The 57,671-nt window shown below is 56.9% G+C and carries 54 protein-coding genes (2 of these 54 cut by a window edge); 23 read left to right on the top strand and 31 right to left on the bottom strand.

Annotated features, from left to right (window positions below):
• The 5 genes from DV711_RS08675 to cobU all read right to left on the bottom strand — a co-directional run.
• Positions 1-70 carry the start of an H-NS family histone-like protein gene (locus DV711_RS08675; RefSeq protein WP_114695280.1) on the bottom strand. 152 nt of this gene lie to the left of the window's left edge, so the window shows 70 of its 222 coding nt (coding positions 1-70); its start codon is at positions 68-70; its stop codon lies off the left edge, out of view.
• Positions 71-350: 280 nt separating this feature from the next.
• Positions 351-1,130: an adenosylcobinamide-GDP ribazoletransferase gene (locus tag DV711_RS08670; RefSeq protein ID WP_114695279.1), complete on the bottom strand. Its 780-nt coding sequence runs from the start codon at positions 1,128-1,130 to the stop codon at positions 351-353.
• Positions 1,123-1,791 (bottom strand): histidine phosphatase family protein, encoded by a 669-nt coding sequence (locus tag DV711_RS08665; RefSeq protein ID WP_133297428.1) that lies wholly within the window; start codon positions 1,789-1,791, stop codon positions 1,123-1,125. The genes DV711_RS08670 and DV711_RS08665 overlap by 8 nt, the downstream gene beginning before the upstream one ends.
• A 15-nt stretch (positions 1,792-1,806) precedes the next feature.
• Positions 1,807-2,868 (bottom strand): nicotinate-nucleotide--dimethylbenzimidazole phosphoribosyltransferase, encoded by a 1,062-nt coding sequence (cobT, locus tag DV711_RS08660; RefSeq protein WP_207802585.1) that lies wholly within the window; start codon positions 2,866-2,868, stop codon positions 1,807-1,809.
• A gap of 50 nt (positions 2,869-2,918) precedes the next feature.
• Entirely contained in the window at positions 2,919-3,458 is a 540-nt protein-coding gene (gene cobU / locus DV711_RS08655) for a bifunctional adenosylcobinamide kinase/adenosylcobinamide-phosphate guanylyltransferase (RefSeq protein WP_114695277.1), read from the bottom strand.
• A 232-nt stretch (positions 3,459-3,690) separates the two neighbouring features.
• Here cobU and DV711_RS08650 point away from each other — a divergent pair, with 232 nt between their 5' ends.
• Positions 3,691-4,173 (top strand): Z-ring associated ZapG family protein, encoded by a 483-nt coding sequence (locus DV711_RS08650; protein ID WP_165840046.1) that lies wholly within the window; start codon positions 3,691-3,693, stop codon positions 4,171-4,173.
• Positions 4,174-4,269: 96 nt separating this feature from the next.
• Here the strand turns inward: DV711_RS08650 and DV711_RS08645 are convergent, their stop codons facing one another.
• Entirely contained in the window at positions 4,270-5,031 is a 762-nt protein-coding gene (locus tag DV711_RS08645; RefSeq protein ID WP_114695677.1) for a Nif3-like dinuclear metal center hexameric protein, read from the bottom strand.
• A 77-nt stretch (positions 5,032-5,108) separates the two neighbouring features.
• On the opposite strand from DV711_RS08645, the gene DV711_RS08640 reads away from it, so the two are divergent.
• On the top strand, positions 5,109-6,269 hold the full coding sequence (locus DV711_RS08640; protein ID WP_114695275.1) for a S1C family serine protease: 1,161 nt from the start codon (positions 5,109-5,111) through the stop codon (positions 6,267-6,269).
• Between the two features lie 61 nt (positions 6,270-6,330).
• Here DV711_RS08640 and hisC read toward each other — a convergent pair whose 3' ends face one another.
• The 10 genes from hisC to ffh form a co-directional block, all read right to left on the bottom strand.
• Positions 6,331-7,419: a histidinol-phosphate transaminase gene (gene hisC, locus DV711_RS08635; protein ID WP_114695274.1), complete on the bottom strand. Its 1,089-nt coding sequence runs from the start codon at positions 7,417-7,419 to the stop codon at positions 6,331-6,333.
• 96 nt (positions 7,420-7,515) lie between these two features.
• Positions 7,516-8,826, bottom strand: a complete 1,311-nt coding sequence (gene hisD / locus DV711_RS08630) for a histidinol dehydrogenase (protein ID WP_114695273.1) — start codon at positions 8,824-8,826, stop codon at positions 7,516-7,518.
• Positions 8,823-9,515 carry an ATP phosphoribosyltransferase gene (gene hisG / locus DV711_RS08625; protein WP_114695676.1) on the bottom strand — a complete coding sequence of 231 codons (693 nt, stop codon included), beginning with the start codon at positions 9,513-9,515 and terminating at the stop codon, positions 8,823-8,825. The genes hisD and hisG overlap by 4 nt, the downstream gene beginning before the upstream one ends.
• Positions 9,516-9,546: 31 nt before the next feature.
• Entirely contained in the window at positions 9,547-10,809 is a 1,263-nt protein-coding gene (gene murA, locus DV711_RS08620; protein WP_114695272.1) for a UDP-N-acetylglucosamine 1-carboxyvinyltransferase, read from the bottom strand.
• Positions 10,810-10,869: 60 nt separating this feature from the next.
• Entirely contained in the window at positions 10,870-11,112 is a 243-nt protein-coding gene (locus DV711_RS08615) for a BolA family protein (protein WP_114695271.1), read from the bottom strand.
• A gap of 175 nt (positions 11,113-11,287) precedes the next feature.
• On the bottom strand, positions 11,288-11,650 hold the full coding sequence (gene rplS, locus DV711_RS08610) for a 50S ribosomal protein L19 (protein WP_114695270.1): 363 nt from the start codon (positions 11,648-11,650) through the stop codon (positions 11,288-11,290).
• Positions 11,651-11,665: 15 nt separating this feature from the next.
• Complete coding sequence (trmD, locus tag DV711_RS08605) at positions 11,666-12,448, bottom strand: tRNA (guanosine(37)-N1)-methyltransferase TrmD (RefSeq protein ID WP_114695269.1); 783 nt, start codon at positions 12,446-12,448, stop codon at positions 11,666-11,668.
• A gap of 4 nt (positions 12,449-12,452) precedes the next feature.
• Positions 12,453-13,001 carry a ribosome maturation factor RimM gene (gene rimM, locus DV711_RS08600; RefSeq protein WP_114695268.1) on the bottom strand — a complete coding sequence of 183 codons (549 nt, stop codon included), beginning with the start codon at positions 12,999-13,001 and terminating at the stop codon, positions 12,453-12,455.
• A gap of 27 nt (positions 13,002-13,028) precedes the next feature.
• A complete protein-coding gene (gene rpsP / locus DV711_RS08595; RefSeq protein WP_114695267.1) occupies positions 13,029-13,280 on the bottom strand; it encodes a 30S ribosomal protein S16 in 252 nt (83 codons plus the stop codon).
• A 283-nt stretch (positions 13,281-13,563) separates the two neighbouring features.
• Positions 13,564-14,994, bottom strand: a complete 1,431-nt coding sequence (gene ffh / locus DV711_RS08590; RefSeq protein ID WP_114695266.1) for a signal recognition particle protein — start codon at positions 14,992-14,994, stop codon at positions 13,564-13,566.
• A gap of 308 nt (positions 14,995-15,302) precedes the next feature.
• Between ffh and DV711_RS08585 the strand changes: the two genes are divergently transcribed.
• Complete coding sequence (locus DV711_RS08585; RefSeq protein ID WP_114695265.1) at positions 15,303-16,094, top strand: cytochrome C assembly family protein; 792 nt, start codon at positions 15,303-15,305, stop codon at positions 16,092-16,094.
• An 85-nt stretch (positions 16,095-16,179) separates the two neighbouring features.
• On the top strand, positions 16,180-17,448 hold the full coding sequence (locus tag DV711_RS08580) for an HlyC/CorC family transporter (protein ID WP_114695264.1): 1,269 nt from the start codon (positions 16,180-16,182) through the stop codon (positions 17,446-17,448).
• Between the two features lie 27 nt (positions 17,449-17,475).
• Here the strand turns inward: DV711_RS08580 and DV711_RS08575 are convergent, their stop codons facing one another.
• From DV711_RS08575 to DV711_RS08565, 3 genes are all read right to left on the bottom strand, one after another.
• Positions 17,476-17,751: a DUF1289 domain-containing protein gene (locus tag DV711_RS08575; RefSeq protein ID WP_114695263.1), complete on the bottom strand. Its 276-nt coding sequence runs from the start codon at positions 17,749-17,751 to the stop codon at positions 17,476-17,478.
• Complete coding sequence (locus DV711_RS08570; RefSeq protein WP_114695262.1) at positions 17,751-18,275, bottom strand: gamma carbonic anhydrase family protein; 525 nt, start codon at positions 18,273-18,275, stop codon at positions 17,751-17,753. Before DV711_RS08570 ends, DV711_RS08575 begins: the two co-directional genes overlap by 1 nt.
• A gap of 110 nt (positions 18,276-18,385) precedes the next feature.
• Complete coding sequence (locus tag DV711_RS08565) at positions 18,386-19,021, bottom strand: CoA pyrophosphatase (RefSeq protein WP_114695261.1); 636 nt, start codon at positions 19,019-19,021, stop codon at positions 18,386-18,388.
• A 135-nt stretch (positions 19,022-19,156) separates the two neighbouring features.
• Here DV711_RS08565 and DV711_RS08560 point away from each other — a divergent pair, with 135 nt between their 5' ends.
• Complete coding sequence (locus tag DV711_RS08560) at positions 19,157-19,726, top strand: NUDIX hydrolase (RefSeq protein ID WP_114695260.1); 570 nt, start codon at positions 19,157-19,159, stop codon at positions 19,724-19,726.
• A 77-nt stretch (positions 19,727-19,803) separates the two neighbouring features.
• On the opposite strand, the gene DV711_RS08555 is transcribed toward DV711_RS08560, so the two are convergent.
• On the bottom strand, positions 19,804-20,238 hold the full coding sequence (locus tag DV711_RS08555) for a globin family protein (RefSeq protein ID WP_133297427.1): 435 nt from the start codon (positions 20,236-20,238) through the stop codon (positions 19,804-19,806).
• Between the two features lie 229 nt (positions 20,239-20,467).
• Between DV711_RS08555 and DV711_RS08550 the strand changes: the two genes are divergently transcribed.
• From DV711_RS08550 to DV711_RS08520, 7 genes are all read left to right on the top strand, one after another.
• Positions 20,468-21,274 carry a transporter substrate-binding domain-containing protein gene (locus DV711_RS08550; protein ID WP_114695258.1) on the top strand — a complete coding sequence of 269 codons (807 nt, stop codon included), beginning with the start codon at positions 20,468-20,470 and terminating at the stop codon, positions 21,272-21,274.
• 111 nt (positions 21,275-21,385) lie between these two features.
• Positions 21,386-22,336, top strand: a complete 951-nt coding sequence (locus tag DV711_RS08545; protein WP_114695257.1) for an amino acid ABC transporter permease — start codon at positions 21,386-21,388, stop codon at positions 22,334-22,336.
• Complete coding sequence (locus tag DV711_RS08540; protein ID WP_481318819.1) at positions 22,320-23,078, top strand: amino acid ABC transporter ATP-binding protein; 759 nt, start codon at positions 22,320-22,322, stop codon at positions 23,076-23,078. The genes DV711_RS08545 and DV711_RS08540 overlap by 17 nt, the downstream gene beginning before the upstream one ends.
• 488 nt (positions 23,079-23,566) lie before the next feature.
• Positions 23,567-25,717 (top strand): adenosylcobalamin-dependent ribonucleoside-diphosphate reductase, encoded by a 2,151-nt coding sequence (locus DV711_RS08535; RefSeq protein ID WP_114695256.1) that lies wholly within the window; start codon positions 23,567-23,569, stop codon positions 25,715-25,717.
• 84 nt (positions 25,718-25,801) lie between these two features.
• A complete protein-coding gene (locus DV711_RS08530) occupies positions 25,802-26,542 on the top strand; it encodes a TSCPD domain-containing protein (protein WP_114695255.1) in 741 nt (246 codons plus the stop codon).
• Between the two features lie 95 nt (positions 26,543-26,637).
• Positions 26,638-27,429: a tetratricopeptide repeat protein gene (locus DV711_RS08525; protein WP_133297426.1), complete on the top strand. Its 792-nt coding sequence runs from the start codon at positions 26,638-26,640 to the stop codon at positions 27,427-27,429.
• A 1,293-nt stretch (positions 27,430-28,722) separates the two neighbouring features.
• Complete coding sequence (locus DV711_RS08520) at positions 28,723-29,184, top strand: tellurite resistance TerB family protein (RefSeq protein ID WP_114695253.1); 462 nt, start codon at positions 28,723-28,725, stop codon at positions 29,182-29,184.
• A 5-nt stretch (positions 29,185-29,189) separates the two neighbouring features.
• Here the strand turns inward: DV711_RS08520 and DV711_RS08515 are convergent, their stop codons facing one another.
• Entirely contained in the window at positions 29,190-29,789 is a 600-nt protein-coding gene (locus DV711_RS08515; protein ID WP_165840045.1) for a DUF3047 domain-containing protein, read from the bottom strand.
• A gap of 551 nt (positions 29,790-30,340) precedes the next feature.
• Between DV711_RS08515 and DV711_RS08510 the strand changes: the two genes are divergently transcribed.
• Together DV711_RS08510 and DV711_RS08505 are read left to right on the top strand one after the other, a co-directional pair.
• Entirely contained in the window at positions 30,341-30,565 is a 225-nt protein-coding gene (locus DV711_RS08510) for a hypothetical protein (protein WP_114695251.1), read from the top strand.
• Between the two features lie 68 nt (positions 30,566-30,633).
• Positions 30,634-32,817: an alkaline phosphatase family protein gene (locus DV711_RS08505; protein ID WP_207802583.1), complete on the top strand. Its 2,184-nt coding sequence runs from the start codon at positions 30,634-30,636 to the stop codon at positions 32,815-32,817.
• A gap of 91 nt (positions 32,818-32,908) precedes the next feature.
• On the opposite strand, the gene DV711_RS08500 is transcribed toward DV711_RS08505, so the two are convergent.
• Positions 32,909-33,928 carry a deoxyribonuclease II family protein gene (locus DV711_RS08500; RefSeq protein WP_114695250.1) on the bottom strand — a complete coding sequence of 340 codons (1,020 nt, stop codon included), beginning with the start codon at positions 33,926-33,928 and terminating at the stop codon, positions 32,909-32,911.
• Positions 33,929-34,150: 222 nt separating this feature from the next.
• Between DV711_RS08500 and DV711_RS08495 the strand changes: the two genes are divergently transcribed.
• The 4 genes from DV711_RS08495 (at position 34,151) to DV711_RS08480 (ending at position 42,573) form a co-directional block, all read left to right on the top strand.
• A complete protein-coding gene (locus tag DV711_RS08495) occupies positions 34,151-34,945 on the top strand; it encodes a gamma-glutamylcyclotransferase family protein (RefSeq protein ID WP_114695249.1) in 795 nt (264 codons plus the stop codon).
• An 11-nt stretch (positions 34,946-34,956) separates the two neighbouring features.
• Entirely contained in the window at positions 34,957-35,673 is a 717-nt protein-coding gene (locus DV711_RS08490; RefSeq protein ID WP_114695248.1) for a hypothetical protein, read from the top strand.
• 23 nt (positions 35,674-35,696) lie between these two features.
• The gene (locus tag DV711_RS08485) at positions 35,697-40,778 is read left to right on the top strand and encodes a diguanylate cyclase (protein ID WP_114695247.1); all 5,082 of its coding nucleotides are present in this window, start codon (positions 35,697-35,699) and stop codon (positions 40,776-40,778) included.
• Between the two features lie 70 nt (positions 40,779-40,848).
• Complete coding sequence (locus DV711_RS08480; protein ID WP_133297425.1) at positions 40,849-42,573, top strand: hypothetical protein; 1,725 nt, start codon at positions 40,849-40,851, stop codon at positions 42,571-42,573.
• A 60-nt stretch (positions 42,574-42,633) separates the two neighbouring features.
• Here the strand turns inward: DV711_RS08480 and DV711_RS08475 are convergent, their stop codons facing one another.
• Together DV711_RS08475 and DV711_RS08470 are read right to left on the bottom strand one after the other, a co-directional pair.
• The gene (locus DV711_RS08475) at positions 42,634-43,089 is read right to left on the bottom strand and encodes a group I truncated hemoglobin (RefSeq protein ID WP_114695245.1); all 456 of its coding nucleotides are present in this window, start codon (positions 43,087-43,089) and stop codon (positions 42,634-42,636) included.
• Between the two features lie 227 nt (positions 43,090-43,316).
• On the bottom strand, positions 43,317-43,916 hold the full coding sequence (locus DV711_RS08470; RefSeq protein ID WP_114695244.1) for a short chain dehydrogenase: 600 nt from the start codon (positions 43,914-43,916) through the stop codon (positions 43,317-43,319).
• Between the two features lie 108 nt (positions 43,917-44,024).
• On the opposite strand from DV711_RS08470, the gene DV711_RS08465 reads away from it, so the two are divergent.
• The 3 genes from DV711_RS08465 (at position 44,025) to DV711_RS08455 (ending at position 47,052) form a co-directional block, all read left to right on the top strand.
• Entirely contained in the window at positions 44,025-44,942 is a 918-nt protein-coding gene (locus DV711_RS08465) for a LysR family transcriptional regulator (RefSeq protein WP_114695243.1), read from the top strand.
• Between the two features lie 80 nt (positions 44,943-45,022).
• A complete protein-coding gene (locus DV711_RS08460) occupies positions 45,023-45,934 on the top strand; it encodes a YeeE/YedE thiosulfate transporter family protein (RefSeq protein ID WP_114695242.1) in 912 nt (303 codons plus the stop codon).
• Between the two features lie 101 nt (positions 45,935-46,035).
• Positions 46,036-47,052 carry a LysR family transcriptional regulator gene (locus DV711_RS08455; protein WP_114695241.1) on the top strand — a complete coding sequence of 339 codons (1,017 nt, stop codon included), beginning with the start codon at positions 46,036-46,038 and terminating at the stop codon, positions 47,050-47,052.
• Between the two features lie 48 nt (positions 47,053-47,100).
• Here DV711_RS08455 and DV711_RS08450 read toward each other — a convergent pair whose 3' ends face one another.
• The 7 genes from DV711_RS08450 to DV711_RS08420 form a co-directional block, all read right to left on the bottom strand.
• Entirely contained in the window at positions 47,101-48,489 is a 1,389-nt protein-coding gene (locus DV711_RS08450; RefSeq protein WP_114695240.1) for an MmgE/PrpD family protein, read from the bottom strand.
• Complete coding sequence (locus DV711_RS08445; protein ID WP_114695239.1) at positions 48,486-49,907, bottom strand: aspartate ammonia-lyase; 1,422 nt, start codon at positions 49,905-49,907, stop codon at positions 48,486-48,488. The genes DV711_RS08450 and DV711_RS08445 overlap by 4 nt, the downstream gene beginning before the upstream one ends.
• A gap of 19 nt (positions 49,908-49,926) precedes the next feature.
• The gene (locus DV711_RS08440) at positions 49,927-50,424 is read right to left on the bottom strand and encodes an asparaginase domain-containing protein (protein ID WP_114695238.1); all 498 of its coding nucleotides are present in this window, start codon (positions 50,422-50,424) and stop codon (positions 49,927-49,929) included.
• 27 nt (positions 50,425-50,451) lie between these two features.
• Positions 50,452-51,756, bottom strand: a complete 1,305-nt coding sequence (locus DV711_RS08435; protein WP_114695237.1) for a TRAP transporter large permease — start codon at positions 51,754-51,756, stop codon at positions 50,452-50,454.
• Between the two features lie 14 nt (positions 51,757-51,770).
• On the bottom strand, positions 51,771-52,301 hold the full coding sequence (locus tag DV711_RS08430; RefSeq protein WP_114695236.1) for a TRAP transporter small permease: 531 nt from the start codon (positions 52,299-52,301) through the stop codon (positions 51,771-51,773).
• A 93-nt stretch (positions 52,302-52,394) separates the two neighbouring features.
• Positions 52,395-53,420 carry a TRAP transporter substrate-binding protein DctP gene (gene dctP, locus DV711_RS08425; protein WP_114695235.1) on the bottom strand — a complete coding sequence of 342 codons (1,026 nt, stop codon included), beginning with the start codon at positions 53,418-53,420 and terminating at the stop codon, positions 52,395-52,397.
• Positions 53,421-53,783: 363 nt separating this feature from the next.
• Positions 53,784-56,069: a Tex family protein gene (locus tag DV711_RS08420; RefSeq protein ID WP_114695234.1), complete on the bottom strand. Its 2,286-nt coding sequence runs from the start codon at positions 56,067-56,069 to the stop codon at positions 53,784-53,786.
• 216 nt (positions 56,070-56,285) lie between these two features.
• Here DV711_RS08420 and DV711_RS08415 point away from each other — a divergent pair, with 216 nt between their 5' ends.
• Positions 56,286-56,924, top strand: coding sequence for a hypothetical protein (locus DV711_RS08415; protein WP_114695233.1), 639 nt, complete (start codon positions 56,286-56,288; stop codon positions 56,922-56,924).
• A gap of 65 nt (positions 56,925-56,989) precedes the next feature.
• A protein-coding gene (locus tag DV711_RS08410) for an ATP-binding protein (protein WP_114695232.1) crosses the window boundary here: on the top strand, positions 56,990-57,671 show its 5' portion. Its footprint extends 719 nt past the window's final position; the window shows 682 of its 1,401 coding nt (coding positions 1-682); it begins with the start codon at positions 56,990-56,992; its stop codon lies beyond the right edge, outside the window.

The raw sequence follows: 57,671 nt of genomic DNA, 5'->3' as shown, positions 1-57,671 counted from the left end.
GGTCGGAGGTCAATTGCTTGGAGGCTTCGCGCAACAACTCAATATCGGTTAAATCAATTTTGGACTGCATGGAAATAGTCTAGAACAAACTGCATTGACTGGCGGCTATTTTAGCTTCGAAAATAAAAATAAGCATTAGCAAAACTGCGAATAAGTCAGCTTGCTTTTCAGCGCCTTCAGCTGGCGCAACCCATCAGGCCCAGTACCGCTCAATCGTGAGCCCGAAGGGAGATGGCCAGACACTGATAATTCAGCATCACATCGATAGCCAAGGACGAAACCGCCAACGACAGCCGGTGCTTCGAAACGCTCGACGGCAGCTACTATTAGCCCCTGATACTCAACCCCAGCTACGCTGGCAGTGCGATCAGAATGCCGATCAATGCCGCGGCTTCGCTCAGCTCCACCAGCGCACCAGCCGTATCGCCGGTCGTGCCCCCCAATCGCTGCTGCATCAATCGACGCAAGCCTACGAACAATAACAGGGCGCAAGCCAGGGCCATCAGCGCCGGCCAGCCGGACAGCGGTAGTAGGATAGCCAGCAGCACCAGCAGTAGTCGTGCCTGTCGACGGTTAAACTGCTCCGCCAAAATCGTACCCAAGCCCTGGGGGCGGACATAATCGGTGGTTAAGAACAGCAACAACAACAGCGCCCGTCCAATCAATGGCACCACCAGCAACCAGGCGGAATCCAAGTGCAACAGCTGTACCAGAGCACCGAACTTAACCAGCAACAACATCACCAGCAACATCACCGCCGCCGGCCCGCAGGTGGGGTCTTTCATCAGCCTTAGGGTCCGCTCCCGATCGCCAAAGCCTCCCACCCAGGCGTCGGCGCTATCGGCCAAACCATCCAGATGCAGTCCTCCGGTGATCAGACACCAGGCACTCAGTAGCAGAGCCGCCTGCAGCCAGACTTGATCCGGCAGCAGCCACTGCAGTAGCAGCTGCCCTCCCCATAACAGGGCACCAAGCAACAGCCCCACCAACGGATACCAAAGCAGCGAACGCCCAACCACCGCATCGGCAACTCGTCCCGGTTCCGGCACCGGTAAGCGGGTCAAAAACTGTAACGCCACCAATGGTGGCAATACATGCTGCGGCAAGGGTTTATCGGGGGTTTCAGTCATAATCGGATAACAGCGCTCGGCGGTTAAAGAAGATCAATTGGGCATGGTATCCGTGCTCGCTAAGGCCCTCGTTATCTGGATAGAGTTCGACCCGGCTCAACGAGGCGTAATCAAGACTCAACTGCTGAGCGCTGGCGCCTGGTAACCCCAGCAGCATACAGATGATCGCGCGAACCACCCCACCGTGGGTAACGCAGAGCAGACGCCGCTCCGAACCCTCTTCAACCTTAGCAAGCCAACCCTGCATAAGCGCCTGCAACCGCTGTCGCAACGCCTGCAGGCTCTCACCGTCGGGAGGTGGATTTCGATCCGGGTCCTGCCAAAAAGCCATCACCTGCTGCAGTTGCTGTTGCCAAACCTGCTCCAGCGGCAAGCCCTCCCACTGGCCGAAATCCAGCTCACGAAGATCCGGCTCCACCACCAGCGGTAACTGCAGTTGCCGGGCAAAACTTGCCGCTGGAACCGAACAGCGCTGCAACGGTGAACACAGGATCTGCTGCCAGCCAGGACCAGCCTGCGATGAAGATTCAACCATCGCGGCAATGGCCGACTCCATCTGCGCCAGCCCCGAGCTAGACAAGGGGGAATCCGTCCGCCCCCGATAGATGGCACCATCATCACAGCGTCCATGTCGAAGCAGATCGATAATCAGACGAGCCATCACCACCACCCGAGGTTAAATCAGATTCTCACTGACCGAGGCTTCGGCAAAGGTTGCCATCTCCGATTGCAGCCGGCAGGCTGATTGCAGCAACGGCACACAAACGGCCGCGCCACTCCCCTCTCCCAGTCGCATGCCTAAATCCAGCAGCGGCTCGGCGGCCATCGCCTGTTGCATCAATCGATGCCCTGGCTCGGCCGAGTTATGGGAAAACAGCAGCCAAGGGCGCAGATCCGGATTAATCCTGACGGCGACCAAAGCCGCGCTGGTAGTGATAAAGCCGTCCACCAACACCGGCAAGCCGCGCTGGGCACAGCCAAGATAAGCCCCGCAAAGTGCCGCTATCTCCAGCCCACCCAGGTGCTGCAAAATCGCCAACGGAGAATCCAACTGCGGCTGGTGCAAAGCCAGGGCCCGATCTATCACTGCGGCTTTACGATCAATACCAGCACGATCGATTCCGGTTCCCGGCCCCACCAAGCTCTGTGCCGGTTGCTGCAATAAAGCGGCCGCCAGTGCTGTAGCGGCGGTGGTGTTAGCGATGCCCATCTCACCACCGATAAACAGATGCGTCCCCTGCTCGGCGGCCTCAGCCGCAGCTTGACGACCAAGTTCCAGCGCCGCCTGCAGCTGCAATGGCGTCATCGCCGATTCACGACAGAAGTTGGCACTGCCGGCGGCAACACGAGCATCCTCGACCTGCGGCAACGGCTCCAACTCGGTCAAGGTCCCAGCATTGACGACCTTGAAATCCGCGTTGAGTTGACGGGCCAGCACCGTGATGGCGGCACCACCACGGGAAAAATTACGAACCATCTCGGTGGTCACTTCCTGCGGGAACGCCGAAACCCCCTCTTCCGCCACGCCATGGTCGGCAGCGAAGACGCGAATAGAAACCTTATCCAACGAGGGTTTGAGTTGCTCCTGAGCCGCGGCAAACAGGGCTCCCAGCTGCTCCAGTCTGCCCAGTGATCCCGGTGGTTTGGTCAATTGATCCTGATACGCCAACGCTTCGGCGTGAAGCTCTGAATTCAAGGGTTGGATCGGTTGGTACAGCCACTCTAGGGAATCACTCACTCGGTTCTCCTCAGAACACAACAGACGAAAAAGACAATAACGAATCGTTGTTACGGATCAAGCGCCAGCACCGTGCCGGCCGGCTTTAATACATGGGGCAGCCCGGCAACGGTCAACACGACTCGGTCACTCTGGGCGGCCAGGCGCTGATGCAGCAGCCCCAGCTCATCCTGAAAATGGCGGCTCAACTCGCCCATCGGCGTGATCCCCATCCCCACTTCGTTGGAGACCAGTATCACCTCACCGGGCAGTTGCGGCAGCGTTTGCAACAGCGCATCGACCTCGCGTCGTAACACACCGTGTTGCTCAAGGCAGATCAGATTACTTAGCCACAACGTCAGACAATCCACCAGCAACAGTTTCAGCTCTCCGGCTTGCTGCTGCAGGCACTGCGCCAACGCCACCGGCTCTTCCACCAGCCCCCAGTGTTCGGGACGACGTTCTCGATGCAGGCCGATTCGGCTCTCCATCTCCGCATCCCCCACGGTGGCAGTGGCGATATAGACGACCTCTCGCCCCGACTGCATCGCCAGACGCTCGGCCAGCTGGCTTTTTCCGGAACGGGCCCCACCCAAAATCAGCTGTTTCATTGCCCTTCACCTCTTTGTCTGTCGACGCCCTGCGTCTGAAACAACCATCAACGCAGGCCACAGCTCTCGAGCCGGCTTGGTTAAATTCGATGCTGTTACGAGCCGCAAAAAAGCCGCGACTATAGCAATTGCCTCTGTGCCGCAGCAAACCGACTCCCGCCCTTTGTCATCATCCGCAAATTGAAGTATCTTCGGCCCTTCAAGCCCGCGCAACATCGGAGGAATCACCGCAGTGGAATCAGCCACCCAAACCGTCCTACTGGTCGGCTTTTCAACGTTGGTCATCGGTTTAATTTTCGGCCTACTTATCGGTCGGAGCAACCTCGGCTCCCGCAGCAAAGGGGCGTTGATTGAAGAACTCAACGAAGCACGCCGAGAGCTGGAAGCCTACAAGCTGGATGTAGCCACCCGATTTACCCAAACGGCTGAGCTGGTCAATAAACTGACCGATAGCTATCGCGATGTGCACCAGCACCTGTCTAACAGCGCCCGCGAGCTCTGCAACGATGATCAGTTACTGGTCAGCCTGGAGCACCGCGCCGAACCCAGCACCGAGGAAGAGCCGGTAGCCGAGCCAACCACCACTTCTACCAGTCAGGTCGAGCCCCCCAGGGACTACGCCCCGAAAACCGACCCCGACGACGAAGGCACCCTATCGGAGGAGTACGGGTTGAAAAAGGCCGAGGAAGTACAGGAACCATCCCGGATGGCTTGACCAAGCCGCCACTCGCCGCCGCATTTCGTCGGCAACCCACGACGCCCGGTTAACTGCCGGGCGTCGTTGTTTTAAGCCCACATACCGGTATGGCTCTTATACCGGATTGTCCAACTCGATATAACAGTGCTCGATATCGAACTGATCGGCCAGTTGCTGCCCCAGAGCCTGAACCCCATAGCGCTCGGTAGCATGGTGACCGGCGCCAAAGTAATGCACTCCCCCTTCACGCGCGGCGTAGACCGTCGGCTCGGAGATCTCACCGCTGATAAACCCATCCAGACCTCGAGCGATGGCGTGCTCGATATAGCCCTGGGCTGCTCCGGTACACCATCCCAGCGTCTCAATTTGCTCGGCACGGCCCTCGATCCACTGCGGCCGACGCCCCAGCTCGGTCTCCAGTCGCTCGGCCAGCTGCGTTGCACTCAGCGGTTGCTCGAGTCGCCCCCACAGCCCTACCGGTTGACGGCTGTTCAGCTCCAACCCGCCTTCGATCGTCAACCCCAGGCGCCGTGCCAACTGGGCGTTATTACCCAGCTGCGGATGGATATCCAACGGCAGGTGATAAGCGATAAGACTGATATCATGTTCAAGCAGTGTCTGTAGCCGGCGCCGTTTCATCCCGCGCACACAAGGGTCTTCACCACGCCAGAAATAACCATGATGGACCAGCACTGCATCCGCCTTGGCCAACACCGCCGCATCCAGCAACGCCTGGGAGGCGGTTACTCCGCTGACGATACGGCGAACCTGCGGTCGCCCCTCCACCTGCAAACCATTGGGGCAGTAATCTTTTACCTGTCCCGGTTCGAGCCACTGGTCTAAGGTTTTAACTAGCTGAGTTAACGCTATCGCCAAGGTGATACCCTCAAAATCGATTACCAATCAACAATTTCAGTTCGTATAATGGGCCATTATCCGAGTTTAGGAGCAGCATGCGCAAACTGACCACCTTCCTCTTGTGGCCGATTGCCGCCGGGATACTGGTGGCTTTCGTGATGCTGACCTTCTTTCCACAGGGTATCAGCCCGAGCCTGGCTCCGGTAGAGATCCATCAGGTCAGCCCGACACCACCGACCTCCGATCTGGGGGTCGGTCCAGTCTCCTATGCCGACGCCGTGGCCAAAGCAGCACCAGCGGTGGTCAATATCTACACGCGCACCCGGGCTCCCCAGACCAGCGGCGACCAGTTCGAAGATCCGGCGCTACGCGAATACTACGGTCAGCCCGATGCTAATGGCCGCACCCAGCGCCAGGTGATCTCCAGCCTCGGGTCCGGGGTGATTATCAGCCCCCAGGGCTATATCGTGACCAACAACCACGTGATCACCGAAGCCGAGTCGATCCTGGTGGCCTTGCACGACGGCCGTGAAGCGGAGGCCGAGGTGATCGGTACCGATCCCGAAACCGACCTGGCGGTGCTGAAGATCTCACTCAAAGAGTTGGCCGTCATCGACCTGGCGATATCCCAACCACTGCAGGTTGGCGATGTGGTGCTGGCGATCGGGAATCCGTTCGGCGTCGGCCAAACCGTGACCATGGGCATCATCAGTGCTACCGGCCGTAACCAGCTGGGCATCAACACTTACGAGAACTTTATCCAGACCGACGCTGCCATCAACCCCGGTAATTCCGGTGGTGCGCTGGTCAACGCGATGGGACACATGATCGGCATCAACACCGCAATCTTTTCACGCTCCGGCGGCTCCCAGGGGATCGGCTTTGCGATTCCGGCGGATCTGGTCCGCAGTGTCCTGAAGGGGATTATCGAAAATGGCCGGGTCGTTCGCGGCTGGCTCGGTATCGAGATACAGCAGATGACCCCGGCGCTTGCCGAATCCTTCGGTACCGAAGAGGCCTGGGGATTGATTATTGCCGGTATTTTCCGTGACAGCCCGGCCCACCAGGCCGGTATGCAACCCGGCGATGTGCTGATCAGTATCGACGGCCAACCGATCCGTAGCGGTCAGGCAGCGATGAACCAGATCGCCGTGACCAAGCCCGGAGCATTGTTGAAGCTGGGGTTATTGCGCAACGGCGAGCTGATCAACGTCGAAGTCACCATCGGCAACCGGCCACCGACCCGGACGAATTAACCATCGGCAGATCCATCCACGTCGATTCGGCGCCATAGCCTGACGGCAGTGGTGCGCGTCGTTAGAGTTGCGCTTGTAAGGCGTCGAGCAGACGCTGGTTCTCTTCCGGGGTGCTGACGTTGATTCGCAGACAGCCCGCCAATGCCGGATGGCCGCCATCCAGCTTTTTCACCAGCACACCAGCCCCCTTCAAGGCCTCATGCAGCTCCGCTGCCGGCTTCTCCAGCGAGCGTACCAGCACAAAGTTGGCCTCGCTGGGCCAGACCTGCAGTTGCGGCAATTGCTGCAGCGCTTCGATCAGACTGCTGCGAGCCTGACGCAGCTTGGCGGTCTGCTCCCGGAACAGCTCGTAGTGCTCCAGCGCAAACTCGGCACTGGCCTGGGTCAACACATTGATGTTGTATGGCAGGCGCAGTTTGTCGAACTCACCAAGCCATTCCGGCTTGCCGATCAACAGCCCCAACCGCAATCCGGCCAGACCCACTTTCGACAGGGTACGCATCAGCACCAGATTGTCGTAATCGCCCAGTAGCGACAGCGAGTCACAATCGGTAAACGCGGTGTAAGCTTCGTCGACGATCACCAGCCCCTGGCTAGCCTCGGCGATACGGCGGATCTTCTCCTCGCTATAGAGGTTACCGGTCGGGTTATTAGGCTGAGCCAGGAAGATCAACGCCGGCTGGCGCGCTTCGATCTGCTCCAACATGGCGCTAAGATCCAGATCGAACTGGCTGTCCAGCGGCACGCCGACATAATCGATTCGGCAGAAGGTGGCGATCATCTGGTACATCACGAAGCTGGGCTCCGGCGCCATCACACAAACATCATCACCGGCCACCGCCATCGCCAGAATCTGGATAATCTCATCCGAGCCGTTGCCGAGCATCAGCTCGTACTCCGACGGGATACCCATTACCTGGCGCAACCGATCCTTGACCCCTTGGGCCTGAGGTTCGGGGTAGCGATTAATCTCAACGTCGGCCAGCTTATCGAGCCAGGCCTGTTTGGTGGCATCGGACCACTGGTAGGGATTTTCCATCGCATCCAGCTTCAACATCCCGGTCGACGGCGGCACCTGATAGGCATGCAACGCCCGCACTTCGGGACGGATCAGTTTGGAGATACGTTGTTCGAGGCTGGCTTGGGTCATGGTTGGTCGACTTTTCTAAAGAGGATGGAGAGCAGGCCCACCGAGATGGACCTGAGTTCGATAGCGTTGCTTTTTCTGGCCTATTCCGGTTCCGGCCTACTCCGGTTTAATCCGATATTCGGCCGAGCGGGCGTGGGCGGTCAGCCCTTCACCACGGGCCAGTACCGAGGCGGTCTGACCCAGCTCGCTAGCACCATCGGCGGAGAAACGGATCAACGACGAGCGCTTCTGGAAGTCATAAACCCCCAACGGGGATGAGAAGCGAGCGGTACCCGAGGTCGGCAACACATGGTTGGGGCCGGCACAGTAGTCGCCCAACGCCTCGGCGGTGTAGCGCCCCATAAAGATCGCACCAGCATGGCGGATCTTCGGCAGCAGCGCATCCGGGTCCTCGACAGACAGCTCCAGATGCTCCGGCGCGATCCGGTTCACCAGCTCCACCGCCTGATCCAGGTCGGCCACTTCGATCAGCGCCGCCCGGTCGTTGAGGGACTTGGTGATAATCTCACGGCGTTCCATGGTCGGCAGCAGCTTGGCGATGCTGGCCGACACCGCATCCAGATAAGCCGCGTCCGGGCAGATCAGGATCGACTGGGCATCTTCGTCATGCTCGGCCTGGGAGAACAGGTCCATCGCCACCCAGTCAGGGTCGGTCTGGCCATCACAAACCACCAGGATCTCGGACGGGCCGGCGATCATGTCGATCCCCACCAGCCCGAACACCGCCCGTTTGGCGGTGGCGACATAGATGTTGCCCGGCCCGACAATTTTATCGACCCGCGGTACCGTCTCGGTTCCGTACGCCAGCGCCGCCACGGCCTGAGCCCCACCGACACAGAAGACCCGGTCGACACCGGCCAGGCAGGCAGCCGCCATGACCAGCTCGTTAATTTCACCGTCAGGGGTCGGTACCACCATGATGATCTCGCTAACGCCCGCCACCTTGGCTGGAATCGCGTTCATCAGTACCGACGACGGGTAGGAGGCTTTGCCACCAGGAACATAGATTCCGACCCGATCCATCGGCGTGACCTGTTGGCCCAGCATGGTGCCGTCGGCTTCGGTGTATTGCCAGGATTGCTGCAACTGGTGCTCGTGGTAGCTGCGAACGCGCTGAGCGGCGGTTTCCAACGCCTGACGCTGCTCATCACTCAGTCCGTCGAGGGCCTGCTGCAGTCGTTCCGGGCCCATCTCCAGTTCGGCCATATCGGCGGTACTGAGACGGTCAAAACGGTTGGTGTACTCGACGACCGCCGCATCGCCGCGACGGCGAACATCGGCCAACACGCCATCGACGACCTGGTTGACGCTGGTATCGGATACGGTTTCCCAGGCTAACAACTGGTCCAGTCGGGCATCGAAGTCACCCCGGCCGTAGACCAGGCGGGTTACAGTCGGCGCACTCATGCTGACACCTCATCAGCCAGGTTTTCAGCCGTTTTTGCGCGCTCGACCGCCTCGCCCAACTGCTCGATGATCGGCTGGATCAGGCTGTGCTTCATCTTCATCGCCGCCTTACCGACCACCAGCCGGGTGCTGATCGGTGCGATCAGCTCCAGCGGCTGCATGCCGTTGGCCTTCAGGGTGTTGCCGGTATCGACAATATCGACGATGCAGTCGGCCAGCCCCATAATCGGCGCCAGTTCCATCGCACCGTAGAGCTTGATGATATCGACCTGCTTGCCCTGGCTGGCGAAGTAGCGCTTGGTGATATTGACGAACTTGCTCGCCACCTTGACCCGGCCCCCGTCGGGGATCGGCTTGGCATCCACCAGACCGGCCGTCATCAGTCGGCAACGGGAGATATTCAGATCCAGCGGTTCATACAGGCCACGAGCCCCATGCTCGAGCAGTACGTCCTTGCCGGAAACCCCCATGTCGGCAGCACCGTACTCCACGTAGGTCGGTACGTCGGTGGCACGGATAACCAACAACTTGATATGGGGATGGTTGGTATCAAAGATCAGCTTACGGCTGGAGAAGATATCCTCGGCCGGAATGATATTGGCCTGCTCCAGCAACGGCAGGGTTTCTTTCAGAATACGCCCTTTCGACAGGGCAATCGTGATGGACTGGCTGGCGGTTGTTTGGGTCATGGTCATGCTCTGTATGGGGATGCCGGAATTCTCAGGAAGCCACCCGGCCAACTTTGGCGCCGATCAGCTCAAATTTCTCTTCGATACACTCGTAACCGCGATCGATGTGGTAGATCCGATCGATCAGGGTATCGCCGTCGGCGACCAGCGCCGCTATGACCAGGCTGGCGGAGGCCCGCAGGTCGGTGGCCATCACTGGAGCCGCTTTCAGGGTTTCGACCCCTTCGATGACCACGGTGTTGCCGTCGATGGTGCATTTTGCACCCATCCGGATCATCTCCTGGATATGCATAAAGCGGTTTTCGAAGATCGTCTCTTTGATGATCCCAACCCCTTCGGCAACGGCATTCATGGCCGCAAACTGAGCCTGCATATCGGTTGGAAACGCCGGGTAAGGCGCGGTGGTCAGGTTGACCGCCTTGGGTCGACGACCGTGCATGTCCAGGCTGATCCAATCATCGCCGGTCTCGATTTCGGCACCGGCCTCTTCCAGCTTCAACAGTACCGCTTCGAGGGTATCCGGGCGGGTGTCCTTCAGCTTGATCTTGCCACCGGTCACAGCGGCGGCGACCAGATAGGTGCCGGTCTCGATCCGATCGGCCATCACCGAGTAGTGACAACCGTTCAGACGCTCAACGCCACGTACCCGGATGGTATCGGTACCATGGCCTTCGATATCAGCACCCATCGCGATCAGGCACTCGGCCAGATCAACGATCTCCGGCTCCTTGGCGGCGTTCTCGATGGTCGAGGTGCCCTCGGCCAGGGTCGCGGCCATTAGAATATTCTCGGTGCCGGTCACGGTGACGGTATCGAAGAAGATGTGCGCCCCCTTCAGGCGGCCGTTGCTGCGGGCACGGATATAACCGTCTTCCACGCTGATATCGGCGCCCATCGCCTGCAGGCCGCGGATATGCAGATCCACCGGACGACTACCGATCGCACAACCACCGGGCAGAGAGACCTCGGCCTCGCCGAAGCGGGCCAACATCGGCCCCAGCACCAGGATCGAGGCACGCATGGTCTTAACCAGCTCGTAGGGAGCTACCAGCGTATCGACGCTGCGGCTGTCGACCTCGACATTCATCCCTTCATTCAGGGTCACACCGACACCCATCCGGCCCAACAGTTCGATCATGGTGGTGACGTCGTGTAGATGAGGCAGGTTGGAAAGCGTCACCGGCCCATCGGCCAGCAGGGTAGAGGCGATAATCGGTAGGGCGGAGTTTTTCGCTCCGGAAATACGCAACTCGCCCTGCAGACGATTGCCGCCACTGATCAGCAGTTTATCCATAGTTTCTTCCGCTTGGCCGAACTCAACGGGTCCGGCCGATCTAACAAAGGGACGGGGGGCTTAGTTGCCCTGAGCCTGCCACTGGGCAGGGGTGTAGGTCTTGATGGTGACGGCATGGATCGCACCGCTGGCGATCTGCTCGGTCAGACAGCCGTAGACCAGCTGTTGACGCTTGACCGGCGACAAGCCATCAAACATGTCACCAACCACGACTACCTGAAAATCGCAGCCTTCACCGGCGGTGATCGCCTCGCAGCCTTCAAGTTGCTGCTCAATCAATTGCTTAACTTCGGACGCCTGCATCGCACTCTAACCTGATAAATTAACCTGAAAATCGAACCGAAAACGAATCGGCAGATGATATAGAAAAACGCCTCAAAAGGCGATGCCTGACGGGCCAGAGCGCCGCGTCACAGGTACAAAAAAGGCGACCACTGAGGGTCGCCTTTTTTCGCAATCTGCGATCAAAAAGTCAGGCTTACTTCTTAGCCAGCTTCTCTTTGATACGGGCAGACTTACCAGACAGCTCACGCAGGTAGTACAGCTTGGCCTGGCGCACGTCACCGCGACGCTTAACCGTGATGCTGTCTACTGCTTTGCTGTAGGTCTGGAAGGTACGCTCAACACCAACACCGTGGGAGATCTTACGTACGGTAAAGGCTGAGTTCAGGCCACGGTTGCGCTTACCGATAACCACACCCTCGAACGCCTGCAGACGCTCACGGCTACCTTCAACAACTTTAACCTGGACAACCAGGGTATCACCCGGGCCAAACTCGGGCACTTCTTTGCCCATCTGTTCGTTTTCCAGCGCCTGAATGATCAGATTCTTGCTGCTCATGATTCGCTCCTAATTCTAACTATCCGACGGTAGGGTCTGATCGACCGCTTCCGCCTCGCGGATAAACTCGTCGAGCAACCGCTGTTGCTCTTTGTTCAGTTGTCGACCGTCCAGCAGGTCAGGTCGCCGTTGCCAGGTTCGGCCTAGCTGCTGTTTCAGCCGCCAGCGCCGGATATCCTCGTGGTTACCGCTAAGCAGCACCGCGGGTACATTCTGTTCGTTAACCAGTTCCGGTCGGGTGTAGTGTGGACAATCCAGCAATCCGTCCTCAAACGAGTCTTCAGTTGCCGAATCTTCATGTCCCAGCACCCCGGGAACCAGCCGGGAAACCGCATCGATCAGGGTCATGGCCGGCAGCTCGCCACCGCTGACCACAAAGTCCCCAAGGGACCACTCTTCATCGATCTCGCTTTCCAGCAGTCGCTCGTCGATACCTTCATACCGTCCGGCGACCAGCACCAGACTGTCGCGCTCGGCCAGCTCTCTAACGCCAACCTGATCCAGCTTGCGGCCCTGGGGTGACAAGTAGATCACCTTGACCGGTTTGTCCCCGGCCTGAGCCTGGGCAGCTGCTTTGGCAGCCTGGATCGCATCCCGCAACGGCTGAACTTTCATCAGCATTCCGGGCCCGCCTCCGTAAGGACGGTCATCGACAGTTCGATGCTTATCGTGGGTAAAATCCCTTGGATTCCAGCTCTCGAGACTGATCAGCCCTTTTTTCAGAGCCCTTCCGGTGACACCGTGCTCGGTAATCGCCCGGAACATCTCGGGAAACAGTGTAACAACACCGACCCACACGAACTTAAAACTCCGGGTCCCAATCGACCCGAATTGTACCTGCTTCGAGGTTTATCTCTTTAACCACCTGATCGGGCAGATACGGAATCATCCGTTCCCGCTTATCGATACTTTGCGCCGTGCCTCTAACGACCAGTACGTCGTTGGAGCCCGTCGCTATCAGGTGATCAACCCGACCCAGCTCTACACCGGATTCGGTCACTACATTCAGTTGTTCCAGCTGGTGCCAGTAGTAGTCGCCCTCTTCGAGTTCAGGCAACTCACCCTGATCGACCGAGATATCCACTCCGCAGTAGCTGCGGGCGACTTCCCGATCATCGCATCCAACCAGTTTGGCAATCAGACCCTTACCGTGACGCTTGCCCTGATCAACCTCGATCGCCTGTACCCGGCCATTGAGCTCGATATACCAAGGGTTGTAGTTGAGGATGTTGTCCATCGGCTCGGTATGGGAGTAGACCTTGACCCACCCACGTACACCGTAAACCGACGTAATCTTGCCAAGCACCACGCGCTCTTTCGAACTGGCCTTTGACCGATCCCCTACTGCCATCAGCGGTTCCGATTACCTACTATTGATTTATTCAGCGGCCTTGGCTGCTTCTTTCAGCAGCTTGGCAACACGATCACTGGCCTGGGCGCCACGACCCTGCCAGTAAGCTACGCGCTCCAGGTCAACGCGCAGACGCTCTTCCTGACCACGGGCGACCGGGTTGAAGAAACCCACACGCTCAATAAAGCGACCGTCACGTGCATTACGCTGGTCTGCAACGGAGATATGATAAAACGGACGCTTCTTGGAGCCTCCACGAGCCAAACGAATAACTACCATTCGCTTCGATCCTCTATTGGGTGGGTTTTGATATCGCCCACGATTTGTATTGCCCCGAAGCACGCTCACCGACCTGCTCAAACAGATTCGACCGGCACGCACAACGAAGCCCGGTTTGGATGCCCCGACCGTCAATCAGACAGCGCAGCACCCCAATACGAAGGGCGGAAATTCTACGCGAATAAACCGCCCTTGGAAAGACTAGTTTTTAATCAACCGCGATCCCCGGTACGGGACCTGATTAGCATTATCAGGCCCAGCCCAGGATGACAGCAATCGGCGATTAACGCTTACGGAATCCCGGTGGCAAACCACCGGGCATTCCGCCGCCCATGCCAGGCATTCCGCCCATGCCACCACCCATACCGGGAGGCATCATGCCTTTCATGCCGCGCATCATCTTCGACATGCCGCCTTTGCCACCCAGCTTCTTCATCATCTTCTGCATCTGCTTATGCTGCTTCAGCACCCGGTTCACATCCTGAATCTGGGTACCAGAGCCGGCGGCGATACGCTTCTTGCGCGAACCACTGATCACATCGGGGAAACGACGCTCATGGGGGGTCATCGAGTTGATCACCGCCTCCATCTGCAGCATCCCTTTCTCGGCATTGGCACTTTCGGCGGCTTCAGCCAGCTTACCCATGCCCGGCAGCTTGGCCATCATCGCACCCATGCCGCCCATGTTCTTCATCTGTTGCAGCTGATCGCGGAAGTCTTCCAGGTCAAAGCCCTTACCCTTCTTCAGCTTGGCGGCCAGCTTGTCCGCCTTCTTCTTATCGACCTTGTGCTCGACCTCTTCGATCAACGACAGCACGTCGCCCATGCCGAGGATTCGACTGGCTACCCGATCCGGGAAGAACGGCTCCAGCGCGTCGGTCTTCTCACCGACACCGAGGAACTTGATCGGCTTACCGGTAATCTGGCGTACCGACAGCGCCGCACCACCACGGGCATCACCGTCGGTCTTAGTCAGAATCACACCGGTCAACGGCAGTACATCGTTAAACGCCTTGGCGGTGTTGGCCGCATCCTGACCGGTCATCGAGTCAACGGTGAACAGGGTTTCGACCGGAGTAATCGCCGCATGCAGGCGCTTGATCTCGTCCATCATGTCGCCATCGACATGCAGACGACCGGCGGTATCGACGATCACCACATCGATATGCTGCTGCTTGGCGTGCTGAATCGCACCTTCGGCGATATCGACCGGATCCTGATCACTGCTGGACGGGAAGAAGTTGACGCCGACCTCGCTGGCCAGGGTTTCCAGCTGCTTGATCGCAGCCGGACGGTAAACGTCGGCAGAGACCACCAGCACGGACTTTTTCTTGCGTTCTTTCAACCAACGGGAAAGCTTGGCGACCGAGGTGGTTTTACCCGCCCCCTGCAGGCCGGCCATCATCACCACTGCCGGTGGTTGCGCCGCCAGGTTCAACTCTTCGTTGGCCGAGCCCATCACCCGGATCAGCTCTTCATTAACGATCTTAACGAACACCTGCCCCGGATTCAGACTGGTGCTGACTTCCTGACCGATCGCCCGCTCTTTGACACCGTTAATGAACTCTTTGACGACCGGCAGCGCCACGTCCGCTTCTAGCAACGCCATCCGCACTTCGCGCAGCGTGCCTTTAATATTGTCTTCGGTCAGCTTGGCCTGACCGGTAACCGACTTGAGCGTCTGAGCCAGGCGCTCCGTCAAATTATTAAACATAATCCGCCTCTGGTACGTCCCACGAAAGGTAACGTCTGTGATGCCATCCGCGGCCGAGCATGCCAATTTTTCGCGCTAACCGACCTTAAATCGGACAGCCGTAACGGCACCCTCGACCTGTGCAAACCCGGCATTATACCCAAACCAGCCCAACGCCTCTATCGCAGCGCGGAAAGCGGCCATAAAATTGCGATAAATCAGCCTAACAGCGACCATGGAGCAGCTTCGCTAAGCCTCTATTCAAACTGCAAAATTTTTATGACACACTTAGCCGCTCAGCAGCCTCACCGCGAGTTATCCGAAACACCATGACACTGCTCCTGACCAGTATTTTCAGCGCCCTTATCTATCTGTTGGCCGGCGTCATCCAGGCCAGCTCCCTGAGCAGCAAAAAACCGGAGCCACGCTCACTGGTGATGATGCTGGGCTCAGGCGCCTGGGTGCTTCACACCCTGTCGGTCTATCTGATTCTGCATCCGGGCAACGGCATCCAACTGGGATTGTTCCCGGTTACCTCGCTGATCGCCTGGCTGGTCTCAGGCCTGGTGATCCTCAGCTGCCTGAAAAAACCGCTCACCACCCTGTTTGTCGGCATCTTTCCATGTGCGTCGATCTCGGTCCTGCTGGCGGCCCTGCTGCCCAGCGCCAACCTGCCGCAGCAATACAGCGGCGGTGAGATCGCCCATATCCTGACTTCGATTCTGGCCTACAGCATTTTCGCCATCGCCGCTCTGCAGGCGATCGTGCTGGCACGCCAGGACCACGAACTGCGCAACCACCATGTTCGCGGCCTGGTCCGCTCGCTACCGCCGCTGCAACTGATGGAGCAGCTGCTGTTTGAGATGATCTGGCTCGGCTTTGCGCTGCTCAGCGCCTCGCTGCTGACCGGTCTGTTATTCCTGCAGGATATCTTCGCCCAGCACCTGGTGCATAAGACCGGCCTTTCCTTTATTGCCTGGGGATTGTTCGCCGTCTTGCTCTGGGGCCGCCACCAGCGCGGATGGCGTGGGATGAAAGCAATTCGCTGGATCCTCGGCGGCTTCGTTTTCCTGATGCTGGCCTACTTCGGCAGCAAGCTCGTACTCGAGATAATGGTCTAACCCAAATGCTTGATCGAGGCTGCTTGACAGCCTCTATTTCAGCTTCCACAATCAGCTGCCCTATCGCAAAAAGGTCACCCTCGTCTTGGACGACGTATCGATAAGCCTACTCTTAGGCATCCTGGCACTTCTTATCGCTTGTTCAGCCTTCTTTTCCAGTTCCGAAACCGGAATGATGTCCCTGAACCGTTACCGACTCCGCCACCTGGTTAAAAAGAACCACCGCGGAGCGATACGTGCCAACCATCTGCTGGAGCGCCCGGATCGCCTGATCGGTGTCATTCTGATCGGCAACAACCTGGTCAACATCTGCGCCGCCTCGATCGCCACCGTGGTAGCGGTCCGCCTCTGGGGCGATGCCGGTATCGCCATCGCCACCTTCGGTCTGACCCTGATAATTCTGATCTTCGCCGAAGTCACGCCCAAGACCCTGGCCGCGCTACATCCGGAGAAGATCGCCTTCCCGGCCGCCTTGATCCTGCGACCGCTACTGGCACTGCTGTACCCGGCCGTGTGGATGGTCAACGGCATCACCAACGGCCTGTTAAAGTTGTTCGGCGTCAAGATGAGCGGCAACGATCACCACCACCTGAGCACCGAAGAACTACGCACCCTGGTCAACGAAGCCGGGGCCCTGTTGCCGCAACGCAACCAGTCCATGCTACTGGGCATTCTGGAGCTCGAAGAGGTCCGGGTGCAGGACGTGATGATCCCCCGCAATGAAGTGGTGGGCATCGACCTGGAAGCCGAGGATGAAGAGATCCTGGCGGTGATCACCGACTGCGACCATACTCGCCTGCCGGTCTACAAGGGTGATATCAACCAGGTGGTAGGCATCCTGCACCTGCGCAACATGACCAAGGTGTTCAACGAGTCCGGCTTTAGTAAAGCCGCGCTGCTGCAGGTGATCCGCGAGCCCTACTTTATCCCGGAAACCACCCAACTGCAGACCCAGCTGTTCCATTTCCAGAAAGAGGGTCGCCGCATCGGTCTGGTGGTCGATGAATACGGGGATATTCAGGGAATCTGTACCCTGGAAGATATACTCGAAGAGATTGTAGGTGAGCTGACCGACGATCGTCGCCCGGAAAATCAGGATATCCACCCGCAGGATGACGGCACATACTTTATCGACGGCTCGGCCACCATCCGTGACATCAACAAGGCGATGGATTGGGAACTGCCGGTCGATGGCCCCAAGACCCTCAACGGCCTGATCACCGAGCGACTGGAATTCATCCCTGAAACCAATGTCTGCCTGCAGATCGACCGACACCGGATCGAAACGATCCAGGTGCAGGACAATCTGGTCAAGATGGCGCGGGTTTCGGCGCCACTCAACGTCGACAGCTGATTCTCAGCACTTTTGGCTATTGAACCCTCAGTTGCGGCGACCGATTAATCGCCCCAACCAACCCAGCAGCCCGCTGCGCTGCTGGGCTTTACGTTGCTCGATCTTCGCCAGCACTTGACGACGCGCATCATTATCCATCCGCTTCCAACCGGCCACCTCATCGACATGGCGATGGCAGCCGGTACAAAACTGCTCGGCGTTCAGCTCGCAAGCCGCGATACAGGGAGATGGTACCGGTCGTTCGTCCTCGGTTTGCTCCGAGGGATCAGCCTGCTGGACAGGATCTACAGTTTCAACCGCCATCAGTCGATCTGCACCAGGGTCCGGCAGTAACGCTGCATGTTGCCGATATAATGCTCGGCATTCTGGCGCAGCCCTTCGGCTTCAGCATCGCTCAGCTGGCGCCTGATCTTGCCGGGACTACCCACCACCAGCGACCCATCGGGCACTTCCATCCCTTCCGGGATTAGCGTATTGGCGCCGATCAGGCAGTTTCGGCCGATCTTGGCGCCGTTAAGCACCACCGCATTGATACCGATCAGCGAATTATCCCCCACCGTACAGCCGTGCAGCATCGCCTTGTGACCGACGGTCACGTTGCTGCCCAACGTCAGTGCATAGCCCGGATCGGTGTGCATCACCGCACCGTCCTGAATATTGCTCCCGTCGCCCAGGCGGATAGGTTCGTTATCGGCACGCACCACCGCGTTGAACCAGACACTGACCTGATGACCGATATGCACCGAACCGATCACGGTGGCATTGGTAGCGACAAAATGCTCCTCAGAAGCGAACTCGACCCGACGACCATCGACGTGAAAGATCATAAACAGGCTCCGTTAGGTAATAGAAAGGATTGAGCAGATCCTATAGCAATCGATCCGCTTTCGACATCCTGATATGGCTGCAATTCTGATCAATTAGTGGCAGTTCAGGCTTAACGCCTACTCTCAGGGCGTAACTCCAGCGGCAGATCGGCATCAAAGCCCTGGTTGAGCATCTCCACCAAGATGAAGGCACTCAATCCCCAGATGACATACCCCTGATAGTCATAACGCGGCATGCGAATACTGCGTCCTTCGAAGCTGAGCGTCTCCATCTGAAAATGGTGTCGATCCAGCAGAAAACTCAACGGCACCTTGAACAGACTCTCCAGCTCGTCGAGATTGGGGGTTAACGGCTGCTGATCGGAGATGACCCCCAGAAATGGTGACACCAGAAATCCATGTTTTGAAACCACCTGCCCCAACGGCCCCACCACCTCGACACGATCCGGCGCCAGATCGATCTCCTCATGGGATTCGCGCAATGCCGTAGCCAGCAGGTCGGCATCTTCTGGATCCCGTTTACCCCCGGGGAACGCAACCTCTCCGGCATGGCTGGACAGCTGACTGGCCCGACGGGTCAGCACCACCTGGGGGTCTTGCGGATGATCGGTCAGCGCCACCAGCACCCCAGCCTCAGGCATCGACATTTTCAAGCGCCGAATCGGCTGACGACGCAACCGCTGACTCAACTGCTGCGATAGTGAAGCACCTGATTGAACGACCGACTCATCGGAGGGTTTGCGCATGACCAGAGTTTCTCGGCTGAGCTATTGATTGAAGTGGGATTTGTCATACATCATAGCCTGACGCCGACAATAACGAGAAGCCGCCCGTTTCGGCAGCGGCTCTGATCATGACCTCAAATACCTTAAGGAGTCTGGATGAACTATTGCAGCGAGTGCGGCGCAGCCGTCCATCAACGCATTCCTGAGGGGGATAACCGCCCCCGCTACGTCTGCAGCCAATGCGATACCATCCACTACCAGAACCCTCGGATTATCGCCGGCTGCCTGCCGGTTTACGGTGACAAAGTGCTGCTTTGCAAGCGCGCCATCGAACCCTGCTACGGACTCTGGACCCTACCGGCCGGGTTTATGGAAAACGGTGAGACCACTCAGGAAGCAGCGATGCGCGAAACCCGCGAGGAAGCCTGCGCCGAGGTCGAACTCAAAGGCCTCTATACCATCACCAGCATCACCCCGATCAATCAGGTGCAGATGTTCTATCTGGCAGAGATGCCGACAGCCACGTTCGATGCCGGCGAGGAGACCCTGGAAGCCCAGCTGTTCGCCGAAGATGAGATCCCCTGGGATCAACTGGCGTTCCGGACCGTGATCAACGCCTTGAAGTTCTATTTTGAGGACCGTAAGAGCGGTAACTTCCCGATGCGCCATGTCGATATCACCGGGGAGCGTAACCGGCTGGGTAGCGATCCGAGCCGCAAGAACTGATCCCCCTGACTCCCAACTAACAAAACACCCGCTGACGACGCTATCGTGGGTAGCGGGTATCGCTCATTCTGAACCGCTCAATAAGCTGCCTTCATATAGGCAACGCCCTTTTGCAGTTCTGCACGCCAAGCCTGCTCCAACTCATCATCAAACCCCGGATCGAAACGCGCCACCGTCAGCAGCAGGCTCTCCAACCAGCAGTCGTACAGCCGAGGGGGCACGTCAACGCCATGGCGACTGTGCAGTTTGGCAACCTGGCGTAGCGCCACGGGTTCCGAGGTTGAGCGGTCGCCACCCAGCATCAGGTCCAGCGATGCCCTGAGCATCAATACCTGATGATCCATATCGGTATTGGCAAACTTCTGCGCCACCTCCGGCGACGTTTCGATAAATCGCAGGTAGAACTCCTGCAGAAAGTGATAGTCCTCCAGGCAACGCTGATAGCTGCGCCAGACACGATCCGCCGACTCATTCGAGACACCCTTAACGCCAGCATTCATAACCACGTTCATATCGCCCCCTGTACCCAGACAACTTGATTAGGTTTAGATCAGAGGTCCCAAACTGGCAAGCTCGGGGCTTGGATCGATTGTAAAAACTTTTGACAGCAGTGGCGAAAAATCAGCTTTTCGTCCACTTTTATCTGACGATATGACCTGTTAGCGATTTTTGTGTGCAAAATATTCAATTAACGTGCAAAATATCGCACTCGTTTAGACCCACCAACAGAGTGAGAACAATATGAAGAAACTGCTGGTTGCTGCATCGCTGATGCTGTCCTCTGCGCTGACCCAGGCCTCCGACATTTCCCTGTGGGAAAAGTCGACCCTGAACGAAATCGTTAAGCGCGGTGAGCTTCAGGTCTGTATGGAAGCGGGCTACATGCCGTTTGAGATGCGGAACAAGAAGGGCAATATCGTCGGCTTCGACGTCGATATGGCCAAAGCGATGGCTAAGGCGATGAAGGTCAAGCTGGACCTTCGCAACACCGCCTGGGACGGAATCATTCCGGCACTGCTGACCGCCAAGTGCGATATCATCATGTCTGGCATGACCGTTACCGCCGAGCGTAACCTGAAAGTCAACTTCGCCAACCCGTACATCGTCGTGGGTCAGACCATCCTGGTCCGCCCGGATTTGGCCGACAAGATTTCCAGCTACCGTGACCTTAACGATCCGAAGTACGTTGTGGCTACCAAGCTGGGCACCACCGGCGACATCGCCACCAAGAAGTACATCGGCAAGTCCAACATCCGTCTGTTCGAAACCGAGTCAGAGGGTGCACTGGAAGTGGTTAACGGCAACGCCCACGCCTTTGTCTACGACCTGCCGTTCAATGCGATCTACAGCTCTCAGAACTCCGACAAGGTTGTTCACCTGGACGACTCCTTCACCTACGAGCCGCTGGGCTGGGCTATCCGCAAGGGTGATCCGGACTTCCTGAACTTCCTCAACAACTTCCTGGCACAAGTCAAAGGTGACGGCACCTACGACAAGATCTACAGCAAGTGGTTCGCCAGCGATGATTGGCTGAAGAGCGTACAATAAGCGCTTTCCGGGGCTCCTACAGGAGCCCCACTCATATCACCAGAAGAGTGATAATTTCCAACCTGGCCCTTAGGGCCAGCGACCTGTCAAAGACTGAAACCCGAGCAATCGATGGATAAGCAGTATAACAACGCTTTCTGGCATCTGGTGTTCGTGGCGATCCTGATAACGATCGGCACCGGCGTCTACCTGTCCAGTAAAAGTATCGACTACACGTGGCGCTGGGAGCGGATTCCGCAGTACCTGATCAACACTGAGCCGCAGGACATTACGGCGCCCTTTGACGGCACTGTCGAACTCAGTGATAACGACAAGACCGTCACCCTGATACCCGACAACGGTGAAGACCCCTTCGTACTGAAGCAGTTCGATATCCTCAACGTTGATGACGGCGATATCGTGTTCGAAGGCGATGCCCTGGCCGGACTGGATAACTGGCAGATCGGCCCGATCACCTGGGGTCTGGTCATGACCCTGAAGATCTCGATGGTATCACTGGTCTTCGCGTTGATTATCGGCCTATTTACCGGCCTGGCCCGGATATCGGCCAACCCGGCCTTGCGCAACCTGTCGATCACCTATATCGAGCTGATTCGGGGTACGCCGCTGCTGGTACAGATCTTTATCTTCTATTTCTTTATCGGCACGGTACTGGAGCTGGACCGCTTCACTGCCGGTGTCGCGGCGCTGGCCGTCTTCACCGGCGCCTATATCGCCGAGATCATCCGTTCGGGCATCCAGTCGATCCACCCAGGTCAGATGGAAGCGGCCCGCTCGCTGGGGATGAACTATGTCCAGGCGATGGTCTATGTCATCCTGCCGCAGGCGTTTAAACGCACCTTGCCGCCGATGGCCGGCCAGTTCATCAACCTGATCAAGGACTCCTCGCTGGTATCGGTTATCGCCATCACCGACCTGAGTAAGGCCGGCCGTGAAGTGGTCAATTCCACGTTTGCCCCGTTCGAAGTCTGGTTCACCGTGGCGCTGTTGTACCTGGTGCTGACCGGCGCTTTATCTTGGATGGTCCAGAAACTTGAGAAGAGGCTTGCCGCCAGTGACTGAGCATATCGATCCCAGCATTATCGTTGCCAAGGACGTCGACAAGATCTATCCCAACGGCTGTCACGCCCTCAAAGAGGTCTCTCTGACCGTCAACCGCGGTGAAGTGGTTGTGGTTGTCGGCCCCAGTGGCTCGGGCAAGTCCACCTTCCTGCGGACCCTGAATCAGCTGGAGACCACCTCCGGCGGCAGCATCCGGATCGACGGTGTCTGCCTGCAGGACCCGAAGACCGACATCAACCAGATCCGCGCTGAAGTGGGCATGGTGTTCCAGTCATTCAACCTGTTTCCGCACAAGACCGCACTGGAAAACGTCATGCTGGCGCCGATGAAGGTGCTGAAGAAGTCCCGTGACGAAGCCGAACAGAAAGGCAAGGAGCTGATGCTCAAGGTCGGACTGTCCGAGCGGATGCACAGCTTCCCGTCACAGCTATCCGGCGGTCAGCAGCAACGTGTCGCCATCGCCCGTGCCCTGGCGATGATGCCGATGATCATGCTGTTCGACGAGCCCACCAGCGCCCTGGACCCGGAGATGGTCGGTGAAGTTCTGGACGTCATGCAGAGCCTGGCCAAAGAAGGGATGACCATGGTGGTGGTGACCCACGAGATGGGCTTTGCCCGTGAAGTGGCCGACCGGGTGGTGTTTATGGAAGACGGTGAACTGGTGGTGGAAGACACCCCGGAGAACTTCTTCAATAATCCAACTAATACGCGTCTGAAGAAGTTTCTGGGTCAGGTGCTGTGATCCACTAACCCTGCAACCCGCACACCAAAAGGCCGCCTCGTGCGGCCTTTTTCGTAGGTGAGCCATTAGCTTAGCAATACTACGACTAGTGCCAGCAAGATGGCCCAAGCCACTACAGGTAGTACGGATCTCTCAACCCAGGCACCAGATATAGTAATCAAACCGCCTCGTCTCTTATACAAATTTGAGCTAAGAAAAAGTTTTTTTATAAAACAAACCCAGAAATGTAAGTGCCCACTTACCCCCGATTTGTGACGATTAATCGTCGCTGATTATTAAGCGATCAAAATCCGGTCAATTTTCTGACGCCATAGCATTTTTCGCGCCAAATCTACATGTTGTACCCCTCCACCAGCCAGGCATACAATATCTGCCAATCGACAGCCAAGGTGCTACCCAGCGGGTTACACCGGCGTGCTGATCGCCCGGGAGCATGGACTTCCCGATAATTTCTAAAACCTTGTCGTATCAGGAAAAAGGCCATCTAAATGACTGCCACCCTTCAGGTCGTAACACCTAAAGAGCAAGAAATCCCCTACCAAGACGCGTCGCTGGATATCTGGGACTCCAAATATCGCCTCAAGGCCAAAGATGGCCGTGTCCTAGATCAGGACATGGACGCCACCTTCCGCCGTGTGGCCAAGGCCTTGGCCGAAGTCGAGAAAGGCAAGAAGAACCAGCAGAAGTGGGAAGAGGAGTTTCTGTGGGCCCTGCGTCGTGGCGCCGTCCCGGCCGGTCGCGTGATGTCCAATGCCGGTGCTCAGGAGCACAAGCCGGCTACCTCCACCATCAACTGCACCGTGTCCGGCACCATCCAGGACTCCATGGACGACATCCTGGGTAAGAACCTGGAAGCCGGTCTGACCCTGAAAGCCGGTTGCGGTATCGGTTACGAATTCTCCACCCTGCGTCCGAAGAACGCCTACGTCTCCGGTGCCGGCGCCTACACCTCCGGCCCGCTGTCGTTCATGGATATCTTCGACAAGATGTGTTTCACCGTCTCCTCTGCTGGTGGCCGTCGTGGCGCTCAGATGGCGACCTTCGATATCGGTCACCCGGACGTGGTCGACTTCATACGCGCCAAGCGTGAAGACGGTCGTCTGCGCCAGTTCAACCTGTCGCTGCTGATCACCGACGAGTTCATCCAAGCAGTCAAAAACGACGCCGACTGGCAGCTGGCCTTCCCGATGACCCAGAAAGAGGTCGATCGCGATGGCATCGATCTGACCGACAGCGAACAGGTCATCTGGCGTGAGTGGCCCACCAAAGACGGCTACGTCACCAACGATTCCGGTCTGGTGGCCTGCCGCATCACCAAGACCATCCGTGCTCAGCAGCTGTGGAACGTCATCATGACCTCCACCTACGACTTCGCCGAGCCAGGCTTCATCCTGATCGACAAGGTCAACGAGCAGAACAACAACTGGTTCTGCGAAAACATCCGCGCCACCAACCCCTGTGGCGAACAGCCGCTGCCCCCCTACGGAAGCTGCCTGCTGGGCTCGGTCAACCTGACCCGCTTCGTGGTTGATCCGTTTACCGAAAAAGCCCGCTTTGACTGGGACGGCTTCCGCAAGACCGTCGCGATCTTCACCCGGATGCTCGACAACGTGGTCGAGATCAACGGTCTACCGCTGCCGCAGCAGCGTCACGAGATCGAGACCAAGCGTCGTCACGGCATGGGCTACCTGGGCCTGGGCTCCACCGTCACCATGATGCAGATGCAGTACGGCGACGAAGCTTCCGTGGCCTTCGCCGAAGAGGTGACCAAAGAGCTGGCGCTGACCGGCTGGCGCACCGGCCTGGAACTGGCCGAGGAGAAAGGTCCGGCGCCGATCATGAACGAGCAGTTCGAAGTCACCGGTGAGATGCTGCGCAAGCGCCCTGAGATGGCCGAAGACGGCTTCAAGGTCGGCGACATGGTCACCGGTAAGGTGCTGCACGCCAAGTACAGCCGTTACATGCAGAAAGTCGCCGAAGTCGATCCCGAGCTGGCTGCCGCGCTGGCCGAGAAGGGCTGTCGTTTCACCCACCACAGCTCCATCGCCCCCACCGGCACCATCTCGCTGTCGGTCGGCAACAACGCCAGTAACGGTATCGAGCCTAGCTTCGCGCACCACTACTCGCGCAACATCATCCGTGAAGGCAAGAAGACCAAAGAGAAGGTCGATGTGTTCTCCTACGAGCTGCTGGCCTACCGCGAGCTGATCAACGAAAACGCAATGCCCTACTCCGATGACCCGGAGCAGCAACTGCCGGACTACTTCATCACTGCCGAGGACATCACCCCGCAGCAGCACGTCGATATCCAGGCCGCGGCGCAGAAGTGGATCGACTCGTCGATCTCCAAGACCGCCAACGTCCCGACCGACTACCCGTACGATGACTTCAAGAGCATCTACCTGTACGCCTACGACCAGGGCCTGAAGGGCTGCACCACCTTCCGCTTCAATCCGGAAGCGTTCCAGGGCGTATTGGTCAAGGAGCAGGATCTGGAAAACACCACCTACCAGTTCACTCTAGAAGATGGCAGCACCGTCGAGTTCAAGGGTAACGAAGAGGTCGAATACGACGGCGAAGTGCACACCGCCGCCAACCTGTTCGATGCCCTCAAAGAAGGCTACTACGGCAAGTTCTAAACCCTTTAGCCGTAGACGAACAACAGATACCGGCGCGCCGGGTCACTGCCCCGCGCGCCCGACGGACAACGACAGGAAAACACCATGTCAGCGAACAAAATCGATAAGAAGATCACCGGCTTCAAGGTGGTCAGCGCCGAAGAGAAAGCGCAACAGGCCGAGCAGGCCGCCGAGCAGGCCAAGCAATCCCTGGAGCGGGTCCACGAAGACCTGGCCCGTCCCGAATTTCTGATGGGCTCCACCTACAAGATCAAGACCCCGATGTCCGAGCACGCGCTCTACATCACCATCAACGACATCGTCCTGAACCAGGGCACCGAGCACGAACAGCGCCACCCCTACGAGATGTTCATCAACTCGAAGAACATGGAGCAGTTCCAGTGGATCGTCGCCCTGACCCGGGTTATCTCGGCGGTCTTCCGTAAGGGTGGTGACATCAACTTTATGGTCGAAGAGCTCAAGGCGGTATTCGATCCCAAAGGCGGTTACTTCAAGAAGGGCGGTAAGTTCATGCCCTCGCTGGTGGCCGAGATTGGCGAAGCGATCGAGCAGCACCTCAAGCATATCGGTCTAATCGAGAGCGACGAGCTGGACGAGCACCAGAAGGCCCTGATCGCCAGCAAGCGTGCCGAATACGAAGCCAAGAAGACCGAAGCAGCCGCCGCCGCAGCGTCCGACGCCGTCAACGACGCTTCTGCCGGTGCCAGCAGCTCAGCGGAATTCCCGCCGGATGCACAGCTGTGTGGTAAGTGTAATGTGAAGGCCGCCATCCTGATGGATGGGTGTTATACCTGTCTGAATTGTGGCGATTCTAAGTGTGGCTAATGATTAGCCTTCTTAGTTGAGATTTGAAAGCCGAAGTATGGGTTACCAGCTTCGGCTTTTTTAGTTCGCAAACTCTTAGAAAGGACTCTAATGCGATGAAAAACCTACTTACTGCCACTCTTTTACTATTTTTCTCAGCAACTGTTTTTGGATCAGCCAAAGACGACGCAATGACTGCGTACTTTCTTATGGAAGAATCGCCCTTTGACCGAGATGTCTTCAGCCGGTCTATGAAACTGATAAACAGCGCCTATCAAGCCGATCAAAATGAGCCTTGGGTCTACATCGCATCATCACTGAGCACGATGCAACGCGGCTATAAAATAGGCAGCTGGTTCCATAGCAAATCATTCAAACCAGGCACAATCGACAAGGCTCATGAATTTGCGCTCAAAGCAGTAGAGCATGGCGCAGATAAGAGCCAAGCACATGCCCACCTAGCCAGGGTGATGATCATCAAGCAGCAATATCGTGAAGCCTGGAACAGCCTGAATACGGCCTACCAAAGAGATAACAACAACTTCTACGCTTGGTTCTATAAAGGCATAATCGGTTACTACATGAAGGACTATGATCGGGCGTTATCACACTTTGATAAAGCACAAACATTAACTACCAAGCGCTATCATCAAAAGCTGGTTACCCGACAGAAACAAAGGGTCGCCAGAGGTCAGGGAAACAAGCTATTAGAAGAACAGCTCTACATTAAAAACATAAACGACTATCCAGATAATGCCTATATGTATGGTAATTATGCCCACTATTTATTGAAGAATAATCGACCCAGTGAATCAGTTACCTATTACAAGAAGGCAATTTCTATCAAGCCCTACCGACAAGCATTAAAGATGTTAATAGTGGCCGAAGAAAAAGCCGCTGCTCGCTAGTAAAGCCTGAACAAACAGGACAGATTTATTTATCCTGATTTACTGAGTTGCCGGATATCTCCCTTTTCGCCCACCCGGGCGCATTCCTTTTGTCGGCAAACAAAAGGAATCAAAAGTTGCTTTGCCCAATGACTTGTCGGCTCCGCCGATCCCCTGCGCGTTGTCTTTGCAAATGGGCACCGATTGAACTCGGCCTGCGGCCTCAAACAGTAATCGGCGCTGATCCATTTCCAAAGCCAATGCTCGGCTGCGTCAAGGGCGGTTGAGACCGTGCCAGCCGGAACTCCGACGTATCAGAACAAACTCCAACTCCCCCTTTGCGCCGGTGAGCATTGAACTGCCCGATGGATCAGCGGAGACGGTTGTTTGAGGGAGCGCAGCGAGCGAGTTTCCGTCGTAGCCCATCGGGCAGTTCAACGCGCAACGTAGCCAGCGAAGCCGGCCAAGCAACGGGGCTGTTCTTGTAGGGGAGAGCCTTTGGTTCGGTTTCTTTTGCGCGGGCAAAAGAAATGAACGCGCTCGGCAAGAGCGCAATACAAACCTCAATTCGCACAGAAAACCAGGTCAACACCTATAGCCAGGATAAATTTATTCATCCTGATTTACTGAGCTACCAGAAACCTCTCTTTGCGCTCCCTCGAGCGCCTTCATTCTTTTCGCATTGCGAAAAAGAACGAAGCAAGAAAACGCTAGCCCGATGACTTGTCGGCTTCGCCGATACCCTGCGCGTTGTCTTTGTAAATGGGCACCGATTGAACTCGGCCTAAGGCCTCAAACAGTAATCGGTGCTGACCCATTCCCAAAGCCAATGCTCGGCTGCGTCAAGGGCGGTTGAGTCCGTGCCAGCCGAAACACCTCTGTTTTCCTTTCTCACTTAACACCTCAACTTCAGTACAAACTCCCCTTCCCCCTTTGCGAAGGTGAGCATTGCAGCCTGGCAATGGAGAAAAGCGATTGATGTTTGAGAGAGCGAAGCGAACGAGTTCCAATCGCGGCCATTGCCACGCGAAACGCGCAACGAAGTCGGCAACGACGACCAAGCAACGGGGCTGTTCTTGTAGGGGAGAGCCTTTGGTTCGGTTTCTTTTGCGCGGGCAAAAGAAATGAACGCGCTCGGGAGAGCACAACAAAAACCATCAGCCAGCACGTGAAACCAGAACAAAGTAATCCGGAACAGATTAACTCACCTTCTGGTCATAACACCTATAGTGTCGGCTGTTTACTCTTGGCTGTCCCAACCAATGAACAACCCGGTGTACACTAAATCCAACAATAACCAGCTAGACCCGCCCTATGATTGAGCAAATATCCAAGTTCTTCAGTAACTGCTTTGAGGTCAGCGACGAGGCTCCAGTCGACGACGAGCGTTCTCTCCGTCTAGCTACTGCGGCATTGCTGATTGAAGTATCCCGGGCAGATTTCAGTGTCGATGACACCGAACGGCAGGCGGTGATTGAGTTACTGGACAGCCAATTCGAGCTGACCAAACAAGAACTGGAAAAGCTGATCGAACTGGCCGAGCAGGAAGCCGACCAAGCTACATCGCTGTATCAATTCACCCGGCTGATCAATGATGCCTTCAGTGCCGAGCAGAAACGGCAGCTGGTACTCAACTTATGGAAGGTCGCGCTCGCCGACGGCTATATCGACAAGCATGAAGATCATCTGATTCGTAAAGTCGCCGACCTGATCCATGTCTCTCACAAAGACTTTATTCGTGCCAAACTCACGCTGACCGAGAATTCTGATTCTTAGAAGGCTCAGCCCTCTTCACGCGGATGGAAACGGATGGCTGAAAACCAGGCAGTACCACTGCTACCCGTGTTGTCGCCATCGACCATTACGGCATAGCCATCCAGTTCAGTCACGTCCTCGCCAAAGTACTGCTTAAAGTCCTTTACCAGATCCCTTCTCAGCTCCACCCAGGAACCCGCACGCGCATTGCCGGCATCGACTGCGACCATGCGGGATTGTTCGGTATAGGGACTTGGCCAGTTATCGCCTTTTACCCCACTGGAGGACCAGACGTAGTTAATAGCCAGGGTTTGCCAGGGTAACCACCCCTTCCGGACCACGACATAAATCCGAGCAGGATAATCATCCCCTTCGCGAGACTTTTCGCTGATGCCATGGTGATAGATATCGTTAATTTTCCAGCGCCAACTGACGACAGGGGTCTTTTGAAGGTCTATCTGCTGGCGTCGATACAGCAGCGATGCCGTTCCGTCTGCCTCGCCCTTGATAACCTCGACACCATCCTGCTCGGTGATGGTGTAACAGGTATTGCCGACAAATGACTCCTCTTCCCAGCGGGGCGCTTCCGACGCAGCACTAACCTGCATCACAAAGATGATCTGCACTAATACTGGGATTAACCTGCTGATACGAATAGGCCTCATTCTGTTACCTCTAATATCATCGATCCGGGGTGTATTGGCCAAGCGACGGGGCGCACTTTCGTTGGATCAATGTCTCTGCCGCATGGCAAAAAACATGAACGCGCTCAACAGAGCAAAACACAAACAGACAGTCCCCTCCAAAATTCAGTCAACCCACCCCATATTGTGACGCGGATCATCACTGTCACTTAAAAGATACCGGCATACTCGAACCACCCCAGCAGTTCCGCTACGATGCAGTGGCTGGAATGTTGCCCAGGGTTTGAGATAACCCCATGAATCCCTTAGGCTTCATTCGCAAACGATAGATGGAGACTTTCGGATGCAGGATGATATCCCGTTTCGCCTTAGCCACGTCAGTACCGCCGATGGCGTCAGCTTAGCCTCCCGCACGCATAACAGAAGTCAGCTCCAGCTTGCTATCCAGCTCTCATTACCCTTGAAGACAGCTGCCGCTGGTAGCTGAAATCTACGAAAAAAATAATTAATTCGATTACAGGCCTGGTGATCATATGCTTAATAAAATAATAGAAAACCCTTATTTAAACCTTATCAGCGGACTGATATTGCTTATTACTTCAGGCTATGAAGTCAGCCTGTCGTTTAAGGATCCATCCCTAGGGGCCCACCACGGTATTTTTATCTTTAGTATTTTTCAGATAATGAAAACCATCCCCGATATCATGCACGGTTTGAAGAATATCCAAGAGGCTGATTCTATTGTAGAAAGCAAATAATCAATTAGATGTATCGAGAAAGGCCAAGCCGATTTTATAAGAATACAAATAAACCGAGATTATCTAATATGATGAAGTCACAAACGGCATCTACAAATAATTATCTGATTTCACGCAATAAACAAAACCCTTCCTATAGCCTTTATCGGTTCGACCTCAACAGCGACGAACTATTCACCCCGGTTCAGTTAGGTGCAAACACCTGCTTCGATGCTTCTTATCGAATCGCACAGATCGGTGGCTACCTGCTGCAGTGGAGCCCCCTTGATCATCAGGACAATGAGCCCGGTTATCGTTTTGCCCTATCTGAGTTTCATCCCAACAGCCAAGACCCGTTGAATGGCCCGGTAATCCAGAGAGGATTCTGGAAGAAGAGCAAGTTTTGGGGCCATTACCGCGATCACTACAGCACTAATCCGAATGAGGATCAGCATCTCGACCTCACCCCGATGGCCAGTTTTGTGCTGAATATGATCCCGGCCAAAGGGCGTGGAACCTTCGAATTATGGAATTTTGATCCCAAGCCTACCGCCCCGGGCCATGCCGATCCCCTGCCCTTCCCCTATTCCGGCCAAGGCGGCTTCCCGCTGATCAAGCAGGGACATACGCTGATCCCCATCGGTAACTATGTGCTGGACCGACTACCGGATGGCCAGGAATTCCGACTCTGGAGCTTCGACCCGCAGATGCATCCGCCCCTTGCGCTACCCGCCGTGCAGCAGGGCCGCTGGGACAAGATCGATCCAACCCGAGAGCTGACCGCGCTTGGTGATCACCTGCTGGAGTGGGATTCCGAGAAAGGTGACTACCGGTTATGGAAGTTTGATCCCCACGATGCCCAGGTGCTGATCGGTCCGGTGCGTCAGGGCCAGTTACCTTCAGGCATCGGAGCGGATTCGATGCTGACCGGATTCCAGGCGCAGATCCCGGCCCAAGCCGACAGGGCGGAAACGCCGGGCACCATCGACTTTATGCGTTCGAAGATCAAGCACGTGGTCTACTACATGCTCGAAAGCCGTTCGTTCGACAATGTCTGTGGCTGGCTTTACGAGAATGGCGATGAGGGCTGCCATTACATCGGTTCGCAGACGCCGTTCGATGGGGCGAGCCTGGACCATTTCAATCTAGACGGCGATAAACCAGTCCATGTCAGTCAATTCAAAGGAGGCAAGCTCAGCAACGACTGGGATCTGATCGCGGTGGATCAGGACCCTTTCCACGATACCACCGACAACCTGCAGCAGATGTTTGCCGAGTCTCCCGGATACTGGGGGCGTGCCACCCCGGATATGGGAGGGTTCATCCTCAACAACGCCAATGCTCAGGTGATGGAGTCTTTCAGCCCCGAGCAGTTACCGATACTGAATGGACTGGCGCGTAATTTTGCTGTGTCTGACCGCTGGTTCTGCTCCATCCCCGGCGGCACCGACGTCAACCGGGCGTTTTCGGTAACCGGCTCCGCCTTTAACAAACTCGGCACCTGGGAAGGGGGCAACGCCTACGAGTACTGGCCCAAGTTCCCCCATCGCCAATCCGTCTGGAAGGTCCTCTGGAGCCACGGCATCACCGATTGGAAGATCTACAACGCCATCATTTGGGAAAAGCAGATATTTACCTATCAACTCTATCTCAAAGGTCAGATCCCCTCGGTCGATGAGAGCCCGTCTGACTTTATGGCGAATATCGATCAGTTTAAACAAGACGCCGCTGCTGGCGAGCTGCCGGCTTTCAGCTATCTGGAACCGACATGGATTGCCCCGTCCGGCGCCACCTCATACCACCCGGGCGCCGATCTGGTGCCGGCCGAAAAGATGCTCAACGAGATCTACGAAGCAGTCAAGAACGGTCCCGGCTGGGATGAGACGCTGCTGATCATCACCTTCGACAAGAACAACGGCCTCTACGACCATGTCGCTCCGCCCTATGCCAGGAAGCCCTGGCCCAACGATCTCAACAATGGCTTTGCGTACGATCTGATGGGACCGCGGGTGCCAACCATCATGGTCTCACCCTGGATTAAGGAGCAATCCGTGTTCAGGGCCGAGGGGGAGACCCCGTTCGATTCCACCTCCTTCGCGGCCACGCTGCTGCAATGGTTCGGTGTGCCTAAGCCTCTGTGGGGCCTCGGCGATCGGATGGACGCCGCGCCCTCTTTCGAAGCGGTGCTGCAGGCCTCGGAGCCGAGAAAGGAGGCACCGACCTTAACCCCACCCTATGACAAGTCATTCCCCAACAAGCAGGATGGTAGCTAAATTGGTCGCTGGATTGATCTCAGGGTTCAGATAGAGCGCGGGATAGTCCCACTATCCGGCAAGCTCCCTTCTCCCACGAGAAGGGAGCAGCTCAGGATGATGCCAGGGCGTGAATTTTCTCTTCCGCATCGCGTAAGGCTTGCCAGAGTTGGGGTTCTTGAAAGCACAGGCTTCCACCGCCACGTTTCTCTTGGGACACCATGCGGTTAAGGTCGGCAACGCAGACCCAAGGCTGGGTATTTTCCTGGTTTTTCAGGGCGACTGCCCATTTGGCATGGTCCTTGGTGTAGAGCCATTCGTAGGTTGGCGAGGATTCGGCCTGGAGTCGCAGACGGAGCAGGTCTTCGTCAAATTCAGCCGAGCGATGATCCTGCATCGGAGTGACCGCTCCCCGTCGCCAGGTCTCAACCACCAGATCGGTCTTCAAGCTCGGTGCCACCAGGTCCAACCAGAAATCCTCACCCCACTTTCTGCTCTTGGCGATAAGCTGGAATGCCTTACCCGCTTTGGATTTAAATTCCAGAGTCGAGGGCTGCCTGGATTCCTGAATACCGATCCCATGAAACAGCCGTGAAAGAGGTTCGTCATCGCCTAATCCGCTGGGGAGCTTCGAACTTTCTGTCAGCACCTGCGGATTTTGCTGGGTCAGCATCTGCTCGGCGATACGGTTGGCCGTTTGATAATCGGGCAGCGTGATACAGATAAAGGTCTGACCATAAAGTTCTTCATCATCGGGAAGAAGACACTCATTATCGGCAGGAAATCGGGGTGTGGAGTGGAGCAGAAACAGTGCCGAATCACTGGGCTTGTCGAAGGCCAGAATGCCCTTGCAGTGGCCCTTCTCCGACTTGTTGCTTTGCTTATCCGTATGCTCGTCGTTGTAGACCAGGTAACCTGCGCTTTCCGGGGCACCGAAAATCGCTTTCAGGCTGTGTTGGAGGGCCTGGTTATCCTGATCCAATCCGACGGGTGAGAGTGTCAGCTTGGCAGCATCCGGGTCGAAGTAGAAGAAATCGAAACCGCGGTTATCTTGGGTTCCTGTGCGGGTCGGCGTTTTATAGATAAACCACCAATCCACCGGGCTTCCCTGCTGATTTTTTGCTTCCATCATCAAACTGAACTCTTCTTGTTATTCAATAGATTGGGCGGATTGTATCAGATCTGTGGGGCGACCAAGGTAGGCTCCTCGTTGACACGATCACAAATTCAAACGATCGTTTTCCCAACCTGTTGATTTCAGGGTATATCCCTGTATGGTTAAGGGTTTATGTATCCACTCAGTGCAGTCTTGCTGAGCTCTACAGAATTCCGCTAGACGGTGGTTGAAACCGACATGTTTCGCTATTTTGGCTTTGGTTCCAATATGAACATGATCTCGCTGCGCGCCAAGGGGGTAGAGCCGTTGACGGCCCGGCGTGCGGTGTTACATGGCTGGCGCCTACGCTTCAACGTTCAACACTTCTTTCGCCATGAAGGCGGAGTCGGCAATATTGAGCGTTGCGATGACCCAGAGGCGAAGGTCATGGGGGTACTGTTCGACTGCCCGGACGAGTCGCTTGCCCCTCTCGATGCCACCGAAGCCTGTGGCCATGGTTACGAGCGCATCGGTGTCGAAGTGGAAGCGGACGGTAAGACCTACAGCGCGCTGACCTATGTCGGGATGCCGGAGTTTATCGATGACAGCCGCTTGCCGACCCGTCGCTATCTGAACATCCTGGTGGACGGTGCGCGCCATATTGGACTGGACCCCGGCTACGTCAGCAAACTGGAGACCCACCCGATCCACCGGCCCGACGCCTACCCCGCCTTCAGACCGCCCCAAGGCACCCACCCCGTCTTTAACTCGAAATCCCTGGCCCAATACCCGCTCTATACGGCCCTTCACGGCGCGGTTTTCGATATGTCAGGCGCCCGCCCCTTACATGAATACTTAAAGAGTTTTTTTGGTGGGCGAGATATGACACTGTTTCATATCAAGCGGTTGGACAGCAGCACTGGCCGTGAGTCGATGGAAGATATTCGCCAGGGCCGACTCAACGAAGCCCAGCTGGATTACTTGAACAGTTACCTTAACGAGTACGCCAAGGAATACCGCTACGTCGGTGTTTTTGACTATAACCCAGAGTGAGAAACGCAGTAATGGATCAGTTTCCCCCGGCACTTCCCCATGGTTCTCTTGAAGAGGTCTTTCCTAACGTCTTCTTTGTCACCGGCGCGATGGAGACCGTTCTTCAAGGGATGGATTGGAAATTCAGCCGTAACATGACCGTGGTACGCGATGATGATCGTCTGATTATCATCAACAGTGTGCGCTTGGACGAACAGGGATTGGCAGAACTCGATCGGCTGGGAAAGGTCACCGATGTGGTCCGCCTTGGTGCGCTGCACGGGCGTGATGATCCCTTCTATGTAGACCGCTACGACGCCGAATACTGGGCGTTGCCTGGAGTTGAGCATGACACGGGGCTGCCGGTCAGCCGTACCCTGACTGAAGCGGGCCCGCATCCAATCTCCGATGCGTCCCTGTTCGAATTCCGTACCACTAAGATGCCCGAAGGCATCATCCGCCTAGACCGGGCAGGAGGTATTCTGATTGCCTGCGACGCGTTGCAGAACTGGCTCGCTCCGGATGAACACTTCTCTGACTCATCGAAAGAGATTATGCAGCAGATGGGCTTCTTTACCCCGGCTAATCTGGGACCGGTGTGGGTTCAGGCCGCCGCTCCTGAGGGCGATGATTTCAGCCGCCTCAAGGAACTGTCGTTTAATCACGCCCTTTGCGGTCATGGCGAGCCCCTGCGTGATAGCGCGCAGGAGGATTACAGCGCCACGTTCGAGCGCATGTTCGGCATCTAAGGCGATATTTTTTGAGACCAGAGATGCCGTACTTGGGCCCCAGACTTCCCGGTTACAAACTCGAATCGTTGCTGTGGCGCGCCGACGGACGGGTCGCTTATCGGGCAAGGCGCCGTGCCGATAACAGGGCCGTCACGATAGAGACCCTGGATGCTGAATACCCGGATCGACAGCAGGTGGCCAGGATTCGGCGTGAAGGGGGCATCGCACAACGCCTGGTTGAGGTCGAGGGGGTCCGCAAGGTCTACGCCGTGCTGCCCCATGGCAGCGGCAATCTGGCCCTGATCGGTGAACCGTTCGAACAATCCCTCAGATCCCGCCTTGCCGGTATCCCAAGCGGCGCCCTGCCGCCGCTCGAATGTTTAGAGATCGCGCTATTGATAGTGCGCGCCCTGGGCGGAATCCATGCCCATGACTTCGTGCATAAGGCCTTGATGCCCGAACATGTGCTTTATGATCCCGACGACAGCTCAATCGCGCTGGCAGGATTTGGCATCGCTTCCGAATTGGATCAGGAGCGCCAGGCGGTACAGATGTCGCGGCGCCTGGAGGGCCCCCTGCCCTATATCTCGCCGGAGCAAACCGGACGGATGAACCGGGATCTGGACTACCGATCGGATTATTACTCACTCGGAATTCTGTTGTTCGAGCTGCTGACCGGACGGTTGCCGTTCCAGGCGGACAATCTGCTGGAGTGGGTCCATAGCCATATCAGCCGCCTGCCGCCGGCCCCGAACCAGCTCTGTCCGGACGTGCCCGAGGCCTTGTCAGCGATCATCCTCAAGCTGCTGGAGAAAAGCCCCGAGGCCCGCTATCAGAGCGCTGAAGGCCTTATCCACGACCTTGAGTACTGTGCCGACCGACTGGCCGCCGGTAAGGAGCTCGAACCCTTCCCGCTGGGTCAGCGGGATGTGGTCCAGAAGTTCTTGGTGCCCCAAGGCCTCTACGGTCGTGAATCGGAGCTCAACGAGCTGCACCAATTGTTCGAAGCCGTGGTGGCCGGGCGCTCGGAGTTCTGCCTGGTTCATGGTCATTCCGGAGTCGGCAAGTCGGCACTGGTGAACGAGATGGATCGTCCTCTGGTTCATGAGAAAGGGTTTCTAGTCCAAGGCAAGTTCGACCAATTTCAACAGGCCGAGGCGTACACTCCCCTGGCCAAAGCCTTCCGGGGGCTGGTCCAGCAGGTTCTGGCGGAACCGGAGGAGAGCCTGGCCGACTGGCGCCGGCGGCTGCTGGAGGCACTGTCACCCAATGCCGCCCTGGTGGTGGACTTAGTCCCCGAGCTGGCGCTGATTATCGGCGATCAACCCACCGTGCCGGAGCTGCCACCGGCGGAGGCGCGCAATCGTCTTCATATCCTGTTGATCGCGTTCCTGCGGGTCTTTGCCGGCGAAGGTCACCCGGTGGTGCTGTTTATCGATGACCTGCAGTGGAGTGATGTACCCACGTTGGAGCTGCTGCGCCGGCTGGTGACGTCAAGAGAACTGAGCCACCTGCTGTTGATCGGTGCCTATCGAAGTAACGAGATCGGTGTCGGCCACCCCCTACGTCTGCTGCTGGATGACCTGCAGGTCAACAGCCAGATCCGCCAGCTGCCCATCGGGGTGCTGGATCGAGAATCGGTGGCCCATCTGGTCGCCGATGCGGTGAGCCGGGACTTGGAAGAGGCTCGACCGCTCAGCGAGATGATTTTTGACAAGGCGCAGGGCAACCCTTTCTTTACCACCGAGTTATTGCGCCAGCTGCATAAAGAGGGCGTGATCTCCCCGGATCTCGGCAGTGGTAGCTGGAGCTGGGATCTTGATGCGGTTCGCTGGTCGGGTGTGAGCAGCAATGTGGTCGAATTTATGCTGGGCAATCTGCGCCGCTTTGAGCCTCAAACCCAGGACGTACTGCAGTTGGCCGCCTGCATCGGCAACACCTTCGATCTGCGCACCCTCGCCGTCATTTACGATCGATCCCTTTCGGATACCGCGGCAGCGCTGCTACCGGCCCTCAAACAGCACACGGTCGTGCCGCTACATAGCGATTATCGCCTGGTCAGCGAAAGCCTGGAGGATGAAAAAGTCGAATCATTGGGGTTCAACCCCAGTTACCGCTTTCAACATGACCGCGTTCAGCAGGCCGCCTACGCGCTGATCGACGCCCGGCAGCTGCAGCAGGTTCACCTCTCCGTTGGGCGTTTGATGCTGCAACATGCAGGCGACCGCGTACCTGAGGATCGTCTGATCGACATCGTCGGTCACCTCAACGAAGGACGCAGCCTGATCGACGTGGCGACTGAGCGGTTGCGTCTGGCCGAAATGAACCTGGGTGCGGGTATCCGCGCCAAGCATTCGGCAGCCTATGAGTCGGCGCTGAACTATCTCAAGATCGCCGCTGAATTACTGCCTGCCAGCCCCTGGCAGGAAGCCCCGGCGTTGATGCAGACGCTGGCCTCGGAGACACAGCAATGCGCCTATCTGACAGGACGCACCGAGGAGGCCGAACGCTGGACCGAGCTGATGCTGGAACACGCCGACTCCGATCAGCAGCGCAGCGATATTCTGGCCACGCGGACACGCCAGTACGCCACCTTGGGCCGTATGGAGGACTCGATCCTGTCGGCGATTCAGGGCTTGGCACTGCTGGGGGTCGAATTTTCCGAGCAGCCGACAGCGGAAGATATTGCCCGGGAACGTCAGCTGGTGCTGGAAAACCTAGCTGGCCGAACGATATCCGATCTGGTCAATGCGGCTCCGGTGGAGGACCCTGACACCCTGAGCGCGATGCGTCTGCTAATGGAAATTTTTGCCGCAGCCTTCCTTTCCGGCAGCGGCAACCTGTTCCCCTATCTGGTGTTGAAGTCGGTCAACCTGTCGCTACGCCACGGCAACTGCCCCGAGTCGGCTTTTGCCTATGCCTCCTATGGGATGCTGTTATGCGGTGAGCTGGACGACCCCGCGCTGGGCTATCAATACTCCAGCGTCGGTCTGGCCATCAGCGAACACCACGATGACCTCACCCTGCGAGCCCGGATGATCTATGTCCACGCCATGTTTGTGCACCATTGGAGCAATCACTGGTCGAGTCTGACGAGCTGGTTCCGCAAAGGTATCGAAGCGGGCTACCAGTCGGGCGACCTGCTCTACCTGGCCTACAGTGCCCAGGATTGTGTGATCTGGGACCCGTCGATGGATCTGGAAACGGCCCACCGATTGCACGCCGAGAATCTGGAGATTGTGCGTGAGTGTGCCTATCAGGACTCACTCGATTCCGGCATGCTGTTTTATCAGTTACAGCGCAACCTGCTTGGCTTAACCCACTCCCCATTCAGCCTCAGCGACGATGATTTCGACGAAGCCCAGTGCCTGGAGGGGATGCGTCAGCGCCAGTTCATGACCGGCATCGCCAACTACCATATTTACAGCGCTGAAATCTGTCTGCTCTACGGCGATTACGACCGAGCCCTCGAGCATGTACGGGTTCAGGATGGCTTGATGAAGTCCGCCATGTCGCTGCCGCAACTGGTGCGTTTTTATATCGTCGCGTTCCTGACACTGGTGACCCAGTATCCGAACATGGCTGCGGAAGAGCAGACCCGGACCCGCAAGCGCCTCGAACGTGATCTTGATCGCATGCGGCGCTGGGCCAACAACTGTGAAGCGAACTTCCGCCACCTGCAGCTATTGATGGAGGCGGAGTTACAGCGCCTCGATGGCGACCACGCGACGGCTATGGAAACCTATGATGCCGCCATCGATGCGGCTCAGCAGAGCGGCTTTCTGCGCGACGAAGCGACCGCCTGCGAGCGAGCGGCGCGACTCCTGTTGTCCCGCGGTCGAAACCGCTCCGCTGAAGGCTACCTGCGAGGCGCCCATCGACTCTATGACCGCTGGGGTGCCCACCGCAAGGTCGACCTGCTGCAGCAGGAATTCCCGGTATTACGAGAACTGCTGGTAGGGACCCATAGTGCCGATAACCTCGGACAAGCCCGGGATATCGATCTGTCCTCCGTGATGAAGGCGTCCCGGGAAATCTCCGGTGAGATGGTGCTGGAACGGCTACTCAAAACCACCATGGGTATCCTGCTGGAAAACGCCGGTGGGCAGTGGGGCTGCCTGGTGGTTCGCGATGCCGGACAACTGATGGTGGAAGCCGCCAAACTTCCGGAGGCGGGGCGGCCCGAACTCGCAGTTCCCGCCTATTCGCTGGTCAACCATGTCGATGGCGGCAAGATTCCGCTGCCGATGACCCTGATCAGTCGGGTTCTGCACAGTGATGAGGCGATCGTACTCCATGACGCCGGCACCGAGGGAGACTTCATTCAGGATCCTTATGTGAGCCTGTTCAAGCCGGTCTCCGTGCTCTGCGTTCCCATTCGACGAGAGCGCTTCGAGGGCGCCCTGTATATGGAGAACAACCTGGCCAGCCGGGTCTTCACCGAAGACCGGGTAGAGGTTATTCGCCTGCTGGCGGCCCAGGCATCGGTCGCGATCGAAAATTCACGCCTTTATGAACAGGTCCAGGACTACTCCCGCACGCTGGAGCAGAAGGTGGTTGAAAGAACCGCCCGACTGGAGCAGCTCAATGAAGAGCTTCAGGGGCTTGCCGATCGTGACGGCTTGACCGGTGTCGCCAACCGACGCCGCGGCGACATCTACCTGGCCGACGTGTGGACGCGGCTAAGGCGTGAGAAACAGCCGCTGTCGGTGATCATGCTGGATGTGGATCACTTCAAGGCCTACAACGACAACTACGGTCACCAGGCGGGAGACGACAGCCTGGTCGCGGTGGCTCAACTCATCAAAGCTCAGCTGCTGCGACCCGCCGATATGGTCGCGCGTTACGGCGGTGAGGAGTTCATGCTGATTCTGCCCAATACCGACCTCGACGGCGTGATCCAGGTGGCGGAAAAGATTCGTCGTGAGGTCGAGGAGATGGCGATCGAACATGCCCACTCCAGCGTTGGCGACGTCGTTACCGTGAGTGCCGGGGCCGCGACCCTGATTCCGACAGCGAGCGCCTGTGTCGAGCATCTGCTCAGAGAAGCGGATATCGCCCTTTATCAGGCTAAGAAGATGGGACGCAACCAGGTGCAGTTGGCATCGGGCATCCCCATTTGACGACTTAATCATGGCGTGGCTAACGCCTGACAGCCAGCCGGCAACACCTACTTGCCACTCAGGAGCAGAGATGACGAAATCAATGTGGAACAGCCAGCCCGCCAGCGGGGAATGGAATCTGTCAGAGAACTGGACCCCCTCCGAGGATCCCCCGGTCAACGCCGAATTTGGCCCATCCAGCCAGACCTCAATCGGCTTTTCCAACACCAGCGACGCGACGGTCGAGACCATCGAGTTCTCCGAAAACGCGTCCGCCTATACCTTCCTGTTCGGTCCTTCCGACACACCGGCGTTAACCATCTCCGGTCAAGGGGTCAGCAATCATTCCTACAACCGCCAGAGTTTAGTGGTTGCCGCCACCAGCCACGGTTTCAGCAACCCACAGCTGAAGTTCACCAACGAAGCGACGGCGGGGGGCGATAACCTGTTTTATTGCGCCGGCCCGGTAACGGAGCAAGGTTACGGCGGCGGCGTTATCTGCTTCTGTGATCAGGCCAATGCCGGCTCCGCCTCATTCAAGGTCTGGACCGGGGCGGCGACCCCGCCCAAGCACAGTACCGTCGGCGGTGAAGTCAGTTTCTGCAACTCATCCTCGGCGGCTAACGCTCGCTTTACCATCTACGGTTCGCTGGGTTTGGACGGTGATACCTTCGGCAATGTGGTGTTTCACGATACCGCAACGGCTGCCAATGCCAACTTCATCAATGTCGGCGGCACCGTTTCCGGCGGCGATGGCGGCAATACCCAGTTCTACGGAAATTCCACTGCTGCTTACGGTATCTACAACAACTGGGGCGGCACCTATCCCAAGGCCAACGGCGGCGACGTCGCCTTTGACGCTACGGCCGATGGCGGCCAGGGCCAGTTCCACAACTACGCGGCGAAGGCGGCCGGCGCCTATGGCGGCGTCACCAGCTTCAATAACAACCCCCCACATATGAACACCCAGGGCGCATCGGCAGGCAATGGCGCCTACTACAACTACGGTGCCAGGGAGGGAGAGCAGGGCGGCGGCGGCCATGCTGAGTTCAGTGCCAAGTACGGCTCTCCAACCGCGGCCAACGCCCGCATCATCAACTACGGCAGCGCGATTAAAAATAAGTCGACGGCCGGCCATACGATCTTCTCGATCAACCTGCCGACCGATTATTACCCGACGGCCGGTAATGCCTGCATCTGGAACCACCCCGGGGAGACCCAGCAGGGAGCCGCCGGTTACACCGAATTTTCGGTCTACGGCAGTGGTAACGGAGGGGATCAGGTACCCACGGCAGGCAACGCGACCATTTACAATCTGGGAGCCTATCTGCCCCAAGCCGCCGGCGGCTACACCCTGTTTTCGGACACGGCAAGCGCCGGCAATTCGACCCTGATCGCCTATGGCGGCAGTCACGGTGGCCATGGTGGTCGGATTGTGTTCTACGGCAACGCATCCGGCGACACGGCTAAGGTTCAGCTGTACGACAATGCTGAGCTGGATCTGCGTGACCATGCCACCGGGCTAACCCTCGACAGACTGGATCTGACCGGCGGAGTCATCGCGATTCGGCTTGAATCTGAAACGACCGGACTAACGGTATCCGGCCAATTGAGCCTGCATTCCAAGCCGGTGTATTTCTATTTCAGTCAGCCCAAGGATGAGAATTTTGCCAACAACAAGGCCTATACGATTCTCTCCAACAGCGGTCTGTCCGGCTTCTCTGCGGAGCAGTTTGCCGGAAGCTCGATCGACGGGGTTGAGCCCACCTTCAGCATCGTGGGTAACGACCTGCAGGTGAGTTTCCACAAGCCGTAACACTCGATGTAGGAATGCAAGGATGGCCGCATAGCCTCAAACCTATGCGGCCACCACGACCTATCGCATCGTGACGATATCTCCCTTGGTACTACCGACGATCTCCAGCAGCTCCTGGGTCTCCTTCTCCGGAACGCCATAACGACTCAGTATCTGTAGGAATATCTCCACCATCCGATCCCATTCCTTCTCGGTGATGGCCAGATGGGCATGGGAAGACTTCATGTCACGCCCATGGTATTGGCAGGGCCCGCCGGTTACCTGGCAGACCATCGCGGTGACATGGTATTTCAGATACTCCGGCGGGACAGCCATACGGGCCGCATCGATTTTGGGATTGGCGTTTAAGGCCGTATCCGGCACCAGCGCATCGATAAAGTCACTGACCACCACAGATATCGGAGCAATCCCTCCGAGCCGGTCGTAGAGCGACTTAGCTTCCATCGAACCATGGTTATCGGCGTGGGCGGTTTGCAGGAACAGGGCAAGGCTCAGGGTGAGGATGACTCTGCACATAGTAACCTCCTGACGAATGGCAGGCGGGCTACAGATCGGCCTCGATATACGACCCGGGTTATCGGAGCTGCCGATGGGCATGCCCGCGATAGAGTGAAAACAGCCCTAGAAGTATAGGACAGCGACGGTGCGATCGACTAAGGAACCTGCGAACCGCACCCTGCTGTCAGCGTCCAGGGCATCGACAACGGTGCTAGCTGAAGTCACCGTGCCACAGCCATCAAAAACTATGCATAAGCAGATGCATCCAACGTGACGCCATGCATCGATCCTGTCACGGCGGCAGCATAGGCCTTGGCCGTATCGCTTGCTGAAAGCCCGCCTTCGGTGCTCATGCCCATCATCGCCATGGTTTCTTTCACAAACACAGGGGATACCACATTGAGGCGCAGCGTATCCAACTCGAGTGCGGCGGCTTTGACAAAGCTTTCAAGTGCACCATTAGCCATGCTGATAACAACACTACCCGGCATCGGCTCTCGTGCCAGCAGGCCTGAAGTCAATGTGATCGAGCCCCCTTGGTTGATAAAATTGCGCCCGATTCGTACCAGATTTACCTGGCCCATCAGCTTGTTCCCTAGCGCCAGTTGATACTCTTCATCCGGGAGTTGATCGAATGTGGCGAAATTAGCGACGCCCGCCGTCGAAACCACAGCATCGATCTGCCCCACCCGTTTGAACATCGCTTCGATCGACGCCGCGCTGCTCAAATCAACGGTGACATCACCATCAGAAAAACCCGCCTTGATCACGTCGTGATCGACGCTCAAACGCTCTGCAACGGCTTTTCCAATCGTGCCGGAAGCACCTACCAGTAGAATTTTCATGTTTGTCACCATTTCCAATCGGCCTGAATCGGCCTGAGTTAACATTGAGCTAAGGCTAACTACCGATCTAAAATTGAAAAACAGTGCAAATTTGAAATCATTATTCCAATGAATAGAAAAATAGATATTGTTAAAGCGATTCGCACCTTTCAGATCGTTGTTGAACAGGGAAGTTTTAGTCAGGCGGCAAATCGGATAGGGATTGTCGTCTCAGCGGTCAGCAAACAGGTAGCTGATTTAGAGCAACACCTTGGATGCCAATTGTTGTACCGAACCACGCGCGCGATGAGTCTCACCGCCGAAGGCCACTACTACTTAGAGCAGTTCCAAGAGCTGGTGGAGCGCCTCGATAGGCTGGAAAACCGGGCCGACACTCAACAGCACAACGTGGCCGGGCACTTACGCATCAGTGTTCCACCAGACGCGGAACAACTCGGCATCACCCGTTTACTGAGCGAGTTTGTAAAACAGCACCCCTCGGTTTCGTTCACGCTGATGTTGATCAACCGCTACGTGAACTTGGTGGAAGAAGGTATCGATCTCGCCGTTAGAGTGCATAGGCTTCCTGACTCACGATTAATCGGGCGTCAATTGACCGAGCTGAACGTGCTCTACGTCGCTAGCCCTAAGTACTTAAAGGCCTATGGCAGACCGATACACCCGAAGCAGCTGAGCGAACACCGGTGTGTCATCGATACGTCGAATCGCACCCCGGGTCGCTGGCGCTATACCGAAGATGGCGCTGAGAAACACGTCAGTGTCTCCGGCCCGGTGGAAGTTAACAGCGGCTCCATTGCCGCTGACTTCTGCGCCGATGGGCACGGCATTGCGCATCTGCCTGACTTCCTTGTGCAGCGCTACTTGGACAGTGGCCAATTGGTTCCGATTCTGGAACCGTTCCAGCTGTCTTCGATACCGGTTTCGTTGGTCTATCCGGCCAATCGCATGAAAAACACGGCACTGAGCGAACTGGTCAGTTACCTGATCAACAACATAAAATCTCCTCAGAACCCATCACCGAATTAACTGTAACGTCTCAGACACTCGCTCTTCTAATTACGAACACCCCTAAGAAAAGCGCCTGACTCGCGAGGAGAGCAGAGGCGATGATCCTATTGTTGAGTGCACTCGGCCTCGCCGCTGCGGTGGGTTATCTGGCCCAGTCGATCGGGCTGTGCATGGTCAGAGGCGTGCATGAGAGTATCAAGGGTAAGCCCGAATTCCTGAGTGCGATTCTACTGTCCGGCACGACGGCCTGGATCGCCGTGTTTGTCGGCCAATCGGTGGGGCTGCCACTGCCGTTCAGGGCCGTTTCCGCCGATAGCTGGATTGCCGTCGGTGGCTTATTGTTTGGCTTGGGCAGCGCCCTGAATCAAGGCTGCGGAGTCTCAACACTGAATCGATTATCCCGCGGTCAACTGCAGATGAGCGCCACCCTGCTGGGCTGGATTTTAGGCTGGTGCGCCTTGGCTCACTGGCCACCACCGTATGAACCCGCCGAACTCGGCTCGCCTTCACCGCTCAGTTATGGCGTACACGCCGCATTGTCCTTAGGGCTTGGAGTCTGGGCCTTAAGGAGTCACAACGCCCGTAGAAAACTGTGGTTCAGCATGATGGGGATCGGACTGCTGGCGGGGTTTTTGTTTCTCTTCAATTCCAGCTGGCCACCCAGTGGATTCCTCCGCAACCTCAGCGCCGCCCTGCTACACCAGGATGAGTTACGCTGGCCTGCTCCGACCGACTACGCCTTGCTGTTGGCACTGCTGGGCGGGATGGTTTTCGCCGCTTGGAAGACCCGACAATTCCAGCTGCAACTGCCTAAGCTTCAGGCATGGTTGGCCCACCTGGTCGCCGGGGTGCTGATGGGAGTTGGTGCCGCCCTGGCCCTCGGCGGCAACGACTCGCAGCTGCTGCTCGCACTTCCCGCCTTGTCACCCGCTGGGGTTGTTGCAGTTATCGCCATGTTGGTCGGCATTGGATTAGGCCTCGATCTACGCCGACGCTTATTCCGAGACTGAGCTTCAGCCCATCATCCGATGAACTACCATTGCAGAGTAATTACTGAGATAGTGTACTTACGTCAGTTTTATAATAATTATCAAGTTGTTAGGTTCCCGCCATGCCATCCCCTGCTGCCAAAAGCATCCACTCGCTGCTATATAGCAAAACATTGGAAACCTTTCTGGCCGTTTGTCAGCACCGCAGCTTTACCCGGGCCTCGAAAGCGTTGGGGCTAAGCCAGTCATCGGTATCCCAGAATATTCAGAAACTCGAAGACACCCTGGGTGTGAGCCTGTTTGATCGCGAAGTGCGGCCGATTGCTCTGAAACCGGAAGCGGTGTTGCTGCAAGAACAACTGGAAGGACAGTTCTCTGACCTCGAAGAAGCGGTCTCGCTGATCCGGGAACGCAATGAGCTTAAACCGATCGTCAAAATCGGTGTGATCGACTCCCTGTCCACCAATGTTGCACCGGCACTGATACGCCTACTGGCCACCCAAACCCGACAGATATCGGTACTCAGCGGGATATCACCCAACATCGCCAAGGATCTGCTGGATCGGGAGGTCGATATCATTATCACCAGCGATCCACTGGATGGTATCGATGGCCTGAGCCGCTATTTCCTGTGCCAGGAGCCCCACCTGTTGGTGCTATCGAAGCATTCACCACTGGTTGGAAAGCCGGTGACCTGGCAGCAATTGATCAGCAGTGAGCAACCCTTGGTTCGCTACTCCCGACGCTCGGCCTCAGGCAGGATCGCCGAGACCCATTTTTCCCGGATGCGAATGTCGGTCCCGGTGAAGGTAGAAGCCGATACCACCCGGGTGGTCTTGTCGATGGTGGCCGATGAACTGGGGTGGGCCGTGTCATCGCCGTTATGCCTGCTCCAGTGCAAAGACATGCTGCCCGAAGTGCATATGCAACCAGCGCCCCAGCCTTCGTTCAGCCGAGAAATCTACGTCGTCACCCGGCACAACGAATACCAGCATCTGGTTGATACCATCCTGGCAGAATGTGCTCGCCAGCTGGAACAACAGTTACTGCCGGAGATCCAGGCCCGATTCCCGTGGACGGTCTCCGAGTTCGTGATCGACGAGAATGCCCGGGCTCTGGCCAGAGGAGAACGCAAATAAAAACCCGGCAAAGGCCGGGTTTCTCTCGTGGACGGGCGATTCAGCCGATCAGCAGACCTTCGTTAACGCCAACAGCTCTCTTACCGATGTCACCTGCTCAAGCTGAAACAGCTGCGCCAGCAGGCTTTCCGCCTGCGCCTCAGGGAGCAACCCCTGGGTACAACGGCGGAATTTGTCGGAGAATTCCTGATTGCTGAATGGCTTCTCCGGATTGCCGCGGGCAAGATCATTCTCAAGATAGATCTCTTCGCCATCTTTCAAGGTCAGCCAGATTTTCACCGGTGCGGTCCCGATAAAGCCCAGTTTGGCCAGGTCGTCGTCTACCGACATGCTGATCCGTTCGATCAACGACTGAACCCTTGGATCCAGAATGCAGTCTTCGCAGAACTGATCCAGCGTGACCTGCCCGTACACCAACGCACAGGCGATGGAGAACTCCAACGAGAACCGGGCCTCGACCGGTGATCGGGGCCGATGGGAGACCAGTTCTTTCGGCCCCAACAGACTGACTCCGCAATGGATTTTTTCCACCTGATCGGCACGAATCTGTCGCTCGGCCAGAAGCGCAAACAACACATCGAGAGCCGGGTGATTGCCGCTGCAGTTGGGGTATTTCTTGAAAGCATAACCCCGTCGCACGATATCCCAGCCGATGCCAAACATCACCGGTTTAGCCGACTCCCGTGTGGTTTGAGCAAGCGCAGCGCCGGCGAAGCACTGGATAAAGCCATCCGCCCCTTCCAGTGCAGTCTCAGAAGCCGTGACCCCGTCCCTGGCCAGGCTGACCGCTTCCAGTCCGGCTTTGGCCGCCATACCGGCATGGTAGGGCTTGGCTTGGGTTCCGAAATTACTGCGGATACCACTGGATTTCGATAGCGCCAGTGCCAGCGCCATGACCGTGGTCTGTTGATCAAGCCCCAATAGTTTGCAAGCCCCGGCTGCACTACCCAGCGAATAGAAAATACCCGTGGTATGCCAGCCGTTTTCTGAAGCATCGGGCATCATCAGATCGGCGATTTTGTGAGTCACTTCAACGGCTGCGACATAGGCCACCAGCAACGCCTCACCGGAGACATCGGACTCTTCGGCAAGACCAAGTAAAGCGGGCACAATTACCGTAGTCGGATGGCCGATGGTGGCCCAACTGGTGTCGTCGAAATCGAGGGCGTGTCCTGCGGTGGCGTTGATCAAGGCCGCATGCTCGGCGTCGAGCTTCATCGAGCGCCCGATCACCGTGGAGGTCTCAGCCCAACTTCGCTTCAGTGCCCAATTGAGCAGGTTGCGGGTGACCGGCTGATCGCTGCCGGGTATCGCGACTCCGATATAGTCGAGGATGGCCTGCTTGGACGTGACCCGAACGTCCTCAGGAATCTCTGCGAAACAGACCTCCTGCAGGAACTTTGCGGCCTGGACCAGAATCGGGCTTTGCGAACTCATGCACAGATCTCCCGTTTGGTGGCAAACAAGGCATTGAATTTGTCCGGCGAGGTCATCATCAAGGGATCAAGATAGCGCTCGGCCTCCTCCACCGACATGATGCCGGATTCGATCACCACCTGTTTGATGGTCTTATTCTCCAGTTCCGCCTTCTTGGCCAGTCGCGATGCGGTCTGGTAATCGAACAGCGTGGCAATCACCGTGGATAGCGCCAGCGACTGTTCAGCATCCGCCTGACACTTGCTGTGGTTAGCCTGGATGCCATCGATGCACTTGGCTGCCAACAGCGGCAAACAACCACTGAGCAGATCGCAGGATTCGGTGACACAATTCAAGATCAACGATTCCCAGACATTCAAGTCCAACTCGCCCTCGCAGGCCCGGGTCACCGCAACATCGTTACCCAGCACTCGGAAGTAGACCTGCATCGCCATCTCCGGCATCACCGGATTTACCTTACCCGGCATAATCGACGAACCGGGCTGTACCGCCGGCAGGCTGATCTCACCCAGTCCTGCACGGGGACCGGATGACATCAGGCGCAGGTCCGCCGCCAGCTTATTCAGATTCAAAGCGATCGCTTTGGTCACCGCCGACACCTTGATCCAGACGTCGGCATTCTGCAGCCCGTCGAACAGGTTCGGCTCGACTTCAAAGTCGATATGGGTCACCTGCTGCAGCGACTGGAACAAGTGGTCTTTATAGCCATCGAAAGTGCCGAACTCGGTACCGATAGCCGTGGCCGATAACGGTAACTCCAAACAGCTCTCGCGAACCTCTCTGACATCAACAACCATACGTTCAAAGGCACTGCGGTAGCCGCTGAACTGTTGTCCCAGCGTAACCGGCAGTGCATCTTGAAAGCAGGTGCGTCCCAGCTTTACCACCTGTTCAAACTCGTGCTCTTTCTTTTCGAGCGAGCCGATAAACTGGATCAGCCGCTGTTCCAGCAACGTCAGTGACTGATAGACGGTGATCTTCATCGCCGCCGGGATCACATCGTTGGTGGACTGACCCATGTTGACATGGGTGTTGGGGTGAACCCTATCGTACCCTTTGCTGCCGGTCAGAATCTCATTGGCCCGATTGGCCAACACCTCATTCAGGTTCATATTGGCTGAGGTACCCCCGCCACCCTGGTAGATATCGATGGCAAAAGCGGCGGGATCAGGGTTGGCCGCCACTTCGTCAGCTGCCTGGCAGATAGCATCACTGATCTGCTCACTCAGCACACCCACCTTACAATTCGCGATCGCCGCGGCCTTCTTGATCTGCGCAATGCTACGAATGAATCCTTTGATATCACTGATGGTTTTACCTGAGATATCAAAATTCTCTTTGGCTCGTTGAGTCTGAATTCCATAGTAGACCGCTTCATCCAGTTGGCGCTCGCCGAGGGCGTCATGTTCAATACGCATCAGTTAATTCTCCTGTGGCTCAGTGCCAATTCTCTCGATCGGACGGCAGATAAAGCTGCCCTTCTATGCAAACGTAAATACCCGGTTTTGCGTGCTGAGATGCCAGAATTGCAGCCCCCAAATTGAACAGACCATCGCCGTGGACGAATCCATCAATCGGCTTCAATGCGCCGGTCAGTATTACGGTTTTATCCGTAAACGAACCCTGTCGGTCTGCAATATACCGAGCGGTTTCAAACACCGTGAAAGAGCCGTGGGTCAGCACGATCGAGCGCTCTGGGCTGCTGCAGATCCGCTCAACCATCGCCTCTCGATCCTGTGGCGAGATATCACGACTGTCTTTCATGCAGAGCTGGGTAAATTGAAATGACTGCCGGCTCAACATGGCGTGTTGTTGCAGGTAATGCGGCAACACACTCTCTTCGAAACACTCCGGCGTACAGCTGTCGACGTTGTAGTAGGAGTCGATCGTTCCACCGGTAGCGATCAGGTGAAATCGGGAATTTAAATCATCCATAAATCCTCCAGTATCCAAACGGATTGCTCAAAGCCCGGTAACCATACGCGGCAGCCACAATGCCAGCTCGGGAATAAAGGTGGTCAGTAGTACCACCGGCAGGTAGGCCAGGAACACGAACACCAGCGTGGGCTTGATCACCTGCGGAAGCTTCACCCCACCAATCAGGGTGCCAAAGTACAGAATCGGTGCCGTCGGCGGCGTAATCAGCCCCATGCCCAGGTTGGTCGCGATGATCGCGGCAAAGTGAACCGGATGGACACCAATCTCGTTCATGACTGGCAGCAACAGGGGGGCAGCCAGCAGAATGCCGGAGACATCCTCCATAAACATGCCAACCATCAGCAGGAACAGATTGACCAACAACAGCAGCAGGATTTTGTTCTCGGTAATCGACAGCAGGGTTTCCAGGATCTGTTGGGGCACATCCTCAAATGTCAGGACCCGAGCCAACATGGTGGCGCAGAAGATCACCAGCATCAGTACCGCCGTCACCTGGGCCGCCTTCCAAACAGCTTCGTAGAAGGAGCCCCAATCCATCTCCTTGTAGATCCAGAACGCCACCGGGATCGCGTACATCACCGCAACGGCTGCCGCTTCAGTCGGCGTGGTCACCCCTCCGTAGATAAAGCCGAGAATGATCACCGGCATAGCCAAACCGAAACCGGCTTTACGGGCTTTCAGAAACACATTCTCTTTGGCTTGCTGGAAGCTCAGTTTTTCCTCAACGACTAGCGGCATGTTGCGGGTCAAGATGAAGTTCCAGAAACAGAACAGCGAAACTAACAGTAAGGCTGGCAATACCGGCGCCAGAAAGACCGCGGTGATGGAAGTACTGGTAACCCAGCCGTAAAGGATCATCGTGGCACTGGGTGGAATCAGCAACGCGAGCACCGCTGAGCAGGAGACCAGCGAGGTGGCATAGCCACGGTCATAGCCCTTCTCCACCATGCGCGGAATCATGATCGAACCGATTGCAGCAACCGCCGAAGAAGCCATGCCGGAGATCGCACCGAACACGGCGGTGGTCACTACCGTTACGACCCCCAGACCGCCACGCATATGTCCAAACAGACTGTCGCCCAATTCGAGCATCCGTCGGGCGATGCCGCCGTTGGTCATGATGGAACCAGCCAGGATATAAAGGGGAATCGCCAGCAGCACCATCGAAGAGGTCTTGGCGAATCCGGAGGTGACCATAAAGGAGGTGTTGCCGTAATCCCCCATAACAATCAGAAACAGTGCTGCAGCAACGAAGGTCAAGGCGACGGGCACCCCGATCATCATCAGCACAACTAACAGGACAACGTCCCAAATGACGATAGCACTCATGGATATGTCCTCAATCAGTGGCTGTGCTTGAACAGGTCGATGCAGGCTTCGACCATCTCAACAATGAAGTAGAAGGCCATCAGCGCCATGCCGATCAGCATGCCGATATAGATCCAGGCCATCGGTACCCGCAACTCGACCGAGCGCACGTCCATCTGCAGATTGAACTGCACCAACTCCAGAGTTTCCCGGCAAAGGTAGACGCACAGCAGTGCAGAAATAAGACGAGTGATGATGTGAGCTATATCAACCAGCCGGCCCGGCTGGCAAAAGGTATCGACCAATCCCGCCGAGATATGCCCTTTGGCATGGGTGCCGTAGGCCGCGCCAATAAAGTACATGATGATGGCCAGGTAGCTGGCTGCTTCTTCGATCCCAAAGAAGGAGTAGTTGAAGATGTAGCGCGATACGACCTGAACGAACACCAGCAGGGTGAAAGCGACACTGGTGGAGAACATCACCAGTCGCTGCAGACGCAGTTTGAACTGCCATAGGGATGAAAGAGAGGGAGCTTTCTTCACGTCTCTTATTGTAGTTGTCGTCATGATAGAGACCTTCTTGTTGAACCTGCCTAGTCAAGCAGCGTTCAGTCGCCGCCGATGCCGCTCATTAAGCGGCATGGCAGCATTTCACAGGTTTTACTTGGCGTATTGCTCGGCAATCAGCTGGTAGAGCTCGTCACCCAGCTCATCCTTGATTTGAGGCCAGACATCTTTGCGAACCGCCTGCGTGATCGCTTCCATTTCGGCATCGTTGAAGGTCACCACCGTTACACCGCTGTCACGTAGTTTCTGGCGATACTCTTCATCCGCCTGGGCAACCCGTTCGAATCGCTCGGTCGCAATGTTCTTGGCGATAGTTCGGATGATTTCACGATCTTTCTCAGAGACTCGGCTGATCGATTTACGATTCATCACCAGCCAGTTCACTTCGAAGTGATCGTTCAGTTGTACCCAGGTTTTCACTACGCCGTTCCAGTCGCGCACAGCATTTTCAGGCGTGCCGCCGATCATGCCGTCGATAACGCCGGTCTGAACGCCGGTGTAAAGCTCAGCCCAGGGCATGGTGGTGGTGTTGTAGCCCAAACGCTCCAGAACCGGTCGATGGGTCGCGGCACCGGAAGGCCAAACCCGGATCTTCAACGATTTGTGGTCCGCATCAGGGTTTTCAGGCTGCTCGACACTGGTGCCCACGGCCATGCCGCCCATGCCGTTGGCGTAGGGCGCCAACAGGGTTAGGTTTTGGCGCTCCAGCAGGTTGTCCATGACGTTAAAGAGGAAACCGCCGACGTTCCACGCCTGCTCGGCGGACTTATAGTCGCTGACCGAATAGGGAAACCAGGAGATTCCCAGACGCTTGTCGTATTTGGTCGATAGCGATTGAACCGCCGCATCAATGGAGCCCTGGGTCAGTTGATCGTAGGTTTCTTCCCAGTCGCCCAACTGGTTGGCCGGATAAACCCTGAATTTGACCCGTTCATCGGTCTGTTCTTGAACACGCTTGGCAAACTCTTTGGCCCAGAGATCGCGCTCTGATCCCGGAGGAGCCGAATGTGAAAGACGCAGATTAGTACCAGCCAAGGCGCTGGTGGCGGTAACAGTAAGCGCACCGGCCACCAGGGTGGCCATACCAAGTTTGGCAATGTGCTTGATAGAACTCCTCATCAGGATTTCCTCGCTATTAAAGTTATTGTTGTGTCGCCGGATAAAGCAATTGGGCAGATGGCTGTGCTATTGCTTCTGGGATCTATTAAGAGGGGAACGGTAGTGTGCTTCGAGAAGAATCAGAATCTCTTATACACACTATTAGCTGAAACGATTGAACGATCTTCTCAACTGATAATTAAGCAAGCAGCCGATCTGATCAGGACTGGAAGAGCGAAATAGGTAGACCGAACAGGATCGAATTGCAGCGGCAATCGATACCGCTGAGAAAGGTTCAGGACATATCAAAGCCGGCAGCTGCCCTCATACAGATGCACCTACCGGCCGCTAGGAAAGGTTCGTTAACGAACTAGTTGGCTCGATCTAACGTTTCTTCTTCTGCGCCTGCTGCAACAGCTGGCCGAAGGTACCAACGCTCGATGTCGCTGCTTGTTTGCTCGCTCGCGCCGAAGGCTTAGGAGCGGTTTGTGGCCGGTTGGGTTTCGGCTTGGATTGATGGGTCCCGGACTCTTCGCGCTTCATCGATAGCGAGATCCGCTGTCGCTTCAGATCCACCTCCAGCACCCGTACCTGGACGATATCGCCGGGTTTGACGATATCCTGCGGATCTTTGACGAAGCGATCCGCCAACTGGGAGATATGCACCAAACCGTCCTGATGGACGCCGATATCGACGAAAGCACCGAAGTTGGCCACGTTGGTGACGGTCCCTTCCAGGCGCATACCCGGCTTCAGGTCGCTGGGCTTTTCGACCCCATCCTGGAAGCGCGCGGTTTTAAATTCGGGACGCGGATCGCGGCCGGGCTTTTCCAGCTCTTTGAGGATATCCCGCACGGTGAAGTCACCAAAGCGATCATCTACGTAGCGCTGCGGATTGAGGTTACGCAAAAAGGCCGCGTCGCCGATCAGGCTCGGTAGGGTGCGGTTGTTTTCGGCCGCGATCTTTTTGACCAGATCGTAGGCTTCCGGGTGCACGCTCGAGCCGTCCAGAGGCTGTTTACCGTCTTGGATCCGCAAGAAGCCGGCGGCCTGCTCGAACGCCTTGGGGCCGAGGCGGGCGACCTTTTTCAAGGCGGTCCGGTTGGCAAAGGCGCCGTTTTCATCGCGGTAGGCCACGATATTGCGAGCCAGGGTGGTGCTCAGACCGGAGATCCGGGCCAGCAACGCTTCGGAGGCGGTATTCAGATCGACGCCGACCTGGTTTACACAGTCTTCGACCACCCCATCCAGGCTATGGGCCAGTCTGGTCTGATTCAGGTCGTGCTGGTACTGCCCCACCCCGATCGCCTTGGGTTCGATCTTGACCAGCTCGGCCAGCGGGTCCTGCAGTCGTCGTGCGATCGAAACGGCGCCACGGATCGTCACGTCAAGATCCGGAAATTCGTTGGCAGCCAGCTCGGAGGCGGAGTAGACCGACGCTCCGGCCTCATTCACCATCACCTTCTGGGCCTTGATCTCCGGATAGCGTTTGAACAGATCGCTGACCAACGTATCGGTCTCACGGGAGCCGGTGCCGTTGCCAATACTGATCAGCTCGACCCGATGCTGCTCGCAGAGTTTGGCCAGCGATTCGATCGAGCGATCCCAGTCATTGCGCGGCACATGGGGATAGATGGTGCTGTGGGCCACCAGTTTACCGGTGCTGTCCACGACGGCGACTTTAACGCCGGTACGCAGGCCCGGGTCCAATCCTAGGGTCGGGCGACGGCCTGCCGGAGCGCTGAGCAACAGCTGCTTCAGGTTACGGGAGAACACCCGGATCGCTTCCTCCTCGGCCGCTTCGCGCATTCGGCCGATCAGCTCCTTCTCCAGCTGCGGGATCAGCTTGCTTCGAAGTCCCTTGGCCAGCGTCTGTCGAACCCAGTCGCCGCAACGGCCCCGGGCAGCAAAGCGCACCTGCTGGCTGACCAGACTATCGTAGTGGCCAAGCTGTTCTTCCAGATCGAGCTTGGCGGTCAGCACCTTTTCCTGCACTCCACGCAAGATCGCCAAGGCCCGGTGCGACGGTACCCGCTTAAGCGGCTCGCGATGGTCGAAGTAATCGCGAAACTTTGCCCCCTCTTCGGCTTTTTTCTTGATCACCGTGACCTGCAGGGCGGCATCGCGCCAGATCTGGTCTCGCAGACGACTGACCAGGTCGGCCTGTTCGCTGATCCGCTCGACCAGTATCGCTGCCGCCCCGGCCAACACCGCTTCGGTGTCGGCATAACCGGCCTCGGCATTCAGGTAGCCCTGGGCCTGTTGCTCCGGTGTTTGGCTGTCGCCTTTGAGCAGTTGATCAAGCAGCGGGTCGATCCCGGCTTCGCGCGCCATCTGGGCCTTGGTTCGACGCTTGGGCCGATACGGCAGGTACAGATCTTCCAGACGCACCTTGCTATCGGCGTCCATCAACTGCGCGCGCAATGCACCGTTCAGCAGCCCCTGCTCGTCGATGCTGCGAAGAATCACCTCGCGACGATCATCCAGTTCACGCAGGTAGCTCAATCGCTCCTGCAACTGGCGTAGCTGAGAATCATCCAGCGCCCCCGTTACCTCTTTACGATAACGGGCGATAAAAGGCACCGTGGCGCCCTCATCCAGCAGTTTGACGGCGGCCTCCACCTGGGAAGGTTTGACCTGCAGTTCGCTGGCGATACGTTGATGGAGCATAACAACAACCCTGACGATAAAACGGTAAGCGCCGGTCTCTTTGCCGCGCAGTAAAGGCCGCTAGCCTAGCGGAAGCGCGGATACCGAAGCAACGACTTCCCCCTACTCCCCAACCGACCTTAGGTATTTGCACAAACTTTGCACATTCTGCGCATCTTTGTTGCACAAAGTCCGGCGATAGTTCTCCTCAACAACCCGGTTCTAAAGGAGAACGACATGAAAACGATCCTATTCACCAAACTGACTCAGCCCATCAAATCGGCTAAGTGGTTCAAACCCGTCGGCGCCGCACTGCTGCTGGTCGGAAGTTTCAGCCAGGCCCAGGCGGCCACCCCAACCCCGTCTCAGTTTCCACAAGCCCAATCAACCGTGATGGAGGTGCTGGGTGATCGGCTGCCTATGCGTGCCGAACTGGATCAACTCCAGCAGGAAGAGCCGCAGCTCTACAACGAGGTGATCTGGGAGCTGTACGATATGGTCGAAGATTACCAGTTGGCCCAGATTCAACGGGGTACCGAGCAGGCCGAACTCTTGCTTGAACACGATCTGCTCAGCCTGGAAGCCGATCAGTTGGCGATGGAATACCTCGAGGCCCAACACCAACAAACCGCACCGGCCGTGGCCGAATATCAGGCGCTCAAACAGGTTGCCGAACAGTTGGTTGATCTGGAGACCCAATTGCTTGAGCATGAGAGCCTACCAGGTAATCAAGACCTCAGCCCTACCCAACTGGCCTCGCTGGAGCATTGGCAGAAGTCGCGTCAGGCGATGCGCTCGGAGCTGGTGCAGCGAACCCTGGATGATTACCTGAACCTCGATGAAGAGCTTGAGCTGAGCTCGATCGAGTTTGAATAAGTCCCGGCTACCAAGGGATGTGCAGTGCCCCTCGGCATCGCACATCCCCATTAACGAGTAACAACGTGCAGCTAACCCTACGCCTGAAACTGTTCCTGATCCTGGTTACCACCAGTGTTGCGCTGATTCTGAGCATGCTGTTTTTCACCCTCTCCTCGTTCGAGGTTGGTGTCAGCGACTACCTCAGCGAGGTCAACGCCCAACGGATGGAAAAGCTTAGCCAACGCCTGGCACAGCTCCACCAGCGTCACGGCAGCTTCGAGTTTCTGGAGCAGGACCCGATACTGGCGGCGGCCTTGGAAGGTCTGCTGTGGGAGGGGGAATCCGAAGCTGAGCTACTCGATGAGATCCCGGAGGAGGAGCTGGCCGAACTGGAGTACGGTTTCGTCCCGCTGATCTTTATTATCGACCCCGACCGCCACCCGCTTTACGGCGACTATGACCCGCATGCACCAGCCAGGCTGCAGCCGATCGAACAGGATGGTCAGCCCCTGGGGTGGTTGGGTATCCGAGAAGACGAGTTCGGCGACGGCACCATCACCTTTATCGAGGCCCAGACCCGCGAGTTCTGGATCATCGCCGTGATCATGGTGCTGGTCTCGATGCTGGCGGCACTGATTTCGGCACAGCACTTCCAGCGGGCGATACGACCGCTGATCCAGGGCACTCGAGCCCTGACCCAGGGCCAGTACCGCACTCGAATCGCCGTCACCAGCAAGGACGAACTGGGTGACCTGAGCCGCGACT

Origin of the sequence: Motiliproteus coralliicola (assembly GCF_003345655.1) — a bacterium.
Taxonomy (GTDB): Bacteria; Pseudomonadota; Gammaproteobacteria; order Pseudomonadales; family Balneatricaceae; genus Motiliproteus; species Motiliproteus coralliicola.
This window is presented reverse-complemented; position numbering and strand designations above follow the sequence as displayed.

What these genes read in the sequence shown, in the direction of transcription:
- DV711_RS08670 (WP_114695279.1), bottom strand. Translation starts at nt 1,130, where the DNA reads ATGACTGAAACCCCCGATAAACCCTTGCCGCAGCATGTATTGCCACCA.
- DV711_RS08665 (WP_133297428.1), bottom strand. Translation starts at nt 1,791, where the DNA reads ATGGCTCGTCTGATTATCGATCTGCTTCGACATGGACGCTGTGATGAT.
- cobU (WP_114695277.1), bottom strand. Translation starts at nt 3,458, where the DNA reads ATGAAACAGCTGATTTTGGGTGGGGCCCGTTCCGGAAAAAGCCAGCTG.
- DV711_RS08640 (WP_114695275.1), top strand. Translation starts at nt 5,109, where the DNA reads ATGCGCAAACTGACCACCTTCCTCTTGTGGCCGATTGCCGCCGGGATA.
- hisC (WP_114695274.1), bottom strand. Translation starts at nt 7,419, where the DNA reads ATGACCCAAGCCAGCCTCGAACAACGTATCTCCAAACTGATCCGTCCC.
- hisD (WP_114695273.1), bottom strand. Translation starts at nt 8,826, where the DNA reads ATGAGTGCGCCGACTGTAACCCGCCTGGTCTACGGCCGGGGTGACTTC.
- hisG (WP_114695676.1), bottom strand. Translation starts at nt 9,515, where the DNA reads ATGACCCAAACAACCGCCAGCCAGTCCATCACGATTGCCCTGTCGAAA.
- murA (WP_114695272.1), bottom strand. Translation starts at nt 10,809, where the DNA reads ATGGATAAACTGCTGATCAGTGGCGGCAATCGTCTGCAGGGCGAGTTG.
- DV711_RS08615 (WP_114695271.1), bottom strand. Translation starts at nt 11,112, where the DNA reads ATGCAGGCGTCCGAAGTTAAGCAATTGATTGAGCAGCAACTTGAAGGC.
- rplS (WP_114695270.1), bottom strand. Translation starts at nt 11,650, where the DNA reads ATGAGCAGCAAGAATCTGATCATTCAGGCGCTGGAAAACGAACAGATG.
- rimM (WP_114695268.1), bottom strand. Translation starts at nt 13,001, where the DNA reads ATGGCAGTAGGGGATCGGTCAAAGGCCAGTTCGAAAGAGCGCGTGGTG.
- rpsP (WP_114695267.1), bottom strand. Translation starts at nt 13,280, where the DNA reads ATGGTAGTTATTCGTTTGGCTCGTGGAGGCTCCAAGAAGCGTCCGTTT.
- ffh (WP_114695266.1), bottom strand. Translation starts at nt 14,994, where the DNA reads ATGTTTAATAATTTGACGGAGCGCCTGGCTCAGACGCTCAAGTCGGTT.
- DV711_RS08585 (WP_114695265.1), top strand. Translation starts at nt 15,303, where the DNA reads ATGACACTGCTCCTGACCAGTATTTTCAGCGCCCTTATCTATCTGTTG.
- DV711_RS08575 (WP_114695263.1), bottom strand. Translation starts at nt 17,751, where the DNA reads ATGGCGGTTGAAACTGTAGATCCTGTCCAGCAGGCTGATCCCTCGGAG.
- DV711_RS08570 (WP_114695262.1), bottom strand. Translation starts at nt 18,275, where the DNA reads ATGATCTTTCACGTCGATGGTCGTCGGGTCGAGTTCGCTTCTGAGGAG.
- DV711_RS08565 (WP_114695261.1), bottom strand. Translation starts at nt 19,021, where the DNA reads ATGCGCAAACCCTCCGATGAGTCGGTCGTTCAATCAGGTGCTTCACTA.
- DV711_RS08560 (WP_114695260.1), top strand. Translation starts at nt 19,157, where the DNA reads ATGAACTATTGCAGCGAGTGCGGCGCAGCCGTCCATCAACGCATTCCT.
- DV711_RS08555 (WP_133297427.1), bottom strand. Translation starts at nt 20,238, where the DNA reads ATGAACGTGGTTATGAATGCTGGCGTTAAGGGTGTCTCGAATGAGTCG.
- DV711_RS08550 (WP_114695258.1), top strand. Translation starts at nt 20,468, where the DNA reads ATGAAGAAACTGCTGGTTGCTGCATCGCTGATGCTGTCCTCTGCGCTG.
- DV711_RS08545 (WP_114695257.1), top strand. Translation starts at nt 21,386, where the DNA reads ATGGATAAGCAGTATAACAACGCTTTCTGGCATCTGGTGTTCGTGGCG.
- DV711_RS08535 (WP_114695256.1), top strand. Translation starts at nt 23,567, where the DNA reads ATGACTGCCACCCTTCAGGTCGTAACACCTAAAGAGCAAGAAATCCCC.
- DV711_RS08530 (WP_114695255.1), top strand. Translation starts at nt 25,802, where the DNA reads ATGTCAGCGAACAAAATCGATAAGAAGATCACCGGCTTCAAGGTGGTC.
- DV711_RS08525 (WP_133297426.1), top strand. Translation starts at nt 26,638, where the DNA reads ATGAAAAACCTACTTACTGCCACTCTTTTACTATTTTTCTCAGCAACT.
- DV711_RS08520 (WP_114695253.1), top strand. Translation starts at nt 28,723, where the DNA reads ATGATTGAGCAAATATCCAAGTTCTTCAGTAACTGCTTTGAGGTCAGC.
- DV711_RS08510 (WP_114695251.1), top strand. Translation starts at nt 30,341, where the DNA reads ATGCTTAATAAAATAATAGAAAACCCTTATTTAAACCTTATCAGCGGA.
- DV711_RS08505 (WP_207802583.1), top strand. Translation starts at nt 30,634, where the DNA reads ATGATGAAGTCACAAACGGCATCTACAAATAATTATCTGATTTCACGC.
- DV711_RS08500 (WP_114695250.1), bottom strand. Translation starts at nt 33,928, where the DNA reads ATGATGGAAGCAAAAAATCAGCAGGGAAGCCCGGTGGATTGGTGGTTT.
- DV711_RS08495 (WP_114695249.1), top strand. Translation starts at nt 34,151, where the DNA reads ATGTTTCGCTATTTTGGCTTTGGTTCCAATATGAACATGATCTCGCTG.
- DV711_RS08490 (WP_114695248.1), top strand. Translation starts at nt 34,957, where the DNA reads ATGGATCAGTTTCCCCCGGCACTTCCCCATGGTTCTCTTGAAGAGGTC.
- DV711_RS08485 (WP_114695247.1), top strand. Translation starts at nt 35,697, where the DNA reads ATGCCGTACTTGGGCCCCAGACTTCCCGGTTACAAACTCGAATCGTTG.
- DV711_RS08480 (WP_133297425.1), top strand. Translation starts at nt 40,849, where the DNA reads ATGACGAAATCAATGTGGAACAGCCAGCCCGCCAGCGGGGAATGGAAT.
- DV711_RS08475 (WP_114695245.1), bottom strand. Translation starts at nt 43,089, where the DNA reads ATGTGCAGAGTCATCCTCACCCTGAGCCTTGCCCTGTTCCTGCAAACC.
- DV711_RS08470 (WP_114695244.1), bottom strand. Translation starts at nt 43,916, where the DNA reads ATGAAAATTCTACTGGTAGGTGCTTCCGGCACGATTGGAAAAGCCGTT.
- DV711_RS08465 (WP_114695243.1), top strand. Translation starts at nt 44,025, where the DNA reads ATGAATAGAAAAATAGATATTGTTAAAGCGATTCGCACCTTTCAGATC.
- DV711_RS08460 (WP_114695242.1), top strand. Translation starts at nt 45,023, where the DNA reads ATGATCCTATTGTTGAGTGCACTCGGCCTCGCCGCTGCGGTGGGTTAT.
- DV711_RS08455 (WP_114695241.1), top strand. Translation starts at nt 46,036, where the DNA reads ATGCCATCCCCTGCTGCCAAAAGCATCCACTCGCTGCTATATAGCAAA.
- DV711_RS08450 (WP_114695240.1), bottom strand. Translation starts at nt 48,489, where the DNA reads ATGAGTTCGCAAAGCCCGATTCTGGTCCAGGCCGCAAAGTTCCTGCAG.
- DV711_RS08445 (WP_114695239.1), bottom strand. Translation starts at nt 49,907, where the DNA reads ATGCGTATTGAACATGACGCCCTCGGCGAGCGCCAACTGGATGAAGCG.
- DV711_RS08440 (WP_114695238.1), bottom strand. Translation starts at nt 50,424, where the DNA reads ATGGATGATTTAAATTCCCGATTTCACCTGATCGCTACCGGTGGAACG.
- DV711_RS08435 (WP_114695237.1), bottom strand. Translation starts at nt 51,756, where the DNA reads ATGAGTGCTATCGTCATTTGGGACGTTGTCCTGTTAGTTGTGCTGATG.
- DV711_RS08430 (WP_114695236.1), bottom strand. Translation starts at nt 52,301, where the DNA reads ATGACGACAACTACAATAAGAGACGTGAAGAAAGCTCCCTCTCTTTCA.
- dctP (WP_114695235.1), bottom strand. Translation starts at nt 53,420, where the DNA reads ATGAGGAGTTCTATCAAGCACATTGCCAAACTTGGTATGGCCACCCTG.
- DV711_RS08420 (WP_114695234.1), bottom strand. Translation starts at nt 56,069, where the DNA reads ATGCTCCATCAACGTATCGCCAGCGAACTGCAGGTCAAACCTTCCCAG.
- DV711_RS08415 (WP_114695233.1), top strand. Translation starts at nt 56,286, where the DNA reads ATGAAAACGATCCTATTCACCAAACTGACTCAGCCCATCAAATCGGCT.